39 protein-coding genes, 1 other RNA gene and 1 pseudogene (1 of these 41 only partly in view) are annotated in these 45,121 nt (G+C 72.9%); 29 read left to right on the plus strand and 12 right to left on the minus strand.

What is annotated here, in order from left to right; translation table 11 throughout:
- The 6 genes from AB0F98_RS23670 to mctP all read left to right on the plus strand — a co-directional run.
- Window positions 1-351, plus strand: partial view of a C4-type zinc ribbon domain-containing protein gene (locus AB0F98_RS23670; RefSeq protein WP_357738879.1) — the 3' portion only. The gene continues 387 nt to the left of window position 1, outside the view; only the last 351 of its 738 coding nucleotides appear in the window; its start codon lies beyond the left edge, outside the window; the stop codon is at window positions 349-351.
- Window positions 352-356: 5 nt separating this feature from the next.
- Entirely contained in the window at window positions 357-1,577 is a 1,221-nt protein-coding gene (locus AB0F98_RS23675) for a bifunctional RNase H/acid phosphatase (RefSeq protein ID WP_357738882.1), read from the plus strand.
- A gap of 84 nt (window positions 1,578-1,661) precedes the next feature.
- A complete protein-coding gene (locus AB0F98_RS23680) occupies window positions 1,662-1,742 on the plus strand; it encodes a putative leader peptide (protein WP_355149468.1) in 81 nt (26 codons plus the stop codon).
- Between the two features lie 113 nt (window positions 1,743-1,855).
- Window positions 1,856-4,312 (plus strand): M14 family zinc carboxypeptidase, encoded by a 2,457-nt coding sequence (locus tag AB0F98_RS23685; RefSeq protein WP_357738885.1) that lies wholly within the window; start codon window positions 1,856-1,858, stop codon window positions 4,310-4,312.
- A gap of 337 nt (window positions 4,313-4,649) precedes the next feature.
- On the plus strand, window positions 4,650-4,892 hold the full coding sequence (locus AB0F98_RS23690) for a DUF3311 domain-containing protein (RefSeq protein WP_357738887.1): 243 nt from the start codon (window positions 4,650-4,652) through the stop codon (window positions 4,890-4,892).
- Window positions 4,892-6,541, plus strand: a complete 1,650-nt coding sequence (gene mctP, locus AB0F98_RS23695; protein WP_357738890.1) for a monocarboxylate uptake permease MctP — start codon at window positions 4,892-4,894, stop codon at window positions 6,539-6,541. Before AB0F98_RS23690 ends, mctP begins: the two co-directional genes overlap by 1 nt.
- A gap of 69 nt (window positions 6,542-6,610) precedes the next feature.
- Here mctP and AB0F98_RS23700 read toward each other — a convergent pair whose 3' ends face one another.
- On the minus strand, window positions 6,611-7,084 hold the full coding sequence (locus tag AB0F98_RS23700) for a MarR family winged helix-turn-helix transcriptional regulator (RefSeq protein ID WP_357738893.1): 474 nt from the start codon (window positions 7,082-7,084) through the stop codon (window positions 6,611-6,613).
- A 53-nt stretch (window positions 7,085-7,137) separates the two neighbouring features.
- On the opposite strand from AB0F98_RS23700, the gene AB0F98_RS23705 reads away from it, so the two are divergent.
- The gene (locus tag AB0F98_RS23705; protein WP_357738896.1) at window positions 7,138-8,370 is read left to right on the plus strand and encodes an MFS transporter; all 1,233 of its coding nucleotides are present in this window, start codon (window positions 7,138-7,140) and stop codon (window positions 8,368-8,370) included.
- Window positions 8,371-8,458: 88 nt separating this feature from the next.
- Here AB0F98_RS23705 and AB0F98_RS23710 read toward each other — a convergent pair whose 3' ends face one another.
- Window positions 8,459-9,220 carry a sulfite exporter TauE/SafE family protein gene (locus AB0F98_RS23710; protein ID WP_357738899.1) on the minus strand — a complete coding sequence of 254 codons (762 nt, stop codon included), beginning with the start codon at window positions 9,218-9,220 and terminating at the stop codon, window positions 8,459-8,461.
- Window positions 9,221-9,636: 416 nt separating this feature from the next.
- On the opposite strand from AB0F98_RS23710, the gene rnpB reads away from it, so the two are divergent.
- Both rnpB and AB0F98_RS23720 read left to right on the plus strand, forming a co-directional pair.
- Window positions 9,637-10,050: RNase P RNA component class A (gene rnpB / locus AB0F98_RS23715), an RNA gene on the plus strand.
- A gap of 587 nt (window positions 10,051-10,637) precedes the next feature.
- On the plus strand, window positions 10,638-11,702 hold the full coding sequence (locus tag AB0F98_RS23720) for a hypothetical protein (RefSeq protein ID WP_357738902.1): 1,065 nt from the start codon (window positions 10,638-10,640) through the stop codon (window positions 11,700-11,702).
- Window positions 11,703-12,083: 381 nt separating this feature from the next.
- Here AB0F98_RS23720 and AB0F98_RS23725 read toward each other — a convergent pair.
- Window positions 12,084-13,071 (minus strand): annotated as a pseudogene (locus AB0F98_RS23725) (transposase).
- A gap of 753 nt (window positions 13,072-13,824) precedes the next feature.
- On the opposite strand from AB0F98_RS23725, the gene AB0F98_RS23730 reads away from it, so the two are divergent.
- The 3 genes from AB0F98_RS23730 to AB0F98_RS23740 all read left to right on the plus strand — a co-directional run bounded on the left by AB0F98_RS23730 (window position 13,825) and on the right by AB0F98_RS23740 (window position 15,089).
- Window positions 13,825-14,259 (plus strand): VOC family protein, encoded by a 435-nt coding sequence (locus AB0F98_RS23730; protein WP_357738905.1) that lies wholly within the window; start codon window positions 13,825-13,827, stop codon window positions 14,257-14,259.
- A 68-nt stretch (window positions 14,260-14,327) separates the two neighbouring features.
- Window positions 14,328-14,537, plus strand: a complete 210-nt coding sequence (locus AB0F98_RS23735) for a hypothetical protein (RefSeq protein ID WP_357738907.1) — start codon at window positions 14,328-14,330, stop codon at window positions 14,535-14,537.
- Window positions 14,538-14,603: 66 nt separating this feature from the next.
- Window positions 14,604-15,089 carry an FBP domain-containing protein gene (locus AB0F98_RS23740; protein ID WP_357738910.1) on the plus strand — a complete coding sequence of 162 codons (486 nt, stop codon included), beginning with the start codon at window positions 14,604-14,606 and terminating at the stop codon, window positions 15,087-15,089.
- A gap of 163 nt (window positions 15,090-15,252) precedes the next feature.
- Here the strand turns inward: AB0F98_RS23740 and AB0F98_RS23745 are convergent, their stop codons facing one another.
- Window positions 15,253-15,672 (minus strand): hypothetical protein, encoded by a 420-nt coding sequence (locus AB0F98_RS23745; protein WP_357738913.1) that lies wholly within the window; start codon window positions 15,670-15,672, stop codon window positions 15,253-15,255.
- Between the two features lie 115 nt (window positions 15,673-15,787).
- Between AB0F98_RS23745 and AB0F98_RS23750 the strand changes: the two genes are divergently transcribed.
- The gene (locus AB0F98_RS23750) at window positions 15,788-16,168 is read left to right on the plus strand and encodes a VOC family protein (protein ID WP_357738916.1); all 381 of its coding nucleotides are present in this window, start codon (window positions 15,788-15,790) and stop codon (window positions 16,166-16,168) included.
- Between the two features lie 53 nt (window positions 16,169-16,221).
- On the opposite strand, the gene AB0F98_RS23755 is transcribed toward AB0F98_RS23750, so the two are convergent.
- Window positions 16,222-16,722: an NUDIX domain-containing protein gene (locus AB0F98_RS23755; protein ID WP_357738919.1), complete on the minus strand. Its 501-nt coding sequence runs from the start codon at window positions 16,720-16,722 to the stop codon at window positions 16,222-16,224.
- A 205-nt stretch (window positions 16,723-16,927) separates the two neighbouring features.
- Here AB0F98_RS23755 and AB0F98_RS23760 point away from each other — a divergent pair, with 205 nt between their 5' ends.
- From AB0F98_RS23760 to npdG, 4 genes are all read left to right on the plus strand, one after another.
- Window positions 16,928-17,131 (plus strand): hypothetical protein, encoded by a 204-nt coding sequence (locus tag AB0F98_RS23760; protein WP_357738922.1) that lies wholly within the window; start codon window positions 16,928-16,930, stop codon window positions 17,129-17,131.
- An 82-nt stretch (window positions 17,132-17,213) separates the two neighbouring features.
- A complete protein-coding gene (locus AB0F98_RS23765) occupies window positions 17,214-17,933 on the plus strand; it encodes a histone (RefSeq protein ID WP_357738925.1) in 720 nt (239 codons plus the stop codon).
- 234 nt (window positions 17,934-18,167) lie between these two features.
- The gene (locus tag AB0F98_RS23770; protein WP_357738928.1) at window positions 18,168-19,598 is read left to right on the plus strand and encodes an RNB domain-containing ribonuclease; all 1,431 of its coding nucleotides are present in this window, start codon (window positions 18,168-18,170) and stop codon (window positions 19,596-19,598) included.
- 167 nt (window positions 19,599-19,765) lie between these two features.
- A complete protein-coding gene (gene npdG, locus AB0F98_RS23775; RefSeq protein ID WP_357738931.1) occupies window positions 19,766-20,464 on the plus strand; it encodes an NADPH-dependent F420 reductase in 699 nt (232 codons plus the stop codon).
- Window positions 20,465-20,699: 235 nt separating this feature from the next.
- Here npdG and panB read toward each other — a convergent pair whose 3' ends face one another.
- Window positions 20,700-21,545: a 3-methyl-2-oxobutanoate hydroxymethyltransferase gene (gene panB / locus AB0F98_RS23780; protein ID WP_357738934.1), complete on the minus strand. Its 846-nt coding sequence runs from the start codon at window positions 21,543-21,545 to the stop codon at window positions 20,700-20,702.
- A 127-nt stretch (window positions 21,546-21,672) separates the two neighbouring features.
- On the minus strand, window positions 21,673-23,433 hold the full coding sequence (locus AB0F98_RS23785; RefSeq protein ID WP_357738937.1) for an NAD+ synthase: 1,761 nt from the start codon (window positions 23,431-23,433) through the stop codon (window positions 21,673-21,675).
- Window positions 23,434-23,683: 250 nt separating this feature from the next.
- Between AB0F98_RS23785 and glnA the strand changes: the two genes are divergently transcribed.
- The 4 genes from glnA (at window position 23,684) to AB0F98_RS23805 (ending at window position 29,688) form a co-directional block, all read left to right on the plus strand.
- Window positions 23,684-25,033: a type I glutamate--ammonia ligase gene (gene glnA / locus AB0F98_RS23790; protein WP_357739002.1), complete on the plus strand. Its 1,350-nt coding sequence runs from the start codon at window positions 23,684-23,686 to the stop codon at window positions 25,031-25,033.
- A gap of 47 nt (window positions 25,034-25,080) precedes the next feature.
- On the plus strand, window positions 25,081-25,773 hold the full coding sequence (locus AB0F98_RS23795; RefSeq protein ID WP_357738940.1) for a YafY family protein: 693 nt from the start codon (window positions 25,081-25,083) through the stop codon (window positions 25,771-25,773).
- A 137-nt stretch (window positions 25,774-25,910) separates the two neighbouring features.
- A complete protein-coding gene (locus AB0F98_RS23800; RefSeq protein WP_357738943.1) occupies window positions 25,911-29,264 on the plus strand; it encodes an AAA family ATPase in 3,354 nt (1,117 codons plus the stop codon).
- Window positions 29,265-29,307: 43 nt separating this feature from the next.
- The gene (locus AB0F98_RS23805) at window positions 29,308-29,688 is read left to right on the plus strand and encodes a VOC family protein (protein WP_357738946.1); all 381 of its coding nucleotides are present in this window, start codon (window positions 29,308-29,310) and stop codon (window positions 29,686-29,688) included.
- A 230-nt stretch (window positions 29,689-29,918) separates the two neighbouring features.
- Here the strand turns inward: AB0F98_RS23805 and AB0F98_RS23810 are convergent, their stop codons facing one another.
- On the minus strand, window positions 29,919-30,422 hold the full coding sequence (locus tag AB0F98_RS23810; RefSeq protein WP_357738949.1) for a hypothetical protein: 504 nt from the start codon (window positions 30,420-30,422) through the stop codon (window positions 29,919-29,921).
- 211 nt (window positions 30,423-30,633) lie between these two features.
- On the opposite strand from AB0F98_RS23810, the gene AB0F98_RS23815 reads away from it, so the two are divergent.
- Window positions 30,634-31,530, plus strand: a complete 897-nt coding sequence (locus tag AB0F98_RS23815; RefSeq protein WP_357738951.1) for a virginiamycin B lyase — start codon at window positions 30,634-30,636, stop codon at window positions 31,528-31,530.
- A 39-nt stretch (window positions 31,531-31,569) separates the two neighbouring features.
- Here AB0F98_RS23815 and AB0F98_RS23820 read toward each other — a convergent pair whose 3' ends face one another.
- A complete protein-coding gene (locus tag AB0F98_RS23820; protein WP_357739005.1) occupies window positions 31,570-32,445 on the minus strand; it encodes an LD-carboxypeptidase in 876 nt (291 codons plus the stop codon).
- A gap of 209 nt (window positions 32,446-32,654) precedes the next feature.
- Between AB0F98_RS23820 and AB0F98_RS23825 the strand changes: the two genes are divergently transcribed.
- From AB0F98_RS23825 to mptB (AB0F98_RS23845), 5 genes are read left to right on the plus strand one after another with little or no spacing between them, the layout of a single operon-like run.
- Window positions 32,655-33,422: a type 1 glutamine amidotransferase gene (locus AB0F98_RS23825; protein WP_357738954.1), complete on the plus strand. Its 768-nt coding sequence runs from the start codon at window positions 32,655-32,657 to the stop codon at window positions 33,420-33,422.
- A complete protein-coding gene (locus AB0F98_RS23830; RefSeq protein WP_357738957.1) occupies window positions 33,422-36,610 on the plus strand; it encodes a bifunctional [glutamine synthetase] adenylyltransferase/[glutamine synthetase]-adenylyl-L-tyrosine phosphorylase in 3,189 nt (1,062 codons plus the stop codon). The genes AB0F98_RS23825 and AB0F98_RS23830 overlap by 1 nt, the downstream gene beginning before the upstream one ends.
- A complete protein-coding gene (locus tag AB0F98_RS23835; RefSeq protein ID WP_357738960.1) occupies window positions 36,522-38,171 on the plus strand; it encodes a hypothetical protein in 1,650 nt (549 codons plus the stop codon). Before AB0F98_RS23830 ends, AB0F98_RS23835 begins: the two co-directional genes overlap by 89 nt.
- Window positions 38,172-38,223: 52 nt before the next feature.
- Window positions 38,224-39,639 carry a polyprenol phosphomannose-dependent alpha 1,6 mannosyltransferase MptB gene (gene mptB / locus AB0F98_RS23840; RefSeq protein WP_076468106.1) on the plus strand — a complete coding sequence of 472 codons (1,416 nt, stop codon included), beginning with the start codon at window positions 38,224-38,226 and terminating at the stop codon, window positions 39,637-39,639.
- A 13-nt stretch (window positions 39,640-39,652) separates the two neighbouring features.
- Entirely contained in the window at window positions 39,653-41,284 is a 1,632-nt protein-coding gene (gene mptB, locus AB0F98_RS23845) for a polyprenol phosphomannose-dependent alpha 1,6 mannosyltransferase MptB (RefSeq protein WP_357738964.1), read from the plus strand.
- Window positions 41,285-41,368: 84 nt separating this feature from the next.
- Here mptB (AB0F98_RS23845) and AB0F98_RS23850 read toward each other — a convergent pair whose 3' ends face one another.
- The 3 genes from AB0F98_RS23850 to AB0F98_RS23860 form a co-directional block, all read right to left on the minus strand.
- Window positions 41,369-42,358 (minus strand): hypothetical protein, encoded by a 990-nt coding sequence (locus tag AB0F98_RS23850; protein WP_357738966.1) that lies wholly within the window; start codon window positions 42,356-42,358, stop codon window positions 41,369-41,371.
- Window positions 42,355-42,741, minus strand: coding sequence for a PadR family transcriptional regulator (locus AB0F98_RS23855; RefSeq protein ID WP_357738969.1), 387 nt, complete (start codon window positions 42,739-42,741; stop codon window positions 42,355-42,357). Before AB0F98_RS23855 ends, AB0F98_RS23850 begins: the two co-directional genes overlap by 4 nt.
- A gap of 149 nt (window positions 42,742-42,890) precedes the next feature.
- Window positions 42,891-43,331 carry an SPW repeat protein gene (locus tag AB0F98_RS23860; RefSeq protein ID WP_125498275.1) on the minus strand — a complete coding sequence of 147 codons (441 nt, stop codon included), beginning with the start codon at window positions 43,329-43,331 and terminating at the stop codon, window positions 42,891-42,893.
- Between the two features lie 382 nt (window positions 43,332-43,713).
- Between AB0F98_RS23860 and AB0F98_RS23865 the strand changes: the two genes are divergently transcribed.
- A complete protein-coding gene (locus tag AB0F98_RS23865; protein ID WP_125498276.1) occupies window positions 43,714-44,259 on the plus strand; it encodes a hemerythrin domain-containing protein in 546 nt (181 codons plus the stop codon).
- On the plus strand, window positions 44,256-45,121 hold an 866-nt coding region (locus AB0F98_RS23870; RefSeq protein WP_357738973.1), incomplete at its 3' end, for a hydrogenase expression protein HypE. The genes AB0F98_RS23865 and AB0F98_RS23870, both read left to right, overlap by 4 nt.

Consider the following 45,121-nt stretch of genomic DNA (forward strand, 5'->3'; position numbering starts at 1 on the left):
GTCCTCGACGGTGTCGAACAGCGGCTGGCCGAGGCCCGGGACAAGCGGGCGGCCACCGAGCAGCGGCGCGACGAGAGCCTCGCGGAGATCGCCAAGGAGGAGGAGTTCAAGCGCACCTCCCGCCAGCCGCTCGCGGCCGATCTGCCGGCCGACCTGGTCACGCTCTACGACCGCATCCGGGAGGACACCGGCCTCGGTGCCGCGCTGCTCACCGCCGGTCGCTGCGGCGGCTGCCGGCTGGAGCTGTCCGGGGCGGATCTGGCGCGCATCCGCAAAGCGGACCCGGACGACGTGGTCCGCTGCGAGGAGTGCCGACGGATCATGGTGCGTACCAACGAGTCTGGTCTGTAACGGCCATGGCTCCACAGGTGGTGCTGATCGAGGCCGACGGCGGGTCGCGGGGCAATCCCGGTCCGGCCGGCTACGGCGCGGTGGTCCGCGATCCGCAGACCGGTGAGGTGCTCGCCGAGCGGTCCGAGTCGATCGGGGTGGCCACCAACAACGTGGCCGAGTACCGCGGCCTGATCGCCGGGCTGGAGGCCGCCGCCGAGCTGGGCGCCACCGAGGTCGACGCCCGGATGGACTCGAAGCTCGTGGTCGAGCAGATGAGCGGCCGTTGGCAGATCAAGAATCCCGGGCTCCGCCCGCTCGCCGCGCAGGCCGCCGAGCTGGTGGCCCGGTTCGCCGCGGTCCGGTTCAGCTGGGTGCCACGGGAACGCAACCGGCACGCCGATGCCCTGGCCAACGCCGCCATGGACGCGGCTGCCGGCGCGCCGGCGCGGCCGGTCGTCGAGCCGCCCCGGATCACCGAGCCGCCGCGCGAGGTGGCCGGCCCGGATCCGGCGGCAACGGACCGGGCGCGTCAGGTCGGCACCAGCGCCGCCAGTGTGCGTGCCACCGCCGGTGATGCGACCACCGCACCCGCCTCCTGGGAGCCCCGACCGAGCTTCACCGCGACCCGGCTGCTGCTGGTCCGGCACGGCGAGACCGAGTACACCGAGCAGGGGCGCTACTCCGGTCGCGGGGACGTCGCGCTCTCGGCGCGGGGGCGTGAGCAGATCGCGGCCACCGCGGCCCGGGTGGCCGCGCTGGCGCCGGGTGCGGTCGCCGTGGTCAGTTCGCCGCTGTCCCGGTGTACGGCGACGGCGGCGGCGATCGCCGAGGCGCTCGGTGGTGTGCCGGTGCGCCGCGAGGACGACCTCATCGAGTGTGACTTCGGCGCCTGGGAGGGACGGACGTTCGCCGAGGTGCGCGAGGGCTGGCCGGGGGAGCTGGACGCCTGGCTCGCCTCGACGGCAGTCGCGCCGCCGGACGGGGAGTCCTTCGTCCAGGTCGCCGAGCGGGCCGGCCGGGCGGTAACGGCGCTCTGTGCGGCGTACCCCCGGGAGACCGTGGTGGTGGTCTCGCACGTCTCGCCGATCAAGCTGATGCTGCGCGAGGTGCTCGCGGCCGGCGACGCCTTCCTGCACCGGCTCTACCTCGACGCGGCCGGCATTTCCGTGGTGGACCTGTGGCCGGACGGCGGGGTGGCGGTCCGCCTGGTCAACGACACCGCTCACCTGGCCGAGATCGCCTGACCCGCGGCCGGTGGTGTCGCGCGCCACACTTCACGTTCCGTGTGCCGGTTGACAGCGCGCTGTGAGACATCGAAGATCTGTTACGTGCGAAGCGTTCACCTGACGAAGCGGGGTCACATCGACCTCCTGCGCGTCGCCAGCGCTGCCTGTCGACGCTCCCTCTGACGCCGGGTTCCACCCTTCCTCGCACGCTGCTGGCGATATCCCGACTCCGCAGGTCTCCGGCCCTGCGGTGCGTCCGCCTGCGCGCACCCCGCCTCCAGACAGGAGACGTGTCCTTGTCGGTACGCAGAATCCTTCCCCGGCTCACCGCCACCGCGGTGACCGCCGCGGTCCTCTCCACCGCGGCGCTGACCGCGCCGGCCGTCGCGTCGGCGCTGCCGACGGTGCCACCGGCCGCCCCCGACCTGGCCCACATCCTGGGCTATCCCCGGCAGAGCGTCCTGCCGGTCTGGCCCGACAACCCGACGGACGCCTCCATCCCGATCGGCGTCATCGCGTACGACGACATCGCTCCGAAGCTCAACGCCCTGCAGACCGCCAGCCGTCGGGTCTCCGCCCGTGTGGCCGGGAAGTCCGCCGGCGGCTACGACCTGTACGCGGTCACGGTGACCGCGCCGGAGAGCCGCGCCGAAGCCCGGCAGCAGGAGATCTGGAAGCGTCGCATCGAGGACGAGCCGGTCAGTGCCCGGCAGGACCCGGCGCTGCTCGCCGGCTACAAGACCCCGCTGTTCGTCAACGCCAACATCCACGGCAACGAGTGGGAGGGCACCGACGCGGCGCTGCGGGTGATCGAGGACCTGGCCACGGACACCAGTCCCGAGGTGACGCGGCTGCTGGAGCGCAACCGGCTGGTATTCAACATCACCTCCAATCCGGACGGCCGGGTGGCCGGCACCCGGGCCAACGCCGCGGGGTACGACCTGAACCGTGACCTCACGACCGTGTCGCAACCGGAGACGAACCTCATCCGCGAGCTGATCGTCGACACGAAGCCGATCATCACGCTCGACCTGCACGGCTACGTCAACCCGACACTGCTGCACCCCAGCACGCCGCCGCACAACGTGAACAACGAGTACGACCTGTACATCAAGCACGGTCTGCCGAACGCGCTGGCGATCGAGCAGGGCCTGCGCGACCTCGGGTACGCCGAGACACAGCGGGCCCGGATCCCGTTCCGCGACGACGAGCCGGGCGTGTGGGACGACTTCCCGCCTGTCTACGTGCCCTCCTTCGCCATGCTGCAGAGCAGCATCCCGTACACGATCGAGGCGCCGCTGAACCCGCGGGGCAGCGACCTCACGCCCGAGGAGCGCGTGCGTCGCTCGCGCATCAACACGGACGTCCACGAGGTGGCGATCCGGACGTCGCTGCGGTACATCCAGGAGCACCGGGCGGAGGTGCTGCACGACCAGGCGGAGGTCTACCGGCGTGGCTGGGCCGGTGAGCCGCTGCGCGACATTCCCGACGGGTACGTGCCGGGCTGGGGCCCCGAGGACGACTACCGCACCACCTTCCCCCGCGCGTACGTCATTCCCAGCGGGACCGGCCAGCGGTCCGAGCCCGCCGCCGCCCGCCTCGTCGACCTGCTGATCGGCAGCGGAGGCCGGGTGTGGCGGGCTAAGAAGGCGTTCACGGCGGACGGAAGGCGCTACGAGGCCGGCTCGTACGTGGTCGACCTGCATCAGCCCAAGCGTGGCCTGGTCAACTCGCTGCTGGAGCCGGGCGCCGACATCACCGAACGGGTGGACGACCTCTACGCCGGCCCGGCCGCCTGGAGTCAGGGGCTGACGTGGGGCGCCACCGTGGACACCCTCTGGGACGAGCTGCCCGACGTGCGCCTGGAGCGGACGTACGACGGGGTGGCCGAGGGGCGTCTCCCGTCGGGCAACGGTGACCTGCGCCTCGACCTGCGCGACGCCGCTGATCTGCTCGTGGTCAACTCGCTGCTGGGCATGGGTGTCGCGGTGCACCGCCTCGCGGACGGGTCGGTGGTCGTACCCGGCACGCCGGGGAACCGGAAGCTGGCCCGCGCCGAGGTACGCGCCCACGGCGTGACCTTCCAACCGGCGCCGAAGCACTGGCAGGGGACCCGGCTGGACGAGGTCGTCGTCGGCTACCTCGGCACGGTCGAGGAGCGGGACACCCTGGCCGAGCTCGGTTTCGCGGCCCGTGCCCTGACCGCGAGCACGCTCGGCACGACCCTCACCGCGGACGTCGACGTGCTGGTCGTGGCCGGCAACGTCAACCTGGCGAACCTGTCGGCGGAGAACCGTGCCGCCCTGGACGCCTTCCTCGCCCGTGGCGGTGGCGTGGTCGGCCTGGGTACGCCCGGGGCGGGCTTCAGCAACGCCGCCGGCCTGCTCACGGTGACTGCCACCGCCGGACCGAGCCTGGCCAGCGGGGTGGCCAACGTGGTCAACACCGGCGGTCCGGTCAGCGCCCGTGCGGCCGACCACTCGTTCATCAGCCAGCCGGTGTGGTTCACCGGTCTGGGCTCCGGAGTGACCGTCGAGCAGTCGTACGCTCCCGACCCGCTGCTCTCCGGCTGGTGGGTGGCCGAGGGCGCCGGCGGCCAGTCCGCGGCGGCCGACCGGGCCAGCATCGTCCGTGGGGTCTCCACCGGCGGCAACGGCGTGGTGCTCTTCGGCACCGACCCGACGTTCCGCCTGCACCCGAAGGGTCTGCAGGCGCAGTTCGGGCGCGCCCTGCTCTGGGCCGCGCAGCGGTGACGCGCCGTGCGGCGCCGAGGACCGCGGTCGTGACGGCCGCGCGGCGCTGAGGACCGCGGTCGTGACGGCCGCGCGTTGAGCCGGGAGACGGGCCCGGGTGCCGGAAGGTGCCCGGGCCCGTCGGGTTTCGCGGGGCCGGGGCAGCGTGGCGACGGGCCTGCGGGACGCCGTGGTGGGCCGTCGGGGTGACGGTGACGGCGACGAGTCGCCGCGCCGTTCGGCGCAGCCCGAGCGCCGTTCGGCGCAGCGCCTCCCGCGCGGGTCGCGTGACGGTGGTCACACAGCCGTAGCCTCCGGCCGTTACAACGCGTGCTACGACTTCCCGGAGGTCTGTCACATGGCTGCACCGGACCCGGAGGCGCCGCCGACGGCGTCGGCCAGGGCGAAGGACAAAAGCCCCTGGAACTGGTTGCTCTTCATCCCGATCGTGGTGCCGCTGGTCCCGTCGTTCTTCAACGGGGACTCGCCGCGCCTGTTCGGCTTCCCGCGTTTCTACTGGCTCCAGCTCGCCTACATCATCCTCGGCGTGACCACCACGACCGTGGTCTACCAGCTCACCAAGAGGCGGGGTGGCCGCTGATGTGGCGTGACCATCTCACCGAGATCATCATCTTTTCCCTGCTCTTCCTGCTGGTCAGCGGGATGGGTTTCGTGGCTGCCCGGTGGCGTGCGCCGAAGGACATGGCGCACCTCGACGAGTGGGGGCTGGGCGGGCGCAACTTCGGCGGCTGGATCACCTGGTTCCTGGTGGGCGGTGACCTCTACACCGCGTACACCTTCGTCGCGGTGCCGGCGCTGGTGTTCGGAGCCGGCGCGATGGGCTTCTTCGCGGTGCCGTACACCATCGTGATCTACCCGTTGGTGTTCCTGGTGCTGGCCCGCCTCTGGTCGGTCTCGCACCGGCACGGCTTCGTCACCCCTGCCGACTTCGTCCGCAGCCGGTTCGACTCGCCGGTGCTGGCGCTGGTCATCGCGATCACCGGCATCGTGGCGACCATGCCGTACATCGCGTTGCAGCTCGTCGGCATCGAGTCGGTGCTCAAGGCCATGGGCGTGACGGGGGAGAGCACCCTCGCCCGGCACCTGCCGATCATCGTGGCGTTCGCCATCCTGGCCGCCTACACCTACCAGTCGGGGCTGCGCGCGCCGGCGCTGATCGCGTTCGTCAAGGACTCACTGATCTACATCGTGATCCTGGTCGCGATCTTCTACCTGCCGTACAAGTTGGGTGGTTGGGGGGAGATCTTCGACGCGGCGGACGCGAAGTTCGACGCGTCACCCGCGCCCGGCGACGGGGTGTTGCTCAACGCCAACAACCAGCTCCAGTACGTCACGTTGGCGCTCGGCTCGGCGCTTGCGTTGTTCCTCTACCCGCACAGCCTCACCGGCGTGCTGGCCAGCCGGAACCGGGACGTCATCAAGCGGAACATGTCCGCGCTGCCCGCGTACAGCCTGCTGCTCGGTCTGATCGCGCTGCTCGGCTACATGGCGATCGCGGCCGACGTGACGCCGCTGCCCGGGGCGTCGGAGGGCACGGTGGACAACAACACCGTCGTGCCGCTGCTGTTCGACCAGCAGTTCCCGAGCTGGTTCACCGGCGTGGCGTACGCCGCCATCGGCATCGGCGCGCTGGTGCCGGCGGCGATCATGTCGATCGCGGCGGCGAACCTGTTCACCCGCAACATCTACAAGGAGTACCTGCGGCGGAACGCCACCCCGGCGCAGGAGGCGAACGTCTCGAAGATCACCTCGCTGGTGGTCAAGATCGGCGCGGTGGCCTGCATCGTCTTCCTCGACCCGCAGTTCTCCATCGACCTCCAGCTCATCGGCGGCGTGATCATCCTGCAGACGCTGCCCGCGGTGGCGCTGGGCATCTACACCCGCTGGTTCCACCGCGGCGGGTTGGTAGCGGGCTGGGTGGCCGGCATGGGTCTGGGCATGTGGATGCTCTACCAGATCTCCAGCCCGACCCGGAAGCACTTCGCCGGCTCGGCCTTCCCGCTGGAGAAGTTCGGCTTCGACACGCAGAAGACCATCTACGTCGGGATGGTCGCCGTGCTGGTCAACCTGCTGGTCGCGGCCCTGGTGACGCTGGTGCTGCGGGCCGCCAAGGTGGCCGAGGGTGTCGACGGCACCGCGCGGGACGACTACTTCGCCGACGAGGGCGACCCCCGGGTCACCCCCGGCACCCGCACCGACGCGGACGCCGCCCCCGAACCGGTCGCCTGAGACGAAGAGGCCCTCGGTCGACGCCCGGCGTCGGCCGAGGGCCTCTTCGTGCCGTGGCGCGGGCTCGCGTCAGGGGCGGGGTCGGTGCTCCAGGGCCTCGTTGAGCCGACGCAGCATCTCGGCGAGGATGTCCCGGTCCTCCGGCGCCCAGCCGGCCAGGATGTCGCCGTACAGCCGGGTGCGGGCCGCCTGCACCGCCGCCATCCGTTGCAATCCGGTGGGGGTGGGGGAGACCACCATGCCCCGCCCGTCGTGCGGGTCGGGCTCCCTCACGATCAGGCCGTCGCGCTGCATGGCCGAGACCTGCCGGGTCACCGTCGAGCCGTCCAGGTTGAGCCGGGCGGCGAGCGCCGAGATGTTCTGCGGGCCGACGTCGGCCAGGTGTCGCAGGATCACGTACGCGGCGCGGTCGAGCACCCGGTGCTCCGCGCCGGTGCGGCGTCGGGTGGCCTCGCCGAACCGCATCAGCAGCGCCACCTCGGTCTCGATCCGGCCGAGGGTGACCTCGTCGGTGTCGGCTCCCGTGGAGAGGTCCTCGCTCATAGCTGTAGGATACAGGATAAGTACCTGTAAGATACAGCTATCTGGGAGGCGGAGTGGATCGGCGCGCCGAACCGAACCGCAGTGCCATCTACGCCACCACGCTGGTGGCCTTCCTGGCGATCGCCGGCATCGCCGTGGTGGATCCGATCCTGCCGGCCATCGGCGAGGCCATCGGGGTCACCGCCTGGCAGGTCGAACTGCTCTTCACCGCGTACATCGCGGTCATGGCGGTCGGCATGATCCCGGCGACCCTGGCCAGCGGGCGCTTCGGGTTCAAACCGGTGCTGATCACCGGTGTCTCCGTCGTCGGGCTCGCCGCCATCCTCGCGTCCCTCAGCGGGGACATTGTCCAGCTGAGCATCCTGCGTGGCGTCTGGGGCCTCGGTAACGCGATGTTCTTCGCCACCGCCATGGTGGTGCTGGTCAACCTGGCCGTCGACCGGGAGTGGGTCGTCGGGCTCTTCGAGACCGCACTCGGCCTCGGCTTCGCGGTCGGCCCGCTGATCGGCGGCCTGCTCGGAAAGATCACCTGGCGGTTGCCGTTCTTCGTCTGCGGTGTGTTCATGGTGCTCGCCCTGGCGGTGGCCGCCCGGAAGCTGCGCGAACCCGCCAACCGGCAGGCGCCCGTCCGGGTGGGGCAGATCTTCGGCACCTACCGGCGACCCGCGTTCATCGCGCTCTGCCTGGTCACCGCGGCGTACAACTTCGTGTTCTTCGTGGTCCTCGGCTACACGCCGCTCTTCCTGGGTCTCGACGTGGTACCCCTCGGGCTGGCCTTCACCGGCTGGGGCCTCGGTCTGGCCGCCGGCATCCTGGTGATCGGGCACCGGCTCGCCCACCGGATCGGCGCCGTGCAGACCATCGGCGTCGCCATCGTCGGACTGCTCGTCTGCATGGTGCTGTTCGCCACCTCGACCGGCACCGTCGAGTCGCTGATCGTGCTGGTCCTCTCCGGACTCTGCATGGGCCTGGCCAACGCCAACCTCACCGACCTGGCCCTCGGCCTCGGCTCGGCGGACCGCCGGGTCGCCACCGGGGCGTTCAACCTGGTCCGCTGGGGTGCTGCCGCCCCGGCGCCGATCATCTCCGGCAAGCTCGCCGAGCACTCGCTGGGCCTGCCGTACTGGGTCGGCTTCGCGGTGCTCGCCGTTGGCGTGCTGGTCTACCTGGCCACCGCCCACGTGATGGCCGCCGGCTACGGCGAGCGGGTGCTCTGGTCCCGGTGGAACCGGGCCGCCGCCCGCGCCGAGGGCGCCCCGGAGGAGCCGGTCGGCGAGGCGTATTGACTCACCGTCCCCCAACCCGTGCCGCCCCGCCGCACCCCTGCGGCGGGGCGGTGCTGCGTTTCAGGCCCCGCGCGGTCGCGGGCGTGCGTCAGCTGAGGGCACGCGAGAGCAGATAGAGGCCGATCACCGTGCCGAAGAGCACGATCAGGGTCTTCAGCACCATCGGGGGCAGCCGACGCACCAGCCGCGCGCCGACGTACCCGCCGACCAGCGTCGCCGGTGCGACCACAGCGACGGCGGCCCAGTTGACCGGCCCGAAGAGCGCGAACACCACCAGCGTGGTCAGCCCCACCACCGCGGAGAGCAGATTCTTGATCGCGCTGACCCGGGCCAGGGTGGCATCCAGCACCAGGGCCAGGCCGGCCACCAGCATCACCCCGAGCGCCGCGCCGAAGTAGCCCCCGTACACCGCGCCAAGCCCGACGATGGCCTGCACCGTGACCGTACGGCGGCGCGGCGACAGGTCGCGCGGGTGGCCGACCAGCCGGCGCAGCGGGTCCTGGAACGCCAGCACCGCCGTCGCGCCGAGCACCAGGAACGGTACGACCACCTCGAAGGCCCGGGCCGGGGTCGCGAGCAGCACCAGCGATCCGACGATGGTGCCGAGCACGGCGGTGGGCAGCAGGGTGGCCAGCGCGCGTGGACGCGGGAGGTCCATCCGGCTCCCGGCGACGCTCGCCACGTACCCGGGGAAGACCGCCACCGAGTTGCTGACGTTGGCCGGCACCGGGGGCAGCCCGATCGCGATCATCGCGGGAAAGGTGATGAGGGAACCGCCACCGGCCACCGCGTTGACCGTGCCCGCGGCGAGGCCGGCGGCGAGCAGCAGCGCGGCGTGGGAGAGGTCCATGGTCCCACGAGGCTAGTCCCCGCCTGTCCGGTCCGAGCGGGCGGCGGCGTGCCACCCGGTGCGTACGCCATGGCCGTCATCGGGGCGATCCGGCTGACCTGGGCCGATGCCCCGGTACGTCGGTTCCTCGGGTGCGGCGTGGCGGATCGCACACGTGGCACGAGGCCGACGCCGGCACCACCCCCACCCGGAGGTTCGCCGGTCGACCTCTGCGGTGTCTGTGATCGAGCTTGATACCACAGAGGCATCAATATGACTCTGAGGTATCACCGCGAGACACCGATGGCGGCCGCTCTGCGCGGTACGCCCAGCCGGTCGGCGGCACGCGATCGGGTGACCGGGTCAACGGCGGATCTTGGCGCGGTGGGGTGGCAATAGGCGGCGCTCCGCCGTCGTTAGGATGAGAGCGCGACGGACGAGTCGACCGGGCGGTCGCGTCGGCGGGGTTTCGACCCCGCCGCCGAGGAACGTCCGGACTCCACAGGGCAGGGTGGTTGCTAACGGCAACCCGGGGTGACCCGCGGGACAGTGCCACAGAAAACAGACCGCCGACCCCATCGGGGACGGTAAGGGTGAAACGGTGGGGTAAGAGCCCACCAGCACCCCGGGTGACCGGGGTGGCTCGGTAAACCCCACCCGGAGCAAGGCCAAGAAAGGCCGTCACCGCAAGGTGACGACCCGCGCAGACGCTTGAGGGCTGCCCGCCCGATGTCTGCGGGTAGGCCGCTGGAGCCTGCCGGCGACGGTAGGCCGAGATGGATGGCCGCCGCCGGCGCGCGCCTTCGGGTACGCGCCGCGCACAAAATCCGGCGTACAGGTCGACTCGTCCGTCGCCCACCAGCTCAGAGCTTCGATCAAGGCTCTGAGCTGGTTCTATGTTCGGGTGTCGATGGTCGTTCTTGGTCAACTTTGGCCGGCATCTGACGCCCTGAGGACGCCCTGACGCCCTGGAGGCGCCCTGGTCTTGGTCCCGGCCTTGCGCCGGCCTGCCTTGTCGACGTGCCCACGATGCTGGGCTTGCAACTCGTTGGGGCCACGCTGAGGTCAGCTCCCGGACAGACCCTTTGATCCGTAGCTCCGGGCGAACTGGTCCCCTCCGGCCGTCACCGACGTTGGACGGCCTTGGTCGCCGCCTGGCGGCTCTTGCAGCTCGACTGGTTGCTGTACTCCACTGCTGTACTGCTGTACTGCTGTACTGCTGTACTCCCGGGCCCCTCTCCCAACTACCCTCCGAGGATCTACACGCAGGTTCGACGGCGACCCTCTGTCCACATAAGGGGCAGTCATCTCCCGGCACCCGGCCGCAGTAGATCAACTCCCAGTGGTTCTTCGAAGTATCGACGAGCGGGGGCGTTGGCGGTTGCCATGATCCAGTAACGTCCGAGCGGCAACTGCTCTCGGTATGGGGGAACCCTTGATGAATTCGTTCAGTTCTCGTCGCCTGCTCGCCTGGACCGCGCCCGTGGCGCTCGCGGTGACCGCGCTCGCCCCGGCCCTGCCGGCCCAGGCCGCGGCCACGCCAAGGTCCACTCCCACCGTCGTCACTGGTCCGGTTGACAAGGACCTCAACGGTGACGGTGTCCCCGACCTGGTCGCTGTCGGCGGTCCAGGCACCGGCCTCGACTCCGGCGTCTGGTCCGCGCTCGGCGTCAAGTCCGCCAAGACCGGCGTCGGTACCGGCCGGGTGCAAACTCCGGCCACCAACATCGGCCTACACGGCACCGGTGCCCTCAGCAACGACGCGACCGCCTTCGATGGCACCCAGGTCATGACCGGCCGCTTCTATGGCATCGACCGTCAGGACTTCCTCTACTATCATCCGACCGGTATCCGCGCTGGCGGGGGCGGCATCGTGGGCGGCGCAGGCGACGGCACGATGCTCGACCCGCGGCGCGACGCGAATACGAGCCTTTTCATGTATGACCTCCTGCTCGATGCCAACGGCAACAGCCCTCTTCAGTTGGTAAGCGCGTTCCAGGCCGACGGCGTCGACAACTCCGGAGCCGGCATCCCGGACCTGTTCGGCGTCTCCGGCGACGCCACCAACGGCTACCGGCTCGGCTACCTCCCCAACATCGGGGCACCGGGCCTGAACGTCGGGGTCACCGCGCTGACCAATCCCACCCCGACCGGCGGTACCGACTGGCAGAACTGGAGCCTCGCCAGCACCGAGACTGCCTCCGGGATCGCACTGTTCCTGCGCAACGCCGGCACCGGTGACCTGTACCTGTGGAGCGGCGTCACCATGGTCGACAACGGTGACGGCACCGGCACGCTGACCCACACCCAGTACCAAGTGGCAGCGAACTGGAACACCGGCGTCACCATCGGCACCCTGGAGGCCGCCGACATCAACACCGACGGCACCCCCGACCTGTGGGCGGTCTTCACCGACGGCACCTACCGGGCGTACCTGATCTCCGACCTGACCACCGACAGCGCCGCGACGGTCACCGCCACCCGCGCACGACCGCTTGTCTAACCACCTTGGCCGCGCCGCCATCCGGCAACGCGTTCCAGACCGGTCAGGCCGTCGAGTCTGACTGAAAATCGGAAGGTCGGCGGTTCTGACCCCGCCCCTGGCCACATAGCCTTTCGCCGGGCTACAGAGAGATCCCCACCAGCGGAAACGCGGTGGGGATCTTGCTTTTGGCGCCCTATCCGCATCGATCGCCGTTGCCCGTGGTTGACCGCTCTTAGCCGGGATCACCGCCACAAGTTGCACGTTGGCTGCACGGCTCCCAGCACTGCGCGCCCGCCTCTCAACGTCATCGTCACCATGGGCTGCGGCGATCCCTGCCCCGTCTTTCCCGGGTCACCGCATCGCGCTCGATAAGCTGCCATCCCGATGCTCCTGTGGAGGTCAAGGGGTGAGGGCGGCGAAGTCTGCGTGTAGGGCGGTGTAGACGTCGCGGACGATGTAGCGCTTCAGGCAGCGGAGGATTTCCTGCTTGCTGAGGCCTTCGGTGATGCGTCGTTGCTGGTAGGCGCGGGTGCGTGGGTCGTAGCGCATGCGGCAGAGGGCGATGGTGTGCAGGGCGTGGTTGGCGCCGCGGTCGCCTCCGCGGTGCAGGCGGTGGCGGCGCACCCGTCCGGAGCTTGCGGGGATGGGTGCGGCGCCGCAGAGGTGGGCCAGGGCAGCTTCGGAGTGCAGTCGGTCTGGGTTGTCGCCGGCGGTGGTGAGCAGTTGGGCCGCGACGTCGGGGCCGACACCGAACAGGGCGGTGGTGCGGGGCGCGGCTTTCTGGACGATGGGTGTCACCTGCCGGTCGAGGGTGGTGATCTCCTCGGTGAGGGCGGTGACCCTGCGGGCGAGCCCGACCAGGGCTGCGGCGGTGGCGTGCTCCGGCTCGTCGAGTTTGGCCGGGTCGTAGGTCGGTGCGGCGGACCGGCTGACCAGCACGGCGGCGCTGACCCCTGGTCAGGTGGGCTCGCAAGGGCTCGGGGGCGGCGGCGACCAGGCCGCGCATCTGATTTAGGGCGGCGGTGCGGGCCTTGACCGCTCCTCGGCGGGCGACCCTGAGGGCGCGAATCGCCTCGACCGGCCCGGTGCGGGTTTTCGGGGTGCCCATGGCGGTGCCGGCGAGGGTTGCCCGGGCGGCGGCGATAGCGTCGATCGGGTCGGTCAGGTAGCGGGCCAGGCCGGCCCCGTAGCTGTCGGTGCCCTCCACGCCCACGGCCGTGAGCCGCCCGAAGGAGCGCAGCCAAGCCAGAAGATCCGCATATCCGGCGGTGGTCGCGGGAAACTCGGCGTCGCCCAGGAAGCCGCCGGTGCTGTCGATGACGGCGGCGTGGTGGGTGTCGCGGTGGGTGTCGACACCACCGATAACCGATCGCTTCTTCGCTGCCATGCTGGTGAGGTCCGCCTTTCTCGGTCGAGTCGAGAACACGTGGACACGTCACCGGTCAGGCGATACGGACAACACAGTGGTGGGCGCCTCTCGCACAGGCTCCTATCAAGTCACGACGCCTGACCGGTGACATGCAGCTGCCGGGCCACCGAGCCGGCCGACGAATCGGCATCAAGACAGCAACCGTCGGTCTGCCGGTGAGTCAGACCAACCCGGCGACCCACCCCACCATCCTCACTGTCTGCCGCCGACTCACACTTCGGTGGAGCGGTGCCTGGCGCGCTCGGTTTGCCTGAGTCGGCGGTGGGCGGGATGGCTTTCTAGGGCCTGCACGTCCCGACCTGCGCAACCAATGCACGTGTTGCGGCACTTCTACGCCTCGGCGCTCCTGGACGCGGGGGAGAGCATCAGGCGCTTGCGTCCTAGCTCGGGCACGCCGGCCTCGGATTCACGCTCCGGGTCTACACCCATCTGATGCCCTCCAGCGAGGAACGCACCCGCCAGGCCATCGACAACCTCTTTCCGGAGGTACACCGAAGCGACGGTGACGCCCTGCGGACGCCCTGAGAGCCAGAACCACAGCTGTTTCCGCAGTTCACAGGGCATGTTGAGTTCAAAATCCGGCGTACAGGTCGACTCGTCCGTCGCCCACCAGAGAGCCGGACCGCTCGTCGCAGGGCCGGGCGGATGCGTGGCAGCCGGCCGAGACCGGCGGTGGTGGGCGGCGCGTGAGCTCGCCTCTATGGTGGACCGATGGCGTCGGTCAGGCAGGTTCAGGTCACCTTCGATTGCGCGGAGCCCGAGCGGGCGGCCCGGTTCTGGTGCGAGGTGCTGGGGTACGTCGTACCGCCGCCACCGGAGGGGTTTGCCAGCTGGGGCGATGTCGACAGCGCGCTGCCACCCGAGCGTCAGGGTTCCGCGTTCGCATGCGTCGATCCCTCGGGAGTGGGGCCGCGGCTGTACTTCCAGCGGGTTCCCGAAGGCAAGGTCGTCAAGAATCGGCTGCATCTTGACGTGCGGGTCGGTACCGGGCTCGTGGGTGAGGAGCGCCTGACCGCACTTGAGGCCGAATGTGCGCGGCTGGTCGCGCTCGGCGCGGTACGCGTGCGACTGCTGCCTGCCGATGACGAGAACGAGTCGTGCATGGTGATGCAGGACATCGAGGGCAACGAGTTCTGTCTGGCCTGACTGGCCGGGCGGCGCGCCACGTGCTCGGCGGCCTCGCAGCCTGGTAGGCGCTCGGTAACGTCGATGGCATGACCCTCGTGGTGGTGTCCGTCGTCGTGTTCGTGGTGTTGCTGGTCGCGGCCTTCGTCTTCGTCGGCTGGCGGGACCGCGAGCGGCTCTCCTCTGCCGAGGATTCGGCTGCCGCCCGCGATGCGGCGGCTGTGCAGGAGCGGCACGCAGCCGAGCGTCATGTCGTCCAGGGCGAGGTGTGGCGGCGCGGTCAGATTCCCAACAGCTGATCAACCTCCCGTCACCCCATCCCTATCACATTTAAAGTGTTTCCTAAGGGTGTTAGGCTTGGTCCTATGGTTCCCCTGACCGAGTCTGCCATCCGCGCCGCCTTCGTCAACCTCACGAAGGGCGAGGCCAAGCGTCTGGCGGTGCCGATCGACCTGGCCGAACGGCCCTGGGCCGACCTCGACTTCTTCGGGTGGCGTGACCTCTCCGCCCCGGAGCGGGCCTACCTGATCGCCGAGTCCGGATCAGGGCCCGTCGGCGTGGCGCTGCGGGTGGCGCCGCACACCGGTCGGGCGCGGCGCAGCATGTGCTCGCTCTGCCTGACCACGCACACCGGTGACGGCGTGTCGCTGATGACGGCGCGCAAGGCCGGTCCGGACGGGCGGCAGGGCAACTCCGTCGGGGCGTACATCTGCACCGACCTGGCCTGCTCGCTCTACCTGCGTGGGAAGAAGAACGCCGGACGGCGGATCGAGGAGTCGATCACCCTGACCGAGAAGATCGAGCGCACCTCGACCAACCTCGCCGGCCTTCTGCGCAAGGTGGTCGGCTGACCCCTGACGACCGGGCCGGTGGAGCGACGGTCCGGGGCGGGGGCACCCGGGACGACGTCCGACTCCGGGCGCGCCGCGAGAGGAGACGGCACGGCCCGCGGCGGCACGGCTCGGCAACCGGTGTGCTGCTCGTCGGGCAGCCGGCGGCACGGCGTGGATCCGATCAGGAATGGCCGCCTTCGCCGGTACGCCGCTGGTTGTCCGGCTGAGTCTCGAACCGCGTTCCCGGCCCCGCGACCTCGTCGCGCGACGTGCCGCCGATGGCGTCCGACCGTGCCGCGGCGACGATCCGCTCCGCCTCACGTCTGGCCTCGTCGACGACCGCCTCGGCCTGCTCCTCGGCCAGCCGGAGGATTCGCTCGACGGCCGGGCCCAGGGCCGCGAAGGTGGCCGGCCGTTCAGCGGACGGGTTCTGCGGATCGGCGACGGGATTGGTCTCCGCACCGAAGAACGAGAGTGCGATGCCGACCAGGCAGGCGCCGACGGCCCATGGGATGGCGGCCGGGCCGACGCCCGCGCCGACCCAGACGCCGACACCGACGCCGAACGACGACAACGCCAGCAGCATGACACCTCTGCGCATCGCTCCTCCTCCGGCCGAAGGTCCGGTAGTGGCCGCCGCTTCACAGTGCATGCGGGGTCAAATCCGCGATGCCGCTCGGCGCGCGGGCCCGGGCGGGGAGCGCTAGCCTTCGCGGATGCATCGAAGTCGGAGCTATGCCCTGCTGATCGACACCCCTCGGAACGAGGCGGACCAGGCGGCCGCCTTCTGGTCGGCGGCGCTCGGTGTCCGCGCCGAGCCGTACGCGCCGGAACCGCAGTTCACGAGCCTGCACGGCGCCCTGCCCGGACTGGTCCTCGCCGTCCAGGCGGTGGACGACACGCCCCGGTTCCATCTCGACATCGAGACGGACGACGTCGAGGCGGAGACGGCGCGCCTGGTCGGGCTGGGAGCCACACCGGTGACGCAGTGGGAGGAGTGCCGCGTCCTGCGCGCGCCCGGCGGGCACCTGGTCTGCGTACTGCCGGTGGAGTCCGCGCCGGAGGTCTTCGACGCCGAGGCGCGCACCTGGCCGTGACCCGCTGACCGCGCCGGGCGGATCCGCACCCCGGTACGTCGCCGGGCGGCGGACTACCGGGGCACGTCCCGGTCGTCCCAGGCCGTGCCGGCGGGCAGGTAGAACGTCTCTGCCGTGTCGCCCAGCGCCTGCTCGATGACGAGCCGGGCGTGCGCGTCGAGCGCGGGCAGCCGGTCGGGCGCGAACCACTCGACGGCTTCGGACTCGTCGTCGTTGACCCGGGCGTCTCCGCCGAGCAGCCGGCACTCGAAGCCGAGGTTCAGGTACTCGCAGCGGTCGCCGTTGGGATAGGTGTGCGGGTGCGACACGACGCTGGAGAGCCGAATCGGCTCGACGTCCAGACCGGTTTCCTCCCGGACTTCCCGGGCCACCGCCGTGGCCGGTTGCTCACCCGGCTCGACGATGCCGCTCACCACCGACCACCGACCGTCGTCGGCCCGCTTGCCGAGCAGCAGCTCGCCGGCGTCGTTGCGGACCACCGCGCTCACGCTCGGCAGCCAGAGCAGGTCGTGGCCGATGTGCTTGCGCATCCGCAGGATGTAGTCGGGTATCACCCGGCGACGATAACCTCGGCGGCCACGCCGGTGGAGGCCGGGATCAGCCGGGTCGATTCCCGGAAGCGCGGCGGACGATGCTCCCCGCCCTGTCTTTTTTGTCGGATTCTGGCCCGCGACGCCCACAGCCTCTCTACTGTGGAGGCCATCGGCGACTTGTGGTGTTCCGGTGGCGGCCGGTGGGTACGCGGTGCACAGTGATCTCATGAGCGACAGCGGACTTGGTGAGCACTACTACTGGTGCACCCGACACCACCGGGTCGAGACCGATGCCGATGTGTGTCCGGCGAGGCACGTTCTCGGCCCGTACGCCTCGGCCGCCGACGCGGAGAACGCGCTGCAGAGAGTGCAGGAGCGGAACGAAGCGTGGGACGCCGAGGACGCCCGCTGGGCCGGGGAGGACAGGTAGACGGCGCGGGACGGCCCGCGTCGAGGTACTCAGTGTTCCGCGAGGAGACACGCGAGAGCACGTCCCCAAGGAGGGAACCGAGATGGCCGTGACACCGAAGGCCACCCGCCCGGCCGCGAAACGTACCACCGCGAAGAAGACCGCCGCGGCGGAGCGGAACACGACCGCGGGCCGGACCACGCCCGCGCGCCGGACCACCGCAACGGCCGCCAAGGCGCCGGCCAAGAAGGCGGCCGGCGGGGCGGGCCGTGCCCCGGCGAAGAAGACCACCGCGGCCAAGGCCCCCGCCAAGAAGGCGGCGACCAAGGCCTCGACCACCGCCCGAAAGGCCGCGGGCACCGCGAAGAAGGCACCGGCCAAGGCCCCGACGGCCGCGAAGAAGACCACGGGCGCGGCCAAGAAGACCACGGCGGCGGCCAAGCGCACCACCACGGCGGCGGCCAGGAAGACGACGGCGGCGGCCCGCAAGTCCACGAGCGCGGCCAAGAAGACCGCCACCGGCGCCGCGAGGAAGACCACGAGCACCGCGAAGAAGACCACCGGCGCGGCGAAGAAGACCGCCGCGAAGAAGGCCCCGGCCAAGCGGACCACCGCCACCACCCGCCCGACGGCCGCGCGCAGCACCGCCGCGAAGAAGGCCCCGGCCCGGAAGACGACCGGCACCACCGCGGGCGTCGCGCGGAAGGCGGCGGCGAAGAAGGCCCCGGCGAAGAAGACGCCGGCGCGCAAGGCCACTCCGACCACCACGCGGGCCACCACCGCCCGCGGCGCCACGGTGGCGGCCCGCAAGTCCGCCCCTTGACCCGCGCCGCCGGCGATTCCGGAGTACGCGACACCCGGTCCGGCCGTCGGCACCCGCACCACCGTGCGGCGGGGTCGGCTCCCGTCGACCGGTCCGTCGTACTCTCCAGCCGGCACGGACGTCGGTCACATCCGCCAGCCTGACGTCGTTGCGCGGCAGCGGCGTACCGCTGTCGCACAGCGGGTGGGCCGCCCGGGTCGGGCGGATCGCCTGTCGCACTGTCAGGATGGGCGCGTGGTCATCCGACGCGTCCTCGCGCCCCGTATCGACTTCGCCGCGCTGCGCCGCGAGCTGGGACTCCCCGAGGAGTTCCCGGCCGCGGCGCGGCGTGAGGCCGACGCCGCGGCCGCCGACCCACCGCGACCCGCCGTCGACCGCACCGACGTCCCGTTCGTGACGGTGGACCCGGCCGGCTCCCGTGACCTGGACCAGGCGATGCACCTCAGCCGACGCCCCGGGGGCGGCTACCGGGTGCGGTACGCGATCGCCGACGTGGCCGCGCACGTCCGTCCCGGCGGCGCCTTGGACGACGAGACCTGGCGCCGAGGCCAGACGGTCTACCTGCCGGACGGCAACGTGCCGCTGCATCCGGAGACCCTGAGCGAGGGCGCGGCGAGCCTGCTCCCTGACGTCGACCGCGCAGCCGTCGTGTGGACCATCGACCTCGACGCCGACTGCGCGACGGTCGCGGTCGAGTTGGAACGCGCGCTCGTCCGCAGCCGGGCCAAGTTGGACTACGCGGGGGTGCAGGCCCAGGCCGACGCCGGCCGGCTGCCCGAACCGATCGCCCTGCTTCCCGAGATCGGCGTACGGCTGACCGCGCGCGGCCTGCACCGTGGAGCGATCAACCTGCCGCTGCCCGAGCAGGACGTCGAGGCCGACGGCGACGGCTGGCGGCTGGTGCTGCGCGGCCCGGCGCCGATGGAGGAGCACAACGCCCAGATCTCCCTGCTCACCGGAATGGCCGCGGCCGACATCATGCTCGCCGGGCGGATCGGTCTGCTCCGTACGATGCCAGCGCCGAAGCCGGAGGCAGTGGAACGGCTGCGTATGGCGGCAGCGCCGCTGGGCGTCCACTGGCCCGAAGGCGCCGGCCCCGGTGAGGTGATCGCCGCGCTCGACCCCGCACAGCCGCGGGCGGCGGCGTTCATCGACCAGGCCGCCGAACTGATGCGCGGTGCGGCGTACACCGCCTTCGACGGGGAGTTGCCGCAGCGTCCGGAGCACGGCGGGGTCGCGGCCGCGTACGCCCATGTCACGGCCCCGCTGCGTCGGCTGGCCGACCGGTACGCGACCGAGGTCTGCCTGGCCCTGCACGAAGGCCGGCCGGTGCCCGACTGGGTGCGTGCGGCGTTGCCCCGGTTGCCGGAGGTGATGGCGACGACCGACCGGATGGCCTCCGCCGCCACCCGTGGCGCCGTCGAGCTCACCGAGGCGGTGCTTCTCGCGGACCGGGTAGGGGAGATCTTCGACGCGGCCGTGCTCGACGTCGACGCACCGCCGAGCGCCCGTTCCCGGCCGCGGCCGCCCGGCGGGACCGTGGCCCTGGACACTCCGCCGGTCCGCTCCCGCTGCCTCGGTGACCTGCCGCTCGGCGAACGGATCCAGGTCCGCCTCGTCACCGCCGACCCGGCCGGCCGGACCGTGCTCTTCGAACGCGCCTGACCCGCGACCCTCGTCACCGGCGGCGTGGCCGGAGCCGCGCCCGTCACCGGCGGCGCGGCCGGGCTGCGCTCGTCGCACAGCCGGTGCGCGACCGGACTCGGGCGACCCGTTCGTCGTGGCGGTGCCTGCCTTGCCGAGCGTGGCCGCGGGTTTGCGAGGATGAGGCCATGGCATACGACGCGAGCACGCTGCCCGACGTGTCCGGACTGACCGTCGGCATCATCGGCGGCACCGGTGACCAGGGACGAGGCCTCGCCTACCGGTTCGCCCGGGCGGGCCAGGCAGTGCTGATCGGTTCGCGCTCCGCCGAGCGGGCGGCCGCGTCGGCGGAGGAGATCGCGGCGCTGCCGGGCGTAGCGGCCGGGACGAGCGTGGCCGGCGCGGACAACGAGGAGGTGGCCCGGCGCAGCGACGTGGTCATCATCGCGGTGCCGTGGGACGGCCACGCGGCCACCGTGTCGGGCCTCGCCGAGCCACTCGCCGGCAAGATCGTCGTCGACTGCGTCAACCCGCTCGGTTTCGACAAGCAGGGCCCGTACCCCCTGCAGGTGCCGGAGGGCAGCGCGGTGCAGCAGGCGGCCGGGCTGCTGCCCGACTCCCGGGTCTGCGCGGCGTTCAACCACGTCAGCGCGCCGCTGCTGGCCGACCCGGAGATCGACCGGATCGAACTGGACGTGCTGATCTGCACCGAGGACCGGGAACTCGTGGGTGTCGTCGCCGCACTCGCCGCCCGGATCCCCGGCATGCGCGGCATCTACGCCGGTCGGCTGCGTAACGCGCACCAGATCGAGGCGTTCACCGCAAACCTGATCGCCATCAACAAGCGCTACAAGGCCCACGCCGGCATCCGCGTCACCGACCTCTGACGTCGTACCCGTGCGGCATCCTCGCCGCATGGAATGGCAACTGGTGGTCGATTGTCGGGAGCCGTCGCGGCTGGTCGCGTTCTGGGCGGAGGCGCTGCGCTACCGGCCGTAGCCGCCTCCCGACGGGCTGCCGAGCACTACGCGGTGCAGCTGGCCGACCCGGAGGGCAACGAGCTCTGCGTGGTCTGACCCGACCGGGCGGCGCGGCCGGTCAGGCGCGCCGCCCGGCGTACGGTCAGAAGGTGTGTTCGGCGGCGGGGAACTCGCCGCCGCGTACCTCGTCGGCGAACCGGCGGGTGGCGTCGGCGAGGGTGCCGGCCAGGTCGGCGTACCGCTTGACGAAGCGGGGCGCCTTGCCGCTGCGCAGGCCGGCCATGTCCTGCCAGACCAGCACCTGGGCGTCGGTGTCCGCGCCCGCGCCGATGCCGACGGTCGGGATGTCCAGCTCGTTGGTGATCCGCTTCGCGACCTCGCCGGGCACCATCTCCAGGACGACCGCGAACGCGCCCGCCTCGGCCACCGCACGGGCGTCGGCGATGACCTCATCGGCGGCGTCGCCCCGCCCCTGCACGCGGTAACCGCCGATGGCGTGCTCGCTCTGCGGGGTGAAGCCGATGTGCGCCATCACCGGAATGCCGGCGCCGGTGATCGCGGCGATCTGCTCGGCGCAACGCCGGCCGCCCTCCAGCTTGACGGCGTGGCAGCCGCCCTCCTTCATGAACCGCACGGCGGTACGCAAGGCCTGCTGCGGGCCCTCCTCGTACGAGCCGAAGGGCAGGTCGCCGACGATCAGCGCCTGCCGGGTGGCCCGGACCACGGCGCGTACCAGCGGCAGCAGGTCCTCGGCGGTGACCGGGATGGTCGTCTCGTAGCCGAAGACGTTGTTCGCCGCCGAGTCGCCGACCAGCAGCACCGGGATGCCGGCCCGGTCGAAGATCGACGCGGTGTACTGGTCGTACGACGTGAGCATCGGCCACCGCTCGCCGCGCTCCTTGGCGGCGATCAGGTCTCGGGTGCGTACCCGTCGGGTCGCCGGCCCGCCATAGAGGGCGGTCACCTCGGTCGGGGTGGACTCCACCATGACTCTCTCCTTCCTCGAGGCCGCGTGTGCGGTCCCCGGGTTCCGCCCCGATCGTCGCACCGGACGAACCGGCGGCGGCAGAGCGCAGTGGAGGATTTCACTCCGACCCGACCGAGGGGGAGCGCGGTCAGCCGTGCTCGCGCCAGCGGTTGGTGACCGGAAGCCGCCGGTCCCGGCCGAACGCCTTCATCGAGATCTTCGTGCCGGGCGCGGCCTGCCGTCGCTTGTACTCGGCGGTATCCACCATCCGCAGCACCTTGTCGACCACCGCCGGGTCGTGCCCCGCCTCGACCAGCCCGTCGCGCCCGAGATCACCGTCGACGTAGCCGATCAGGATCGGGTCGAGCACGTCGTAGTCGGGCAGCGTGTCGCTGTCGAGCTGGCCCGGGCTCAGTTCCGCGCTCGGCGGCTTGCCGATCGAACTCTCCGGGATCGGCGGGGCCTCGCCGCGTCGGACGGCGTCGGCGTTGCGCCACTTGGCCAGCCGCCAGATGAGCGTCTTCCAGACGTCCTTCACCGGGTTGAAACCGCCCACCGAGTCGCCGTAGAGCGTCGAGTAGCCGACCGCCAGTTCGCTCTTGTTGCCGGTGGTCAGGACCAGGTGGCCTTCCTGGTTCGACAGTGCCATCAGGATCACGCCGCGTACGCGGGCCTGGAGGTTCTCCACCGTCACGCCGGAGAGCGACATGTTGGCCAGGAACGTGTCCACCATCGGCTGGATCGGCTCGACCCGGTAGTCCAGGCCGGTGCGCTTGGCGAGCTCCGCCGCGTCCTCCCGGGAGTGCTCGGAGGAGTGCTGGCTGGGCAGCGACACCGCGACCACCCGCTCCGGACCCAGCGCGTCGACGGCCAGCGCGCCCACCACGGCCGAGTCGATGCCGCCGGAGAGGCCGAGCACCACCGACGGGAAGCGGTTCTTGTTGACGTAGTCGCGCAGCCCGAGCACCAGTGCGTGCCAGACCTCGGCCTCGTCGGCGACCGGCTCGATCGTCCCGCCGACCGCGGGCGGGGCCGCCGGGGCCGGCAGGCTCTCGGTCACGGTGGCACGGACCACCCGCAGCCCGTCGGCGACCCGGTCGCCCGCACCGGCCGACTTCCCGGCGGCGGGCAGTTCCAGGTCGTGCACCAGCAGGTGCTCCGCGAACTGCGGGGCGCGGGCGAGCAGCTCGCCGTCGGCCGAGACGATCATCGAGTCGCCCTCGAAGACCAACTCGTCCTGCCCGCCGATCATGTTGACGTACGCGACGGTGGCGCCGGCCTCCGCGGCCCGGCGGCGGACCAGCGGCAGCCGGATGTCGTCCTTGTTGAGTTCGTACGGCGAGCCGTTGATGTTGACCACCAGGCCCACCCCCGCCTGGCGGGCCGCGGCGAACGGGCCACCCGCCTGCCACAGGTCCTCGCAGATCGTCAGCGCCACATCCACCCCGCCGATCCGCACCACGGTCAGCATGTCGCCGGGCACGAAGTAGCGGTCCTCGTCGAAGACGCCGTAGTTGGGCAGGTGGTGCTTGAAGTAGGTGGCGACCACCACGCCGCGGTGCAGCAGCGCGGCGGCGTTGCGCGCTCCCCGGCCCGGCTCGGCGTCGCCGGAGACCTGCGGCGGCCCATCGGCGTCCAGGTAGCCGACGATCACCGGCAGCTCGCCCAGCCCGTCCGCGGCCAGATCCGCGGCGAGCCGGCTCAGCGTCGCCTTGGAGGCCGCCACGAACGACCGCCGGAAGACCAGGTCCTCCACCGGGTACCCGGTCAGCATCATCTCGGGGAACGCGACGAGCTGGGCACCCGCGTCGGCGGCCCGCCGGGTCCAGGTGCGGACCAGGTGCGCGTTGCCGGCGAGATCGCCGACGGTCGGGTTGACCTGTGCCAAAGCGATACGCAGGGTGGGCATGAACCCATCTTGCCCCAGAGCGCGGGGCCCGACACCGTGGGCGTGGGAGAGGTCGGTCGACCCGCGCCCGGGGGTCCCCCGGGGTGTCCGTCCGGGTGGCTCCGCGACCCACGAAGTCCCCTGCTGGGACACCTCGGGCCGGGTGCCGGCCGGTCGCGTAACGTCGGCGTAACCAGGCCCGTGGAGACTGGTCGGTCAGGCGCACCGGCCCGGCCGGCGGCGGCGGAGAATAGTGTCACGAGGGGTGGAAGTGGACCGTCAGCAGGAGTTCGTCCTCCGTACGCTGGAAGAGCGGGACATCCGGTTCGTCCGGCTGTGGTTCACCGACGTGCTGGGCACGCTCAAGAGCGTCTCGGTCGCCCCCGCCGAGCTGGAGGCCGCGTTCGAGGAGGGCATCGGCTTCGACGGCTCCGCCATCGAGGGCTTCGCCCGGGTCTTCGAATCCGACATGGTGGCCATGCCCGACCCGACCACCTTCCAGGTCTTCCCGTTCGAGGGTGGCGTCAGCGGCGAGAGCGCCCGGATGTTCTGCGACATCCTGCTCCCCGACGGCAGCCCGTCCTGGGCCGACCCGCGGCACGTGCTGCGCCGCGCGCTCTCCCGGGCCGCCGACAAGGGCTTCACGTTCTACACCCATCCCGAGATCGAGTTCTTCCTGCTGGAGGACGGCCCGCAGGACGGATCGCTGCCCATCCCGGTCGACACCGGCGGCTACTTCGAGCACACCACGCACGCGGTAGCGCGCGACTTCCGGCGCCAGGCGGTGCTGGCCCTGGAGCGGATCGGCATCTCGGTGGAGTTCAGCCACCACGAGGTGGCCCCCGGGCAGCAGGAGATCGACCTGCGCTACGCCGACGCGCTCACCACCGCCGACAACATCATGACGTTCCGGCACGTGGTCAAGGAGGTCGCGCTCTCCACCGGCGTGCAGGCCACCTTCATGCCGAAGCCCTTCACCGACCAGCCGGGCAGCGGCATGCACACCCACCTGTCGCTGTTCGAGGGGGAACGCAACGCGTTCCACGACGGCGGCGACCCGATGAAGCTCTCCAAGGTGGCGAAGTCCTTCATCGCCGGTCTGCTGGTGCACGCCCGCGAGTACACGGCGGTCACCAACCAGTGGGTCAATTCGTACAAGAGGCTGTTCCCGCTGGCGTTGCCGGACCGGATCACCGAGAGCCCGGCGTACGTCTGCTGGGGTCACCTGAACCGTTCGGCGCTGGTGCGGGTGCCCGCCTACGGCAAGCCGAACTCGGCCCGGGTCGAGGTGCGTTCGCCGGACTCGGCGGCCAACCCCTACCTGGCCTTCGCGGTGCTGCTCGGCGCCGGCCTGAAGGGGATCGAGGAGGGCTACGAGCTGCCGCCGGGGGCCGAGGACGACGTCTGGTCGCTGACCAGCGCGGAGCGGCGTGCCATGGGGTACGAGGCACTGCCGGAGAACCTCGCCGAGGCGATCGACGTGATGGCCGGCTCGGAACTCGTCGCCGAGGTGCTCGGTGAACACGTCTTCGACTTCTTCCTCCGCAACAAGCGGGCCGAGTGGGAGCAGTACCGCCGCGAGGTCACCCCGTACGAGCGGCAGCGTTACCTGTCCCTCTGAGCGTCGGGCACGGCCGGGTTGTCGTACCCCCGGCCTAGCCTCACGCCGTGAACCGCACCGACCGCCTCTACGCCCTGGTCGAGGAGCTACGAGCGGTGTCACCACGGCCGCGCAGCGCCCGCTGGCTGGCCGCGCGCTTCGAGGTGAGCAGCCGCACCATCGAACGCGACATCGGCGCGCTCCAGCAGTCCGGGGTGCCGATCTGGGCCGAACCGGGCCGCACCGGCGGCTACGTGCTCGATCGCGCCCGCACCCTGCCGCCGGTCAACTTGACCGCCGGTGAGGCCGTGGCGATGGCGATGGCGCTGCACCGGCTGCGCGGCACGCCGTTCGCCGCGTCCGCCGCCACCGCGCTGCGCAAGCTAGTCGCCGTGATGCCGGCGGCGGACGTCGCCGCGGCGCACCGGCTCGCCGGCCGGGTGCACCTCATCGGCGACGGGCCGGTGACGCCTGTCCCGGCCGCGGTCGCCGACGCGGTCCTCGCGCGGCGGGTGCTTCGCATCCGGTACGCCGACCGCATCGGCGCCGACTCGCTGCGTGAGGTGGAGCCGTTGGGCTACCTGGGCAACCCGGTGCACTGGTATCTGCTCGCCTGGTGCCGGCTGCGCGCCGGAATCCGCGCCTTCCGCACCGACCGGATCGTGTCCGTGCAGCCGCTGTCCGAGGTGGTGACCCGGGAACTGAACCTCGACGACCTCGACATCCCCCACGAGCGGGTGCGTCCGCTCAGCCTGGTCTGAGCGCCACCGGCCCCTCCCCGACGTCGGAACGGATGCGGAGGTGGACGGCGGCGCCTGGTGATGCTGCGGCGAGCCGGGACAGCGCGGCGGGGCCTCCGCACGGCATTCTGGGGGCTCCGACGCGAGGGGAGCCTCCAGTGCCCGACGCACTCGGCTACGCCGACGCCGTACGCCTACTGGGCGGTGAGAAGAGCCGCCTCGTCGACTGGTTCGACAAGCTGACCGCCGGGACGCTGCTGGTGGCCGCTGTGCCGGTGCCGGCCCTGCTCGGCATCTTCGACGCCCGGGCGGAGTTCGTCCGGCTCGGTCACGAGCTGGTGCGCGGCGTCGCGGAGAAGCGCTCCGGACTGTCCCGGTACGGGCGGACGCGACGACTGGAGGCGGCGCACGCCGTCATCGCCCTCACCGCGTTCTTCGAGCAGTTGGGCGAGCTGGACCTGCCGTTCGACGTCGGCGACCTGAGGATCGGCCGGTCCGAGCAGCTGGCCCTGGCCGGGGCCCGCCCGGCCGACGATCTCACCGCCGCCCTCTTCGCCAACCCCGCGCCGGTCCCCGGGCCGCACCTGCCCTACCCCGCCCTGCGATCGGCCCTCGTCGGCTACTACGAGGAACTGGTGGCGGCCTTCCTCTCGTTCCTGCGCGGCCTGGCGATCGCCGACACGCTGTTCGACAGGCGGTGGCGGGCGACCGAACAGGCATTGGACCGGCTCCCGGACGCCGCCGCCGGCCGGCACCGGGACCTGCTGACCCAGCTCGCGGCCGACTTCCCCGAGGTGTCGTTCTGGCTCGGCCTGCACGAGCACGAGGCGACCCGCCAGGAGGTGCATCGCCTCTCCCTCGGGCTGGCCGAGATGCAGCGCGTGCTGACCGAGTTCTCGACCGGGCGGGCGCCGGACGACCGGCGGGCCGGACTCGGCGTCGCGTACGCCGCTGAACTGCGCCGGCCGATCATCTCCTCCGGCGACGTGCCGGCCGGGCTGACCGTGCCCACCCTCGGCGAGGCGTACGTGCCGCCGCTCTGCCGGATCGCGGAACTCGGCCCGGACGCCCGGCCCAGTGACGAGAGCTGGTGGGACGGCCGGCCGGTGCGCGACGACCTGTGGCAGGCGCTGGTCGTGCACCTCACCTCACCCGGCGCCACCCGGGCGCCACTGCTGATACTCGGGCAGCCGGGTTCCGGCAAGTCGGTACTGACCCGCGTCGTCGCCGCCCAACTGCCGACGGCCGACTTCCTCGTGGTCCGGGTGACGCTCCGCGACGTCTTCGCCGCCGGTGACCTCCAGGACCAGATCGAGCAGGCGATCCGCAACGACACCGGGGAGCGACTCGACTGGCCCGCCCTGTCCCGGTCCGCGGGCGACGCGCTTCCGGTCGTCCTGCTCGACGGGTTCGACGAGCTGCTCCAGGCGACCGGGGTCAGCCAGACCGACTACCTGCGGCGGGTGGCCGCGTTCCAGCGCCGCGAGGCCGACCAGGGCCGGCCGGTGGCGGTGCTGGTGACCAGCCGGACCAGCGTGGCGGACCGCGCCCAGCCGCCACCCGGCACCATCGCCGTCCGGCTCGAACCCTTCGACGAGTCGCGGGTCGGGACCTGGGTGGCGACCTGGAACCGGGTCAACGGTGCCGCCTTCCGGGCGCTCGGCGCACGTCCGCTGGACCAGGAGATCGTGCTGTCGCACCGCGAGCTGGCGACGCAGCCCTTGCTGCTGCTGATGCTGGCGCTCTATGACGCGGAGGGCGGCGACCTGCGTCAGGCCGGGGAGCTGCGCCGGGGAGAACTCTACGAGCGGCTGCTGCGCCGCTTCGCCCGTCGCGAGGTGGTCAAGGTGCGCGACGGCCTGCCCGATCAGGAACTGGGCCGGGCGGTCGAGGATGAGCTGCGCCAGCTCGCCGTCGTCGCGTTCGCCATGTTCAACCGCGGCGCGCAGTGGGTCACCGCGACCGAACTGGACAGTGACCTGGCAGCGCTGCCGCTGGGCGGGCCGCCGGCTCGCGAGCGGCCGGGACTCCGGGCGCCGCTGGCGGCGGCAGAGGTGGTGCTCGGCCGTTTCTTCTTCATCCACCGCTCCCGCACCTCCCTCGACGAGCGGCGGCGCGAGACGTACGAGTTCCTGCACGCCACGTTCGGCGAGTACCTGGTGGCTCGGCTCACCGCGGAGGTGGTGGACGACCTGGTCGCCCGGGACAGCGCGGCCAGCCTGTCCTGGCGTGAAGGGCCGGGGGTCGACGACGACCTGCTGCACGCGTTGCTGTCGTACGCGGTGCTGAGCACCCGGGCCACCGTGCTCGCCTTCCTCGACGAAGGGCTGGCCGGGCGGACCACCGGGCACCGGGACGCCTGGGCGGACCTGCTGCTGCGCCTGTTCCGGGAGGCCCCGTACGACGCGGGGGCGCGGCGGTTCGACGACTACCGTCCCCGGCGGCTGCGGGTGCCCGCCCGCTACGCCGCCCACACCGCCAACCTGCTGCTGCTCGCTCTCGCCGCCGGTGGTTCGGTGACCGGGCGGCAGCTGTTTCCCGATGCCATCGATCCGGTGGCCGAGTGGCGGGCCCAGGTGGGGCTCTGGCGTTCCCAGCTCGACCCGGAGGAGTGGCAGGGCCTCAGCGACCTGCTTGCGCTGCATCGACTCGGGGAGGGCCGCGCGCGGGACATCCGAATCTGGACGGACCACCGGCTCGCGGCTCCACCCGCTGCGGACGTGGCATGGCTGTTGGGGTTGCCGGCCGGGCGCGCGGGGAGTGGCTGGGCTCTGTCGCGCGACTTCCTGGCCCGGCTGCGGCGGAATGCCCACCTGACCTGCGACGCGGACTCCGGCGTGGTGGTGCACGCCGTCGAGCCGTTCCTCGACAAGCTGACCACCGCGCTCGCCGTCTTCCAGAACGAGTCGGGCGGTTCCGCCTCGGCTGCTCGGGCGCTGGTGGACGCCTGGCTCCTGCCCCTGCGACCGGCGACCGAGCGGGAACGGCGCGAGGTCTACCTGCGCTGCGTACGGCTGGTGGCGGGTGTGTCCGAGGTGGTGCCGGAGTGGGACCGAGCGGCCTTCCTGGGGTTGCTGTTCGACCGGCTGGCCGCGGACCGTGCGGCGTCTCCCGAGCTGCTGGCCGAGGTGCTGTCCGCCTGCCCGGTCGAACCACTCGGGGAGCCGGCGGCGAGGTTCGCACTGCTGCGCTGCGCACAGCGGGCGCTGGGCGCGAACGAGGCGACGGATCTGCGGCTCGCCCGGATCGTCAACCCGCTGATGCGCGACCGCGTCGGCCAACTCGACGTCGCTCTGGACGGCGTGACCGCCGACGTCCTGGTACGCCTGCACGAGCGAGGGCTCGGCGAGGCGTTCCTCACCCCCGGGCTGCTGGCCGCCTTCGAGGCCCGGTACGGCAGGCAGCACCCCGACCTGGTGCGGCGGTTGGGCCCGCTGGTGCGGGAGGTGGTGGACCTGCCCGGGAAACGCCGACAGCACGGTGTCGCGGACGAGGTCGAGGCTGGCTCCTGACAGCGCCGGCCGGGTGGCCGGCGCATGGAACGGGAGGCCACAGATGACCATCAGCAACGCCGTCACCTGGTTCGAGATCGGCACCGAGCGGCCCGATGAGGCGCAGCGGTTCTACGGCGACCTCTTCGGTTGGAGCTTCGCCGAGGAGGGGACCGGGGAGACGTCGTACCGGACGACCGTGGGCGCCGGGGCCGGGATCGGCGGCGCGATCCGTGGCACCGCCGGGACCGGGCCGAACTACGCGATCTTCTACGTGCAGGTGACCGACGTGGCGGAGACCTGCCGCCGCGCCGAGGCGGCCGGCGGCAAGGTGGTGGTGCCGGCGAAGACGAACCCGAACGGCCTCACCCTCGCCCACCTGCTCGATCCGGCCGGCAATCACATCGGCGTCTTCGCGCCGCCGCCGGGGCCCGCCGGCGCCTGACCGGTCAGGCGTCCACCGCCGTACCCGGGTCGGCGGCGTGGCGGTGTCCGCGTTCGACACCACCACGCCGCCGGAGCTCCGATCGCTGAGCGGCCCGGCCCGGGCGTCAGGCGTCATGCCGGCCCCGGGCCGGCGACCGTGGCGTTGCGGCCGTGCGTCGGTCCGGGTTCGGCGACCGTGCCGTTCCGGCCCGCACGCCGGTCCGGGGCCGGCGACGGGCGTGCGGCGCGTCAGCTGCCGGTAGTGCCCTCGGGCGTGCCGTTGCCGCTGGTGCGGTGACCGCCCCAACCGCCCCAACCGCCGTGGCGGCCGGGACCGCCCGGGCCGCCGCGGAAGACGCCGGCCTCGACGGCCTTGGTGATGGCGTCGGCCTGCTCCTGGGTGAGCTTGCCGTCCTTCACCGCCTGGTCCAGGCGCTCCTTCAACCGTGCCTGCCGCTCCTCGGCTGACGGGCGCTGCGGCCGGTCGGCTTTGTGCTGGTCACGCAGCTTCTTCAGGGCGGCGGTCACCTTGTCCGTGGGCACGCCCAGCTCCTTGGCGAGCTTCTCGGCGAACTTCCCCTGGTGGCCCGCCGCCTTCTGGTGCGCGCCGCCGTCGGTGGTGCTGCCGGCGCTCGGCGCCGGGGTGCCACCGTCGGCGGCGAACGCCATGGTCGGCGCGGCGATGCCGACGCCGAGCACGCCCGCCGTGGCCAGGCCGGCCAGCAGGTGCTTCTTCCTGATGCTGCGGGACATCGGTCCTCCATCTCGTCGTCGTGTTGCCATGACCCGTCGACAGTGACCAGGCCGGCTTGGCGGGACCCGTGACGAAGCTGTCAGCCGGCTGGGAATCTCGGCGGGGGAACGGGACAAACGGGTTGCGCCGGCGCCGGACCATCGGCAGGGTTGGCCAGCGGACCGGGCGGCACCGTCAGGCCCGGCCGGAGCGGCGGCGAGGAGCGACAGCGTGACCGACACCCCGATTCAGGAGTTCCCGGTGAGCGAGGCGGGCGCCGGCCCGTACGGCGTCACCACCGGCCCGGACGGCGCCTCCTGGTTGACGCTGGTCCATGCCGGCGGTGTCGCCCGGATGAGCGTCGACGGCGAGGTTCGGACCTGGTCGCTGGGCGCGCCGGAGAGCCGGCCACTGATCATCACACCCGGGCCGGACGACGGGCTCTGGTTCACCCGTTCCGGCGACGACCGGATCGGCCGGATCAGCACGGCGGGTGAACTCAGCTCGATCGCCCTGCCGCCCGGCACCGGGCCGTGCGGCATCACCACCGGCCCGGACGGCGCGCTGTGGTACGCCGGGATGAACTCCGACACCGTCGGCCGGGTGGCCACCGACGGAGCGGTGACCACCTTTGCGCTGCCGGTGGCCGGCGCGTTCGCGTCGATGATGGCCAGCGGGCCGGACCAGACGGTCTGGTGCACGCTCAACCAGGCGAACGCGCTCGCCCGCGTCGACATGGCCGGTGGCATCACCGTGCATCCGCTGCCGACCCCGAACGCGGGTCCCGTCGGAATCAGCGGCAGCGTCGACGGCGGGCTCTGGTTCGTGGAGATCGTCGCGGGTCAGCTCGGCCATATCGACCCCGGCGGCCGGATCCGGGAGTACGCGCTGCCGGACCGGTCCGCCCGGCCGCACGCGATCGTCGGCGACGCCGTGGGCGGGGCCTGGTTCACCGAGTGGGGCGGTAACCGGATCGGCCACGTCGACGTCGCCGGACGGATCGAGACGTACGACCTGCCCACCCCGAACTCGGAGCCGCACGGCCTCACCGTCGCTCCCGACGGCACCGTCTGGACCGCCCTCGAGATCGGCCGCCTGGCCCGCCTCACCCCACCACCCCACGCGTGATCATCAGGTCGACGGGGCGTAGTGACCGGGTGGGGTGGGTCAGCGGACGGCGGGGGTGACCGTGAGGGTCGCGGTGGTGGTGTCGAGGGTGGCCTCGGTCCCGACGGGAACGGTGAGCTGGCCGACGCCGTGGCCGATCGGCAGGCCACCGAGCACCGGCACGCCGAGGTCACCCAGGCGCTCGGCGAGTACGTCCGCGACGGTCACCGGCCAGCCGTCGGCGCAGTTGGTGAACTGCCCGACCGCCACCGCCGCCAGACCGTCGAGCGCCCCGGCCCGGCGCAACTGGGTGAGCATCCGGTCGACCTTGTACGGCGGCTCCTGCACATCCTCGACGAGCAGCACCGCCCCGGTCAGGTCGGGCATGTCCGGGGTGCCGAGCGACGCGGTGATCATGCACAGGTTGCCGCCGAGCAGCGGGCCGGTGGCGCGACCGGGCACCCGTACGGCGTAGGTCTCCTCCTCGGGCTGCGCGGTCACCGTCACCGGTTCGGTGGTCATCAGCGCGGCGTGCAGCGACTCGGCGGAGCGCAGCGGCGTCCGCTCGTCCGTCCACGCCGCCCCCGGACCGTGTACGCCGGCCAGCCGGGCGCCCCGCCAGAGCGCGAGCTGCAACGCGGTGACGTCGGAGAAGCCGGCCACCACCTTCGGGTCCCGCCGTACGGCGTCCATGTCGATCGCGTCGACCACCCGCTGCGCGCCGTAGCCGCCACGGGTGCAGATCACCCCTCGCACCTGCGGGTCGGCGAACGCCGCGTTCAGGTCGGCCGCCCGCAGTTCGTCCGCGCCGGCCAGGTAGCCCTGCCGGTCGTACGCGTGCGGGGCCAGCACCGGGCGCAGGCCCCAGCCGGTGAGCAGTTCGATGCCTCGGGCCACCCGCTCGGGGCGGGTCGGCCCGGACGGGGACACCAGCATCACCGTGTCGCCGGGGCGGAGCACGGGCGGGCGGAGGACGGTGAGGGCAGCGCTGGTCACAGCGGCTGAGCCTATCCCCGTGCGTCGCGGCCCGGCGCTGCCCCCGCAGACCCGGCGGCGGGTACCCCGGCCGGGCGAGCGTCGACACCGTCGCCGTGCCGGACCGAGGGGGTTCGGGGATCGGTGGGGCACCGGATAGCCTCGACGGCGTGGCAACCGCGTTGGTGATCGAGAACGACCCGACCGATGATCTGTGCCGGCTGGGCGAGTGGCTGACCGAGGCCGGCCTCGACCTGTGGGTGGCGCGTCCGCACGCCGGCGACGAACTCCCCGCCGACCTGGACGGCTACGCCGCGCTGGTGGTGCTCGGCGGTGAACAGCAGGCCTACCCGCTGCCGGACGGCTCACCCGGCGCGCCCTGGTTCCCGGCCGTCGAGGGACTGCTGCGCAAGGCGGTCCGGCACCGGGTGCCCACGCTCGCCGTCTGCCTCGGCGCGCAGCTGCTCGCCACCGCGCACGCCGGTCGGGTGGAGCGCAGCCCGTCCGGGCCGGAGATCGGTCCCACGGTGGTGGGCCGACGGGACGCCGCCGAGCAGGACCCGCTCTTCCGGTACGTGCCACTCATCCCGGACGTGCTCCAGTGGCACTCCGACGAGATCACCGAACTGCCGCACGGCGCCACCCTGCTCGCCGCCTCCACCCGCTACCCGCACCAGGCGTTCCGGATGGGCGACCGGGCCTGGGGGTTGCAGTTCCACATCGAGTGCGACACCGCGATGATCGCCGCTTGGGCCGCCGACTCCAGCCAGCTGGCGGAGCTGGGCTACGACCCGGAGCTGCTGGTGGCCGCCTGCGACGCGGTGATGGCCGACGTCGAGGAGGTCTGGCAGCCGTTCGCCGCCCGGTTCGCGGCGCTGGCCCTCGGCGAGCTGGGCGACGACAGCCCGCGTCGCAGCCTGCCGCTCCTCGGGCACTGATGGCCCGGCCGACCAGCGCGCCCGGCCGGCTCGCCCGGTACGGCTTCGGCACGGCTCAGGGCGACGGCGGCGCCCGGGCGGCCGACCTGCTCGGCCCGGACGGGCTCGGCCTGTGGCGGCCCGACGGCCAGGAGCCGGTCGACGGGCGGGCGGGGGAACTCGTCGCGGCGCTCGCCCGGGCGGCCGATCCGGATCTGGCGCTGCGCCAGCTGCACCGCCTCGTCGAGGCCGAGCATCGGGCGGCCGGCAACGCGGCCGCCGGAACCGTCGCGGCGGGCAACGCCGTCACCGGAACCGACGCGGCCGGCCGCACCGCCGCCGGAACGGGCGCGGCGGGTAACGCCGTCACCGGAACGGGCGCGGCCGGCTCACCGGATGGGGCAGCGGGAGCGGGCGGGGCACCGGGAGCGGCCGGCCTCGGCGTCGGGTCGGCGCTGCTGGAGCAGCTGTCCGCCGACGAGGGACTGCGTTCGCGGCTGATCGCCGTGCTCGGCGCCTCATCGGCGCTCGGCGACCACCTGGTGGCGAACCCGGACCACTGGACCGTGCTGCGTACCGGCGCGGACGGGCGACCGCCGACCGCCGAAGGGCGGTTGGAACCGATCGGCGACGGCAACCCGATCGCCGGGCTGCGGCAGGCGTACCGGCTGGCGCTGCTGCGGATCGCGGCGGCGGACCTGACCGGCGGGCGGGAGCTGGAACAGACCATGGCGGCGCTCTCCGCGCTGGCCGACGCCACCCTGCGCGCGGCGTACGGGATCGCCGTCGAGGAACTGCCGGAGGGCACGGCCCGGCCGAGGCTGGCCGTGGTGGCGATGGGCAAGTGCGGTGGGTTCGAGCTCAACTACGTCTCCGACGTGGACGTCATCTTCGTGGCCGACTCCGACGACGACCTGGCCGCCGCCACCACCGTGGCCACCCGGCTGATCCACATCTGCGGCCTGGTCGCCTGGCCGGTGGATGCCGCGCTACGTCCCGAGGGCAGCCGCGGACCGCTGGTGCGTACGCTCGCCAGCCACCTCGCCTACTACCGGCGCTGGGCCCGGACCTGGGAGTTCCAGGCGCTGCTCAAGGCCCGCCCGGCGGCGGGCGACCTGGCGTTGGGGCAGGAGTGGATCGACCAGCTCGCCCCGCTGGTGTGGCGGGCGGCCGAACGGCCCGAGGCGGTCGAGGACGTCCGAGCCATGCGCCGGAAGATCATCGACCACGTACCGCCGAAGGAGCTGGAGCGCGAGATCAAACGCGGCCCGGGCGGGCTGCGGGACATCGAGTTCGCCGTCCAACTGCTGCAACTGGTGCACGGCCGGGGTGACGAGTCGCTGCGCGAACCGGGCACCATCCCGGCGCTGCGCGCGCTGGTCGGCGGCGGCTACGTCGGCCGCGCCGACGGTGAGGCGCTGCTGCGCGGCTACCGCTTCCTGCGGGGCGTCGAGCACCGGCTCCAGTTGCAGGGCCTGCGCCGCACCCACACGGTGCCGACCGACCCGGGCGCGCTGCGCTGGCTCGCCGCCGCGCTGGGCTACACGGCCACACCGGGACGCAGCGCCGTCGAGGCGTTCCGCGCCGAGTGGGTCGGCCACGCCGCCGAGGTACGCCGGCTGCACGCCAAGCTGCTCTACCGGCCGCTGCTGGAGTCGGTCGCCCGGGTGCCCGCCGACGGGTTGCGGCTCACCCCGGAGGCGGCCCGGCACCGGCTGGAGATCCTCGGCTTCGGCGATCCGGCCGGGGCACTGCGTCACCTGCAGGCCCTCACCGGCGGGGTGAGCCGCACGGCGGCCATCCAGCGCACCCTGCTGCCCGTGCTGCTCAGCGAGTTCGCCGACGCGCCGGAGCCGGACCGGGGGCTGCTCAACTACCGGCAGGTCTCCGACAAGCTCGGCAGCACCCCTTGGTATCTGCGGCTGCTGCGCGACGAGGGGCCGGTCGCCCGCCGGCTGGCCCGGGTGCTCTCCTCGTCCCGGTACGCCGCCGACCTGCTGGCCCGGGAGCCGGAGGCGCTGCGGCTGCTGGCCGAGGAGAGTGAGCTGGTCCCGCGCCCCCGCGACGTGCTCCACGAGGGTTTCGCGGCCGCGGCCGCCCGGCACACCGACCCGGTCGAGGCGACCCGGGCGGTACGCGCGCTGCGCCGCCGGGAACTGGTCCGGATCGCCTGCGCCGACGTGCTGAGCCGGGCCGGCTCGCTGGCCCCCGCCCCGCCCCGTCCGGACGGGACGGGACGCCCGGCTCCGGCGTTGACCGACGTCAGAGCGGTCGGGGCCGCGCTGGCCGACGTCAACGACGCCACCCTGGCCGCCGCGCTGCGGATCGCCCGGGCCGCCCAGCCGGCCCTGCCCGGGCTACGCTTCGCCGTGATCGGCATGGGGCGCCTCGGCGGCTACGAGTCGAACTACCTCTCCGACGCCGACGTGCTCTTCGTCTACGACCCGGCCCCGGGCTCCGATGAGAACGCCGCCAGCGCCGCCGCGCAGGCCGTGGCCGAGGAGCTGCGCCGGCTGCTGGGGATGCCCGCCCCCGATCCGCCGCTCGGTGTCGACGCCGACCTGCGGCCGGAGGGGCGGCAGGGACCACTGGTGCGCAGCCTCGCCGCGTACGGGCAGTACTACGCGCGCTGGTCCCGGGTCTGGGAGGCGCAGGCACTGCTGCGCGCCCGGTTCGTCTGCGGCGACGCCGACCTGGGCGCCGAGTTCGAGACGCTGATCGACCCGGTGCGCTACCCGGCCGGCGGGTTGACCCGGGAGCAGGTGGTGGAGATCCGCCGGATCAAGGCGCGGGTGGAGCACGAGCGGCTCCCCCGGGGCGCCGACCCGGCCACCCACACGAAGCTGGGCCGGGGCGGGCTCGCCGACGTCGAGTGGGCCGTGCAGCTGCTCCAGCTGCGCCACGCCGGGGCCGTACCGGCGCTGCGCGGCACGCGTACCCTCGACGCGCTCGCGGCCGCCCGCAACGCGGACCTGGTCGATCCGGTGGACGCCGCGGCGATGGCGGCCGGCTGGACACTCGCCGCGCAGGTACGCAACGCGCTCATGCTGGTCCGCGGCCGGGCCGGTGACCAGCTGCCCCGACACGGCGTGGAACTGGCCGGCGTGGTACGACTGCTCGGTGCCGACGACCCAGGCCAGTTCCTCGACGACTACCTCCGCACCGCCCGCCGCTCGCGGGCGGCGATGGAGCGGGTCCTCGACGGCTGAGACCCGGCGCACCCTGCTCGGCACGCTCGTCGCGGCGCTGGTGCTCGCCGGTGCCTTCCTGCTCGCCCCGCCGATGGGCACCGATCTGTCGGCGCAGGTCGCCCGGGCCACCTTCGCCGACCGTAACGGTCTCGCCCCGCTCGACTTCTCCTGGTACGGCGGGGACGGCCAGTTCGGTTACAGCCTCTACACCCAGTTCCTCGGCGCGGCGGTCGGCGTACGGCTGGTCGGCGCGGTCGCGGCCGTCGTGTCGGCGGTGGCGCTGGCCTGGCTGCTGCTGCGCGGGCAGGCCCGCCGGCCGCTGCTCGGCGGGATGCTCGGCGCGGCGGTGCTGGTGGGGAACCTGGCCAGCGGGCGGATCACCTTCGCGGTCGGGTTGATGTTCGGGCTCCTCGCCCTCTGCGCCGTGCACGCCACCCGGCCGCCCCGGTGGGCCCGGTTGCTGCTGGGGGCGGTGCTTGGGGCACTGGCCACCTGGGGCAGCCCGGTGGCCGGTCTCTTCCTCGGCCTGGCCGGGGGAGCGCTGCTGCTCACCGACATCCGGCGGAGCGGCCGGTCGCCGCGCCGGCCACGGGCGGAGAGCCTCGTGCTCTGTCTGGTGCCGGTGGTGGCCGTGGCGCCGATGGCGCTGCTCTTCGGCAACGGCGGAACGCAGCCGTTCAGCGCCGAGTCCATGCGGATCAACGTCGCCCTCGCCGTGGTGGTGCTCGCGCTCGTCCCGGTCCGCGTGCTGCGCGTCGGCGGGGCGCTGACCGCGCTGCTGCTGGTCGCGGCGTACCACCTGCCGAGCCCGATCGGCTCGAACGCGCTGCGCCTGCCGATGCTCTTCGTGTTGCCGCTGGTCGCGGCGTTCGTGCCGATCGGCGCGCGCTGGCTCGCCGCCCTGCTGGCCGTCCTGGTGTGGTGGCAGTCACCGGTGGTCACCAGCGACCTCACCAGGATGGGCTCCGCGCCCGCGTACGAGGCGTTCCACCGGCCGCTGGTCGACGAGTTGAGCCGCCGGGCGCCGGTCGGCCGGGTCGAGGTGGTGCCGCTGCGCGACCACTGGGAGAGCGCGTACGTGGCGGAGGCGGTGCCGCTGGCCCGGGGCTGGGAGCGGCAGGTGGACGTCGAGCGGAACGCGCTCTTCTACGGCCCCGGCCCGGACGCCGCCGGGTACGGCGACTGGCTGCGGCGCAACGCGGTCAGCTTCGTGGCGGTCGCCCCGGACGCCGCCCCCGACCGGTACGCGCAGGCCGAAGCGGCGCTGGTGCTCGCCGGCCAGCCGTACCTGCGGGAGGTCGCCCGGCCGGGGCAGTGGCGGCTCTACGAGGTGATCGAACCGGCTCCGCTGGTCTCCGCGCCCGCCACGCTCGTCGGGTCCACGCCGGCCCGGGTGCGGTTCACGGTCGACGCCGCCGCCGACGTCCTGGTCCGGGTGCGCTGGTCCCGCTGGCTGTCGCTCGACGCCGGCGAGGGCTGCCTCGCCCCCGGCCCGGACGGCTGGACCACCGTTCGCGCCCGTACTCCCGGCGCCTACACGGTCACCAGCAGTCTGTCACCCGAGGGTCGCTGCCCGTAGCGTCCCCCGGCCCACCTGGGGACCGCGCACCGGGTGCTGGCAGCATGTCCGGGTGCCTTCCCACCTCGCGCGCTGGACCGGCCTGGCCGGCTCCGCGCTGCTCGCCGTCGCCGCCTTCCTCGGCGGTGCGATGCCGCACGGCGATCTGCGTCCGACCCCGCTCAGCATCTGGCAGGGGCCGTACGGGCCGGTGATCCTCATCGGCTGGGCCGTCGGCACGGCCGTGCTCGCGTACGCCTGGTGGTCGCTGCGCGGCGGGGTGCCGTCGACCCGCTGGGCGCTGGTCACCGCCGGGCTCTGGCTGCTGCCGATGCTGATCACGCCGCCGCTGGGCAGCCGGGACGTCTACGCGTACGCCTGCCAGGGCGCCAGCTACGCCGCCGGGATCAACCCGTACGAGCAGGGCGTCTCCACCCTGCCCTGTCCCTGGCTGGACACCATCTCGTTCATCTGGCGGGACACCCCGGCGCCGTACGGGCCGCTCTTCGTGATGATCGCCGGCGCGGTGGTGAAGGCGACCGGCTCGCTCGTCGGCGCCATCGTGCTGTTCCGGCTGCTCGCGGTGGCCGGTGTCGTGCTGACCGCGGCCTGCATCCCGGCGCTGGCCCGCCGCTGTGGCGTACCGGCCGGGCGGGCCGTCTGGCTGGCGCTGGGCAGCCCGCTGATCGGCGTCCAGCTGATCTCCGGCGCGCACAACGACGCCGCGATGGTGGGACTGCTCGTCGCCGGGCTGGCCGTGGTCGCCGCCCGTCCGGGCCGCCCCGGCGTGCTGCTCGCCGGGGGCGTACTGCTCGGGCTGGCGGGTGGCATCAAGGCGACCGCGCTGGTCGTGGTGCCGTTCGCGGCCCTGGCGGCGATCGCCGGCGGATTCTCCGTCCGGGCGCTGATCCGCGACGGCGGCTGGGTGGTCGGCGGTGCGGTCGCGACAGTGGTCGGGGCGACCTTCGCCGCCGGCCTCGACTTCGGCTGGATCAGCGGCCTGGAGCAGGGCGGCCTCGTGGTCGCCTGGACCTCGCCGCCCACCGCGCTCGGTCAGACCGTCGCCTACCTGGGACTCCCGTTCGGCTGGCACGGCGATCCGCTGCCGGTCACCCGGGGCATCGGCATGGGCGTGCTGGCGATCCTGCTGGTGTGGCTCTGGTTCCGGGCCCGCCACCGGGAGCCGCTCTGGCACGCCGCGCTGGCGCTCACCGCCACGGTCGCGCTCGCCCCGCTCTTCCACCCCTGGTACTGGACGTGGCCGCTGGCGGTGCTCGCGGCCACCTCGCGGCAGCGGATCAACTGGTTCGCCGCGATCACGGTCGTCTCGGCGTTCCTGGTGCTGCCGGACGGCACCGGCCTGCCCCGGTACACCAAGACGGTCGGCGCTCCGCTGATGACGCTGTTGGTGATCGTGGTGGTGGTCCGGTTGGTACGTTCGGCTCGGGCGGCCCGTCAGCCGGTCGCCGCGACCGTCGGCACGGACTGAGGAGGCCCCGCCGGTGACCGGACCCGGCGCGCGTCCGAACCCGGCCGACCGAGCGGAGCCGCCGAACGGCCCCGGGCACGGCCCCGCCCGCACAGAGCATGCCGAGCCGCGTCGGGCCGGCGCGGCACGGTACGCCGGGCTGGCCGGGGCGGTGCTGCTCGCGGTCGCCGGGTACCTCGGTGGTGCGCTGCCGTCCGCGCCGCTCGTGAGGGTCACCCCCGTCAGCATCTGGCAGGGCCGGCACGGGCCGCTCGTGCTCGGCGCGTGGCTGGTCGGCACCGCCCTGCTGGTGGGCGCGTGGTGGGCGCTGCGGCGGGGAGCCCCGTCGACCGGGTGGGCGTACCGCACCGCTGGGCTCTGGGCGCTGCCGCTGCTGGTCACCGCTCCGCTGGGCAGCCGGGACGTCTACTCGTACGCCTGCCAGGGCTGGGCGTACGCGCACGGCGTCGACCCCTACGTCACCGGTGTGGCCGCGGCGGGCTGCCCGTGGGTGGACGCCGTGTCACCGATCTGGCGGGACACTCCCGCCCCGTACGGCCCCGTCTTCGTGCTGCTCGCCGCGCTGGCCGTGACGCTGGGCGGCGGCCTGACCGGCACCATCGTGCTGCTGCGGCTCTGCGCGCTGGCCGGGGTGCTGCTGGCCGCGCTCTGCCTGCCGGGGCTGGCCCGGGCCGCCGGCGTACCGACCCGGCGGGCGGCGTGGCTGCTGCTGGCCTGCCCGCTGGTCGGCGTGCACCTGCTGGCCGGGGCGCACAACGACGCGGTGATGCTCGGGCTGCTCCTGCTCGGTCTGCTGGTGCTGGTCCGCCTGCCCGGCCGGCCGGGTGCGCTGCTCGTCGCCGGGCTCCTGCTGGGGCTGGCCGTGACCGTGAAGGCGACCGCGGCGGTGGTGCTCCCGTACGCCGCGCTGGCGGCGGTGCACGGCCGGTACACCGTACGCGTCCTGGCGCGCGACAGCGGTTGGCTGGCCGGCGGGGTGCTCGCCGCGCTGGCGGGCAGTTCGCTCCTTTCCGGCCTCGGGCTGGGCTGGGTCGGCGGGCTGAGCCACAGCGGTGACTCGGAGCAGTGGACCTCGCTGCCGACGGCGGTGGGCTTCGTCGTCGACTACGCGGGCGGCCTGCTCGGCCGAGACCCCGACGCGGTGCCGGTGGCCCGGGCGGTGGCACTGCTGCTGCTCGCGGCGCTGCTGGTGGCGCTCTGGTGGCGGGCGTGGACGGCGTTGTGCCGCCTTAACGACGCTCGGCAGCGGGTGGCCCGGCTGGCCGCGGCCCGTCCCCGGGTGACGCTGTACGCGGCCGGGCTGGCGCTGGCCGCCACGGTGGTGCTGGCCCCGGTCTTCCACCCCTGGTACGCCACCTGGCCGCTGGCGCTGCTGGCGGTCAGCGCGGGCGGAGACCACTCTTCGGACGTCCCGGTGCGGGTGGGCGTGGGGAGCTCCCACCTCGCGACGCGGACCAGCTGGTTCGTGCTGCCCTGCGCGGTCGTCGCGTTCCTCACCCTGCCCGACGGCACCAACCTGGCCCGGTTCACCAAGGCTCCCGGCGCGATAGCGATGACCGCCCTGGCCCTCACCCTCCTGGTCCTCGCCCTCACCCGGCGCTCCGGTTTCCGCGCGCCCGCCCCGCCCGATTCCTCGCCTCGTTGATCATGATGTTTGGCGGCGCAATGCGAGATCGAACAGCCGCCAACGTCATGACCAACGGGACTGGTCCGGTGGGGAGGATTGCATTCAGCGCGGGGAGCCGCAGGTGGGACAGGTGTGGGCGGTGGGGAGGTTGGCTGATCGGAAGAGGTGGTTGCGGGCCGCACGTCCCGCGGTCAGCGCGACCCACAACACTGTCACGTTCAGCGCCACGACCGCGGCGGCGGTGACGGCGAACGTGGCGGTGTCCTGCGGGTTCCAGTCGAGCGTCTTCCCGGTCAGGAAGGCCAGCGGGCGCAGCGCCAGCAGGCCGACCGGGGCGATGAGCAGCAGCATGGACCACAGCCCCCGCCGATCGCCTTGGAGCACCAGCGCCACCGCGATCAGCATGGCCACCACGAGGACGGCAGGTGCGGAGGTGGTCAGCGCTGTTCCCGGATCACCCCAGCGGTAGGACCAGTCGCCCAGCCCGTGAGCCGTCGAGGCGACGGCTGTCGCCGCGGCCGCGAGTGGCGGCAGCCGGAGCCGCCAGCCGCCACCCGTCGGCAGCGCGAGTGCCAGCAGGCCCAGGACCATCTGGGGCAGGAGCACGAACAACGGCGGCCGCGGTACGCCGGCGAGCGCGCTGACCGGCACCACCGCCACGGTGACCGCCAGGGCGAGCCCCACGGCGACCCGCGCCCACCGGGCGGGTGCGACGGCGGCGACGACGGTCGCGAGTAGCCACGCGACCCAGCAGGCAACGCCGACGGTGGCGAACGGGCCGAACTCCACCCAGTCCACAGTCGGTGCGGTGGTTTCGGCGGTCGCCCAGGTGCCCGCCACGACGGCCGCGGCAGGAAAGGCGAGCAGGGCCGCGAGGCGTACGCCCGGGATCAGGTCGGCGGCCCCGGCGGCCCGCAGCCGCTGGCGCAGGCCGCCGCGCAGCAGGTCCGCGGCGTCCGCGGGGGAGGGCCAGCGCTGTCCCTGCGCGGCGAGGTCGAGGTACGTGCCGATGATCTCGGCGCCGCGCGAGCGGCGGTAGTCGGCCGGGTACGCGCGCAGCAGGCGCAGGTAGCGGCGCTCCAGGTCGCTCATGCCGCCCCTCCGGCGAGACGTGGCGTGCCGGTGCTGGCGGCGCGACGCGGTGTGCCGGGGTTGGTGGCCCGGTTGCGCAGCCGTTCGGTGGCCGCCGCCACGTTGCGGCGAAGTCGTTCGGTCTCGGCGCTGAGGGTGGCCTCGCCCTCCGGGCTGAGGCGGTAGTAGCGGCGCAGCCGGCCGTCGACGACCTCTTCCCGGTCGACGTCGACGAGGCCGGCGTCGACCAGCCGGTCGAGCGCGCCGTAGAGGGTGCCGGGGCGCAGGGTGACGCGGCCGTCGGAGAGGGCGGCGACCTCGCTGATCAGGCCGTAGCCGTGCAGCGGCGCGGCGGCCAGCGCGGTGAGGATCAGGAAGGTGGGTTCGCGTAGCGGTGTGTCCACCGCCCCAATATATCGGGCACGAAGGTATTCCGGTAGTCGTCACATAGAAGCCGGGCCGGGGGCGGGGGGGGGGGCCCCGCCCCGCCGTCGGCCGGCGCCGCGCTCAAGCCGGCGCCGGGGACGCCGCCTGTGTGCGGCGGCCTGCCTGCTCAGTGGCGCGGGCGCCGGGCGACCGTCAGCCCCATGGCGGCGAGTCCCATCGCGGTCACGATCAGGCCGAGCACGACGTTGTTCCAGATGATCCCCGCGCGCGCCGAGTGCGTGACGGTCACGACCCAGGGCGAGATGATCAGCCAGATGCCGAGCGGCACGAGCAGCCAGCCCAAGCGCATCATCCGCTGCGGTGCCAGGGCCATGCCGAGCCCGAGCAGGCCGATGGTGACCCCGATGATCAGGTTGTTCACCGTGATGTTCGGCTGTCCGGAGAAGTGCACGACCCAGGGTGAGATCGCGGCGTAGAGGCCGGTCAGCGCGGTCAGGCCTTCCAGTGCTATTCCCTGTCCGCTGGACCCCGCGCGTTCCAGACGCTCGCGCATCTCGTGCATCTCGGGATGGGTGCCCATGTCGGTGGAGTGCTGCGAATACGACATCGCCGCCGTCTCCTCTCGGTCGAAAAGTGTGGTGTCCACTGCGCCGGTCTCGCGCCCGCGGTTCTTCCGGGGGCGCGTCCCGGGTTCCCCGCTGTGACCCGGTGTCCCGCATCGCCTGTGCGGTGGTCCCTCGCCCGTGGTGTCGTTCGCGTCCCCGTCGGTGCCGACGTTCCCGCCGGGCGGGCGGCCGGGGCGCGCCGCCGAACCGGGTGCCACCGCGGGGGAGCGGCAAACGCGGCAGGGCCGCCGCGGACGACGCCCGGCATGTCCGTCGCGCCCGCCACCGGGCCGTTCACCCCACTGTCCCGCTCGGCGCGCGCTCCCCGGCGGGCGGTGCCAGCCTGGTGCGGGGGCGGACCCACCCTCCTCGAGGAAAGGTGCGATGGACGCCATCGAGTTGTTGCAGCACGACCACCGGATGGTGGAGCAACTGTTCCGCGACTACCACGCCGCGGCCAGCGACACACAGCGTCGCGGTGTGGTCGAGCTGATGATCCGCGAGCTGTCCCGGCACGCCGCGCTCGAGGAGATGATGTTCTACCCGATGGTCCGCAAGGCCCTTCCGGACGGCGCCCGGCGGGCCGACGAGCATCTCGCCGGGCACACGGCCGTCAAGAAGCTGCTGCACGACCTCGACAAGCTGCCCGCCGGCGCGACCCGCGAGGCCGACCTCGTCCGCCGGCTCAGGGGCGCCGTCGAGCAGCACATCCGCAGGGACGAGGACGAGCTGGTGCCCGAGGTGCGCGACCACGTCCGCCAGGAGGACCTGGACCGGCTCGGGCGGCTGCTGACACAGGCGAAGCAGTCGGCACCGACCCGGCCGCACCCGGGAGCCCCGGACCGTCCCCCCGGGCTGACCCTGCTCGGCCCGGTGGCCGCCGCCTACGACCGACTCCGCGACCGTCTCCAGGGGAGGCCGAGCACATGAGCGTGGACAGCACCCTCGAAGCGACCCAGGAGGCCTCGGCGGCCGAGGACAGAGCCGGCTTCGACGAGATCCACATCCTCTGGATCTCCGAGGGCATGAGCTGCGACGGCGACACGGTGTCCATGACGGCCTCGGGCCAGCCGGCCATCGAGGACGTCGTGCAGGGGCTGGTCCCCGGACTGCCCAAGGTGCACCTGTACAACAAGGTGCTCTCGCCCAGCCTGGGCGGCGAGGACTACCTCGTCCCCTTCCGGGCGGCGGCCCGCGGCGAGCTGTCCCCGTTCGTCCTCGTCATCGAGGGTTCCGTGCCCAACCAGAACATCATCGAGGACGGCGGCTACTGGACCTCGTTCGGCAACGACCCGGACACCGGCGAACCGCTCACCCTCAACTGGTGGATCGATCGTCTCGCGCCGAAGGCGTGGGCGGTGGTCGCGGTCGGCACCTGCGCCACCTACGGCGGCATCCACGCGATGGCCGGCAACCCCACCGGCTGCATGGGCCTGGCCGACTACCTCGGCTGGGACTTCCGGTCCCAGGCCGCCCTGCCGGTGATCAACGTGCCCGGCTGCCCGATCCAGCCCGAGAACTTCATGGAGACCCTCACCTGGCTGCTGTACCACGCCGCGGGTTCGGCGCCCCCGCCGCCGCTGGACGACATGCTGCGCCCGCAGTGGCTGTTCGGGAAGACGGTGCACGAGGGCTGCGACCGGGCCGCCTACTACGAGCAGGCCGACTTCGCCAAGGACTACAACTCTCCGAAGTGCCTGGTGAAGGTGGGCTGCTGGGGGCCGGTGGTCAACTGCAACGTGCCCAAGCGCGGCTGGATGGCCGGTATCGGCGGCTGCCCGAACGTCGGCGG

Origin of the sequence: Micromonospora sp. NPDC023737 (genome assembly GCF_040639715.1) — a bacterium.
Lineage (GTDB): Bacteria > Actinomycetota > Actinomycetes > Mycobacteriales > Micromonosporaceae > Micromonospora.

Excerpts from the sequence above, each read along its gene's own strand:
- AB0F98_RS23675 (WP_357738882.1), top strand. The coding sequence starts at position 357 with ATGGCTCCACAGGTGGTGCTGATCGAGGCCGACGGCGGGTCGCGGGGC.
- AB0F98_RS23760 (WP_357738922.1), top strand. The coding sequence starts at position 16,928 with ATGAGCGACAGCGGACTTGGTGAGCACTACTACTGGTGCACCCGACAC.
- AB0F98_RS23740 (WP_357738910.1), top strand. The coding sequence starts at position 14,604 with ATGGTTCCCCTGACCGAGTCTGCCATCCGCGCCGCCTTCGTCAACCTC.
- AB0F98_RS23745 (WP_357738913.1), bottom strand. The coding sequence starts at position 15,672 with ATGCGCAGAGGTGTCATGCTGCTGGCGTTGTCGTCGTTCGGCGTCGGT.
- AB0F98_RS23830 (WP_357738957.1), top strand. The coding sequence starts at position 33,422 with ATGGCCCGGCCGACCAGCGCGCCCGGCCGGCTCGCCCGGTACGGCTTC.
- AB0F98_RS23805 (WP_357738946.1), top strand. The coding sequence starts at position 29,308 with ATGACCATCAGCAACGCCGTCACCTGGTTCGAGATCGGCACCGAGCGG.
- AB0F98_RS23700 (WP_357738893.1), bottom strand. The coding sequence starts at position 7,084 with ATGAGCGAGGACCTCTCCACGGGAGCCGACACCGACGAGGTCACCCTC.
- AB0F98_RS23765 (WP_357738925.1), top strand. The coding sequence starts at position 17,214 with ATGGCCGTGACACCGAAGGCCACCCGCCCGGCCGCGAAACGTACCACC.
- AB0F98_RS23860 (WP_125498275.1), bottom strand. The coding sequence starts at position 43,331 with ATGTCGTATTCGCAGCACTCCACCGACATGGGCACCCATCCCGAGATG.
- AB0F98_RS23865 (WP_125498276.1), top strand. The coding sequence starts at position 43,714 with ATGGACGCCATCGAGTTGTTGCAGCACGACCACCGGATGGTGGAGCAA.
- AB0F98_RS23710 (WP_357738899.1), bottom strand. The coding sequence starts at position 9,220 with ATGGACCTCTCCCACGCCGCGCTGCTGCTCGCCGCCGGCCTCGCCGCG.
- AB0F98_RS23820 (WP_357739005.1), bottom strand. The coding sequence starts at position 32,445 with ATGCTGGTGTCCCCGTCCGGGCCGACCCGCCCCGAGCGGGTGGCCCGA.
- AB0F98_RS23720 (WP_357738902.1), top strand. The coding sequence starts at position 10,638 with ATGAATTCGTTCAGTTCTCGTCGCCTGCTCGCCTGGACCGCGCCCGTG.
- npdG (WP_357738931.1), top strand. The coding sequence starts at position 19,766 with ATGGCATACGACGCGAGCACGCTGCCCGACGTGTCCGGACTGACCGTC.
- panB (WP_357738934.1), bottom strand. The coding sequence starts at position 21,545 with ATGGTGGAGTCCACCCCGACCGAGGTGACCGCCCTCTATGGCGGGCCG.
- AB0F98_RS23750 (WP_357738916.1), top strand. The coding sequence starts at position 15,788 with ATGCATCGAAGTCGGAGCTATGCCCTGCTGATCGACACCCCTCGGAAC.
- mctP (WP_357738890.1), top strand. The coding sequence starts at position 4,892 with ATGTGGCGTGACCATCTCACCGAGATCATCATCTTTTCCCTGCTCTTC.
- AB0F98_RS23785 (WP_357738937.1), bottom strand. The coding sequence starts at position 23,433 with ATGCCCACCCTGCGTATCGCTTTGGCACAGGTCAACCCGACCGTCGGC.
- AB0F98_RS23730 (WP_357738905.1), top strand. The coding sequence starts at position 13,825 with ATGGCGTCGGTCAGGCAGGTTCAGGTCACCTTCGATTGCGCGGAGCCC.
- AB0F98_RS23735 (WP_357738907.1), top strand. The coding sequence starts at position 14,328 with ATGACCCTCGTGGTGGTGTCCGTCGTCGTGTTCGTGGTGTTGCTGGTC.
- AB0F98_RS23850 (WP_357738966.1), bottom strand. The coding sequence starts at position 42,358 with ATGAGCGACCTGGAGCGCCGCTACCTGCGCCTGCTGCGCGCGTACCCG.
- AB0F98_RS23690 (WP_357738887.1), top strand. The coding sequence starts at position 4,650 with ATGGCTGCACCGGACCCGGAGGCGCCGCCGACGGCGTCGGCCAGGGCG.
- AB0F98_RS23810 (WP_357738949.1), bottom strand. The coding sequence starts at position 30,422 with ATGTCCCGCAGCATCAGGAAGAAGCACCTGCTGGCCGGCCTGGCCACG.